General features: G+C 67.7%; 51 protein-coding genes, 2 tRNA genes and 4 pseudogenes. 20 read left to right on the top strand and 37 right to left on the bottom strand.

Annotated elements, in window-relative coordinates; all coding sequences use genetic code 11:
- The 6 genes from ABZS69_RS62535 to ABZS69_RS62510 form a co-directional block, all read right to left on the bottom strand.
- Positions 1–629, bottom strand: a 629-nt coding sequence (locus tag ABZS69_RS62535; RefSeq protein ID WP_355393106.1) for an HAD-IA family hydrolase, incomplete at its 3' end; no start/stop codon positions are given.
- A gap of 60 nt (positions 630–689) precedes the next feature.
- Complete coding sequence (locus tag ABZS69_RS62530; RefSeq protein ID WP_355393103.1) at positions 690–1,124, bottom strand: histidine phosphatase family protein; 435 nt, start codon at positions 1,122–1,124, stop codon at positions 690–692.
- Complete coding sequence (locus ABZS69_RS62525; protein WP_355393101.1) at positions 1,114–1,371, bottom strand: hypothetical protein; 258 nt, start codon at positions 1,369–1,371, stop codon at positions 1,114–1,116. The genes ABZS69_RS62530 and ABZS69_RS62525 overlap by 11 nt, the downstream gene beginning before the upstream one ends.
- Positions 1,340–2,227: a hypothetical protein gene (locus tag ABZS69_RS62520; protein WP_355393098.1), complete on the bottom strand. Its 888-nt coding sequence runs from the start codon at positions 2,225–2,227 to the stop codon at positions 1,340–1,342. The genes ABZS69_RS62525 and ABZS69_RS62520 overlap by 32 nt, the downstream gene beginning before the upstream one ends.
- 312 nt (positions 2,228–2,539) lie before the next feature.
- The gene (locus ABZS69_RS62515) at positions 2,540–3,130 is read right to left on the bottom strand and encodes a tannase/feruloyl esterase family alpha/beta hydrolase (RefSeq protein WP_355393095.1); all 591 of its coding nucleotides are present in this window, start codon (positions 3,128–3,130) and stop codon (positions 2,540–2,542) included.
- A 9-nt stretch (positions 3,131–3,139) separates the two neighbouring features.
- Complete coding sequence (locus ABZS69_RS62510; protein ID WP_355393115.1) at positions 3,140–4,231, bottom strand: integrase core domain-containing protein; 1,092 nt, start codon at positions 4,229–4,231, stop codon at positions 3,140–3,142.
- Positions 4,232–4,325: 94 nt separating this feature from the next.
- Here ABZS69_RS62510 and ABZS69_RS62505 point away from each other — a divergent pair, with 94 nt between their 5' ends.
- From ABZS69_RS62505 to ABZS69_RS62495, 3 genes and pseudogenes are all read left to right on the top strand, one after another.
- Positions 4,326–4,523, top strand: a complete 198-nt coding sequence (locus tag ABZS69_RS62505; protein ID WP_355393093.1) for a metalloregulator ArsR/SmtB family transcription factor — start codon at positions 4,326–4,328, stop codon at positions 4,521–4,523.
- A gap of 11 nt (positions 4,524–4,534) precedes the next feature.
- The gene (locus ABZS69_RS62500; protein WP_355393090.1) at positions 4,535–5,281 is read left to right on the top strand and encodes an aquaporin; all 747 of its coding nucleotides are present in this window, start codon (positions 4,535–4,537) and stop codon (positions 5,279–5,281) included.
- Positions 5,282–5,317: 36 nt separating this feature from the next.
- Positions 5,318–5,518 (top strand): annotated as a pseudogene (locus ABZS69_RS62495) (phosphotyrosine protein phosphatase); the annotation flags it as partial.
- Between the two features lie 178 nt (positions 5,519–5,696).
- Here the strand turns inward: ABZS69_RS62495 and ABZS69_RS62490 are convergent.
- From ABZS69_RS62490 to ABZS69_RS62480, 3 genes are read right to left on the bottom strand one after another with little or no spacing between them, the layout of a single operon-like run.
- A complete protein-coding gene (locus ABZS69_RS62490) occupies positions 5,697–6,746 on the bottom strand; it encodes a PLP-dependent aspartate aminotransferase family protein (protein ID WP_355393087.1) in 1,050 nt (349 codons plus the stop codon).
- 43 nt (positions 6,747–6,789) lie between these two features.
- Positions 6,790–7,962 (bottom strand): cysteine desulfurase family protein, encoded by a 1,173-nt coding sequence (locus ABZS69_RS62485; protein WP_355393085.1) that lies wholly within the window; start codon positions 7,960–7,962, stop codon positions 6,790–6,792.
- On the bottom strand, positions 7,959–8,636 hold the full coding sequence (locus tag ABZS69_RS62480) for a metalloregulator ArsR/SmtB family transcription factor (RefSeq protein WP_355393082.1): 678 nt from the start codon (positions 8,634–8,636) through the stop codon (positions 7,959–7,961). The genes ABZS69_RS62485 and ABZS69_RS62480 overlap by 4 nt, the downstream gene beginning before the upstream one ends.
- A gap of 97 nt (positions 8,637–8,733) precedes the next feature.
- Here ABZS69_RS62480 and ABZS69_RS62475 point away from each other — a divergent pair, with 97 nt between their 5' ends.
- Both ABZS69_RS62475 and ABZS69_RS62470 read left to right on the top strand, forming a co-directional pair.
- Positions 8,734–10,110, top strand: coding sequence for an MBL fold metallo-hydrolase (locus ABZS69_RS62475; protein WP_355393079.1), 1,377 nt, complete (start codon positions 8,734–8,736; stop codon positions 10,108–10,110).
- Positions 10,107–11,462, top strand: coding sequence for an MFS transporter (locus ABZS69_RS62470; protein ID WP_355393076.1), 1,356 nt, complete (start codon positions 10,107–10,109; stop codon positions 11,460–11,462). The genes ABZS69_RS62475 and ABZS69_RS62470 overlap by 4 nt, the downstream gene beginning before the upstream one ends.
- A 131-nt stretch (positions 11,463–11,593) precedes the next feature.
- On the opposite strand, the gene ABZS69_RS62465 is transcribed toward ABZS69_RS62470, so the two are convergent.
- The gene (locus ABZS69_RS62465; RefSeq protein WP_355393073.1) at positions 11,594–12,775 is read right to left on the bottom strand and encodes a cytochrome P450; all 1,182 of its coding nucleotides are present in this window, start codon (positions 12,773–12,775) and stop codon (positions 11,594–11,596) included.
- Positions 12,776–12,862: 87 nt separating this feature from the next.
- Here ABZS69_RS62465 and ABZS69_RS62460 point away from each other — a divergent pair, with 87 nt between their 5' ends.
- Entirely contained in the window at positions 12,863–13,474 is a 612-nt protein-coding gene (locus tag ABZS69_RS62460; protein WP_355393070.1) for a helix-turn-helix domain-containing protein, read from the top strand.
- Between the two features lie 301 nt (positions 13,475–13,775).
- On the opposite strand, the gene ABZS69_RS62455 is transcribed toward ABZS69_RS62460, so the two are convergent.
- Positions 13,776–14,459 (bottom strand): integrase core domain-containing protein, encoded by a 684-nt coding sequence (locus ABZS69_RS62455; protein WP_355393068.1) that lies wholly within the window; start codon positions 14,457–14,459, stop codon positions 13,776–13,778.
- Positions 14,460–14,897: 438 nt separating this feature from the next.
- Between ABZS69_RS62455 and ABZS69_RS62450 the strand changes: the two genes are divergently transcribed.
- Entirely contained in the window at positions 14,898–15,479 is a 582-nt protein-coding gene (locus tag ABZS69_RS62450) for a hypothetical protein (RefSeq protein ID WP_355393065.1), read from the top strand.
- Between the two features lie 35 nt (positions 15,480–15,514).
- Here the strand turns inward: ABZS69_RS62450 and ABZS69_RS62445 are convergent, their stop codons facing one another.
- The 7 genes from ABZS69_RS62445 to ABZS69_RS62415 all read right to left on the bottom strand — a co-directional run bounded on the left by ABZS69_RS62445 (position 15,515) and on the right by ABZS69_RS62415 (position 20,121).
- On the bottom strand, positions 15,515–16,063 hold the full coding sequence (locus ABZS69_RS62445; RefSeq protein ID WP_355393062.1) for a hypothetical protein: 549 nt from the start codon (positions 16,061–16,063) through the stop codon (positions 15,515–15,517).
- Positions 16,064–16,225: 162 nt separating this feature from the next.
- The gene (locus tag ABZS69_RS62440; protein WP_355393060.1) at positions 16,226–16,516 is read right to left on the bottom strand and encodes a hypothetical protein; all 291 of its coding nucleotides are present in this window, start codon (positions 16,514–16,516) and stop codon (positions 16,226–16,228) included.
- A gap of 90 nt (positions 16,517–16,606) precedes the next feature.
- Positions 16,607–17,155, bottom strand: a complete 549-nt coding sequence (locus ABZS69_RS62435) for a hypothetical protein (RefSeq protein ID WP_355393057.1) — start codon at positions 17,153–17,155, stop codon at positions 16,607–16,609.
- Positions 17,152–17,712 (bottom strand): MauE/DoxX family redox-associated membrane protein, encoded by a 561-nt coding sequence (locus tag ABZS69_RS62430; protein ID WP_355393054.1) that lies wholly within the window; start codon positions 17,710–17,712, stop codon positions 17,152–17,154. The genes ABZS69_RS62435 and ABZS69_RS62430 overlap by 4 nt, the downstream gene beginning before the upstream one ends.
- A 102-nt stretch (positions 17,713–17,814) precedes the next feature.
- Complete coding sequence (locus tag ABZS69_RS62425) at positions 17,815–19,605, bottom strand: SelB C-terminal domain-containing protein (protein ID WP_355393051.1); 1,791 nt, start codon at positions 19,603–19,605, stop codon at positions 17,815–17,817.
- The gene (locus tag ABZS69_RS62420) at positions 19,596–20,009 is read right to left on the bottom strand and encodes a rhodanese-like domain-containing protein (protein ID WP_355393048.1); all 414 of its coding nucleotides are present in this window, start codon (positions 20,007–20,009) and stop codon (positions 19,596–19,598) included. Before ABZS69_RS62420 ends, ABZS69_RS62425 begins: the two co-directional genes overlap by 10 nt.
- A gap of 17 nt (positions 20,010–20,026) precedes the next feature.
- Positions 20,027–20,121, bottom strand: a tRNA-Sec gene (locus ABZS69_RS62415).
- Between the two features lie 15 nt (positions 20,122–20,136).
- On the opposite strand from ABZS69_RS62415, the gene ABZS69_RS62410 reads away from it, so the two are divergent.
- Positions 20,137–20,496, top strand: coding sequence for an AIR synthase related protein (locus tag ABZS69_RS62410; RefSeq protein ID WP_355393045.1), 360 nt, complete (start codon positions 20,137–20,139; stop codon positions 20,494–20,496).
- A 106-nt stretch (positions 20,497–20,602) separates the two neighbouring features.
- On the opposite strand, the gene ABZS69_RS62405 is transcribed toward ABZS69_RS62410, so the two are convergent.
- On the bottom strand, positions 20,603–21,019 hold the full coding sequence (locus ABZS69_RS62405; RefSeq protein WP_355393112.1) for a hypothetical protein: 417 nt from the start codon (positions 21,017–21,019) through the stop codon (positions 20,603–20,605).
- Positions 20,934–21,641 carry a selenide, water dikinase SelD gene (gene selD / locus ABZS69_RS62400; protein WP_355393042.1) on the bottom strand — a complete coding sequence of 236 codons (708 nt, stop codon included), beginning with the start codon at positions 21,639–21,641 and terminating at the stop codon, positions 20,934–20,936. Before selD ends, ABZS69_RS62405 begins: the two co-directional genes overlap by 86 nt.
- Before the next feature lie 88 nt (positions 21,642–21,729).
- Between selD and ABZS69_RS62395 the strand changes: the two genes are divergently transcribed.
- Together ABZS69_RS62395 and ABZS69_RS62390 are read left to right on the top strand one after the other, a co-directional pair.
- Positions 21,730–21,823, top strand: a tRNA-Sec gene (locus tag ABZS69_RS62395).
- 28 nt (positions 21,824–21,851) lie between these two features.
- Complete coding sequence (locus ABZS69_RS62390; RefSeq protein WP_355393039.1) at positions 21,852–22,208, top strand: hypothetical protein; 357 nt, start codon at positions 21,852–21,854, stop codon at positions 22,206–22,208.
- A 234-nt stretch (positions 22,209–22,442) separates the two neighbouring features.
- Here the strand turns inward: ABZS69_RS62390 and ABZS69_RS62385 are convergent, their stop codons facing one another.
- From ABZS69_RS62385 to ABZS69_RS62375, 3 genes are all read right to left on the bottom strand, one after another.
- Entirely contained in the window at positions 22,443–22,829 is a 387-nt protein-coding gene (locus ABZS69_RS62385; protein ID WP_355393037.1) for an integrase core domain-containing protein, read from the bottom strand.
- Complete coding sequence (locus ABZS69_RS62380; RefSeq protein ID WP_355393034.1) at positions 22,826–23,143, bottom strand: hypothetical protein; 318 nt, start codon at positions 23,141–23,143, stop codon at positions 22,826–22,828. Before ABZS69_RS62380 ends, ABZS69_RS62385 begins: the two co-directional genes overlap by 4 nt.
- A gap of 77 nt (positions 23,144–23,220) precedes the next feature.
- Positions 23,221–23,496 (bottom strand): hypothetical protein, encoded by a 276-nt coding sequence (locus ABZS69_RS62375; RefSeq protein ID WP_355393031.1) that lies wholly within the window; start codon positions 23,494–23,496, stop codon positions 23,221–23,223.
- A gap of 121 nt (positions 23,497–23,617) precedes the next feature.
- Here ABZS69_RS62375 and ABZS69_RS62370 point away from each other — a divergent pair.
- A pseudogene (locus ABZS69_RS62370) lies at positions 23,618–23,954 on the top strand (ISKra4 family transposase); the annotation flags it as partial.
- A 13-nt stretch (positions 23,955–23,967) separates the two neighbouring features.
- Here ABZS69_RS62370 and ABZS69_RS62365 read toward each other — a convergent pair.
- The 4 genes from ABZS69_RS62365 to ABZS69_RS62350 are packed head-to-tail and all read right to left on the bottom strand — an operon-like array spanning position 23,968 to position 29,084.
- Complete coding sequence (locus tag ABZS69_RS62365; RefSeq protein WP_355393028.1) at positions 23,968–24,978, bottom strand: proline iminopeptidase-family hydrolase; 1,011 nt, start codon at positions 24,976–24,978, stop codon at positions 23,968–23,970.
- Positions 24,975–26,408 (bottom strand): amidase, encoded by a 1,434-nt coding sequence (locus tag ABZS69_RS62360; RefSeq protein ID WP_355393025.1) that lies wholly within the window; start codon positions 26,406–26,408, stop codon positions 24,975–24,977. The genes ABZS69_RS62365 and ABZS69_RS62360 overlap by 4 nt, the downstream gene beginning before the upstream one ends.
- A 16-nt stretch (positions 26,409–26,424) precedes the next feature.
- Positions 26,425–27,801 (bottom strand): DUF3089 domain-containing protein, encoded by a 1,377-nt coding sequence (locus ABZS69_RS62355; protein ID WP_355393022.1) that lies wholly within the window; start codon positions 27,799–27,801, stop codon positions 26,425–26,427.
- Entirely contained in the window at positions 27,798–29,084 is a 1,287-nt protein-coding gene (locus ABZS69_RS62350) for an MFS transporter (RefSeq protein ID WP_355393019.1), read from the bottom strand. The genes ABZS69_RS62355 and ABZS69_RS62350 overlap by 4 nt, the downstream gene beginning before the upstream one ends.
- A gap of 113 nt (positions 29,085–29,197) precedes the next feature.
- Here ABZS69_RS62350 and ABZS69_RS62345 point away from each other — a divergent pair, with 113 nt between their 5' ends.
- Positions 29,198–29,818, top strand: coding sequence for a TetR/AcrR family transcriptional regulator (locus ABZS69_RS62345; RefSeq protein WP_355393016.1), 621 nt, complete (start codon positions 29,198–29,200; stop codon positions 29,816–29,818).
- A gap of 738 nt (positions 29,819–30,556) precedes the next feature.
- On the opposite strand, the gene ABZS69_RS62340 is transcribed toward ABZS69_RS62345, so the two are convergent.
- Entirely contained in the window at positions 30,557–31,528 is a 972-nt protein-coding gene (locus ABZS69_RS62340; protein WP_355393013.1) for an integrase core domain-containing protein, read from the bottom strand.
- A 104-nt stretch (positions 31,529–31,632) separates the two neighbouring features.
- Here ABZS69_RS62340 and ABZS69_RS62335 point away from each other — a divergent pair, with 104 nt between their 5' ends.
- The 3 genes from ABZS69_RS62335 (at position 31,633) to ABZS69_RS62325 (ending at position 35,546) form a co-directional block, all read left to right on the top strand.
- Positions 31,633–31,995, top strand: coding sequence for a transposase family protein (locus ABZS69_RS62335; RefSeq protein WP_355393010.1), 363 nt, complete (start codon positions 31,633–31,635; stop codon positions 31,993–31,995).
- Between the two features lie 948 nt (positions 31,996–32,943).
- The gene (locus tag ABZS69_RS62330; RefSeq protein WP_355393007.1) at positions 32,944–34,356 is read left to right on the top strand and encodes a glutamate decarboxylase; all 1,413 of its coding nucleotides are present in this window, start codon (positions 32,944–32,946) and stop codon (positions 34,354–34,356) included.
- Positions 34,357–34,361: 5 nt separating this feature from the next.
- Entirely contained in the window at positions 34,362–35,546 is a 1,185-nt protein-coding gene (locus tag ABZS69_RS62325; RefSeq protein WP_355393004.1) for a cytochrome P450, read from the top strand.
- A gap of 268 nt (positions 35,547–35,814) precedes the next feature.
- Here the strand turns inward: ABZS69_RS62325 and ABZS69_RS62320 are convergent, their stop codons facing one another.
- Positions 35,815–36,006, bottom strand: a complete 192-nt coding sequence (locus tag ABZS69_RS62320; RefSeq protein WP_355393001.1) for a hypothetical protein — start codon at positions 36,004–36,006, stop codon at positions 35,815–35,817.
- A 195-nt stretch (positions 36,007–36,201) separates the two neighbouring features.
- Positions 36,202–36,537 carry a hypothetical protein gene (locus tag ABZS69_RS62315; protein WP_355392998.1) on the bottom strand — a complete coding sequence of 112 codons (336 nt, stop codon included), beginning with the start codon at positions 36,535–36,537 and terminating at the stop codon, positions 36,202–36,204.
- A 500-nt stretch (positions 36,538–37,037) separates the two neighbouring features.
- Here ABZS69_RS62315 and ABZS69_RS62310 point away from each other — a divergent pair, with 500 nt between their 5' ends.
- Positions 37,038–39,404, top strand: coding sequence for a carbohydrate-binding module family 20 domain-containing protein (locus ABZS69_RS62310; protein WP_355392995.1), 2,367 nt, complete (start codon positions 37,038–37,040; stop codon positions 39,402–39,404).
- Positions 39,405–39,788: 384 nt separating this feature from the next.
- Here ABZS69_RS62310 and ABZS69_RS62305 read toward each other — a convergent pair whose 3' ends face one another.
- Positions 39,789–40,985 carry an alpha/beta hydrolase gene (locus tag ABZS69_RS62305; RefSeq protein WP_355392992.1) on the bottom strand — a complete coding sequence of 399 codons (1,197 nt, stop codon included), beginning with the start codon at positions 40,983–40,985 and terminating at the stop codon, positions 39,789–39,791.
- A gap of 68 nt (positions 40,986–41,053) precedes the next feature.
- Between ABZS69_RS62305 and ABZS69_RS62300 the strand changes: the two genes are divergently transcribed.
- Positions 41,054–41,629, top strand: coding sequence for a TetR-like C-terminal domain-containing protein (locus tag ABZS69_RS62300; protein ID WP_355392989.1), 576 nt, complete (start codon positions 41,054–41,056; stop codon positions 41,627–41,629).
- 437 nt (positions 41,630–42,066) lie between these two features.
- Here ABZS69_RS62300 and ABZS69_RS62295 read toward each other — a convergent pair whose 3' ends face one another.
- Together ABZS69_RS62295 and ABZS69_RS62290 are read right to left on the bottom strand one after the other, a co-directional pair.
- Complete coding sequence (locus tag ABZS69_RS62295; protein WP_355392986.1) at positions 42,067–42,855, bottom strand: hypothetical protein; 789 nt, start codon at positions 42,853–42,855, stop codon at positions 42,067–42,069.
- Positions 42,852–43,328, bottom strand: a pseudogene (locus tag ABZS69_RS62290) (RNA polymerase sigma factor); the annotation flags it as partial. The gene ABZS69_RS62295 and the pseudogene ABZS69_RS62290, both read right to left, overlap by 4 nt.
- Positions 43,329–43,625: 297 nt before the next feature.
- Between ABZS69_RS62290 and ABZS69_RS62285 the strand changes: the two are divergent.
- Entirely contained in the window at positions 43,626–44,069 is a 444-nt protein-coding gene (locus ABZS69_RS62285) for a hypothetical protein (RefSeq protein WP_355392984.1), read from the top strand.
- Between the two features lie 462 nt (positions 44,070–44,531).
- Here ABZS69_RS62285 and ABZS69_RS62280 read toward each other — a convergent pair whose 3' ends face one another.
- The 3 genes and pseudogenes from ABZS69_RS62280 to ABZS69_RS62270 all read right to left on the bottom strand — a co-directional run bounded on the left by ABZS69_RS62280 (position 44,532) and on the right by ABZS69_RS62270 (position 48,313).
- Positions 44,532–45,098, bottom strand: a complete 567-nt coding sequence (locus tag ABZS69_RS62280) for a transglutaminase-like domain-containing protein (protein ID WP_355393109.1) — start codon at positions 45,096–45,098, stop codon at positions 44,532–44,534.
- Positions 45,084–46,278, bottom strand: a pseudogene (locus ABZS69_RS62275) (DUF3488 domain-containing protein); the annotation flags it as partial. The pseudogene ABZS69_RS62275 and the gene ABZS69_RS62280, both read right to left, overlap by 15 nt.
- 538 nt (positions 46,279–46,816) lie before the next feature.
- Positions 46,817–48,313 (bottom strand): pyridoxal-dependent decarboxylase, encoded by a 1,497-nt coding sequence (locus ABZS69_RS62270; RefSeq protein WP_355392981.1) that lies wholly within the window; start codon positions 48,311–48,313, stop codon positions 46,817–46,819.
- A 73-nt stretch (positions 48,314–48,386) separates the two neighbouring features.
- Here ABZS69_RS62270 and ABZS69_RS62265 point away from each other — a divergent pair, with 73 nt between their 5' ends.
- Both ABZS69_RS62265 and ABZS69_RS62260 read left to right on the top strand, forming a co-directional pair.
- The gene (locus ABZS69_RS62265) at positions 48,387–49,286 is read left to right on the top strand and encodes a LysR family transcriptional regulator (RefSeq protein WP_355392979.1); all 900 of its coding nucleotides are present in this window, start codon (positions 48,387–48,389) and stop codon (positions 49,284–49,286) included.
- 218 nt (positions 49,287–49,504) lie between these two features.
- Positions 49,505–49,789, top strand: coding sequence for a hypothetical protein (locus tag ABZS69_RS62260; RefSeq protein ID WP_355392976.1), 285 nt, complete (start codon positions 49,505–49,507; stop codon positions 49,787–49,789).
- Here ABZS69_RS62260 and ABZS69_RS62255 read toward each other — a convergent pair.
- Positions 49,786–49,996, bottom strand: a 211-nt coding sequence (locus ABZS69_RS62255) for a hypothetical protein (protein WP_355392973.1), incomplete at its 5' end; no start/stop codon positions are given. The genes ABZS69_RS62260 and ABZS69_RS62255 overlap by 4 nt on opposite strands.

Here is a 49,996-nt window from a genome sequence, read left to right as displayed (position 1 = left end):
AGGATGATGTCCTTCAATTCAGCCAGAGTTTGGATTCGATAGGCGGCTTGCGCGAAGTCATTTGATTTGGTGAAGTCGTTGTGAACAACAGCACAGTCAATACCGGCCGCCACGGCCGAGTTCAGCCCTCTGGATGAATCCTCAACGACCAGTGCCTCTTCTTTGGTGGCTCCGAAGCGTCTCAGGCCGATCAGGTACGGGTCCGGATGCGGCTTGTCAAGCTCGTAATCCTCGCGAACAACGACGAAATCCATAAATTGCTTGATCCGGCGCTTCTCGTGGATAAGTTCGAAATCCGCACGTTTGGCGGTTGTCACGATAGCCATCCGGACGTGCTTTGACAGCTCGGCCAGAGCTTCAACGACGCCTTCAATCTCGATGGATTCTGTCCTCAGATACTCTTGATAGTAATCATTACGGACCTGACGCTGCCTGCTGATGGTCTGTTCATCGATGCCGGCCGCCCTGGCTTGGGCCCAGGTTCCCAATCCCTGGCTCATCTCCCGAAGGTACTGGTCCTGGTCTAGGGTCAATCCGATGTCCGCGAGGGCGCGTTCCCCGGCTTTGTAGTACCAGAATTCGGTGTCCACCAGAACACCATCATGATCGAAGAGTATGTACTTTTTCACTGTCTCAATCCTTTCCGGCAGCTGTGGCGACCAGATGCGTCATCCCGAATCCCACTGTGATCACCCATAGGTGTACGGGCCACGAATATTCGCGTTGTCGATGATCACCTCCTCCAGACTGACTCCGCGGCAGATGTGCGCGAAGATGGCGGGACTCAGGCGCCACCCGATAGTGAGAATCGTGTGGTCCCCATGTTGTTCGGACTTCTCATCCAGGAACTCGCGAACTCTTCCCGCGAAGTCCCTGAAGGACTCGCCCTTCGGAAAAGGCTTGTCGCTGAAGGCGAGGTAGTCCCGCTTGCCCAGGCCGAATTTCATGCCGGTGTACTGTGGACCGTTGTCGATCTGACGAAGGCGTTCGTCTACGACGATGGGGATGGACGTATTGCCGAACAGGATCTCGCACGTTTCTTTCTGACGTCGCATCGAGGACGTATATGCCGCTGCGGAAGTCTGCGCCTGCCGATAATTCCATCCGTGCAGGTCAAGCCGCATGTGAGTACTCGTGGAGGATGCCACCGAGCCGGTCTCGTCGGCGTATGTTCAGGTCGATGATTTGCTCGGGATCCGTGATCGGATCGGGGACGGTGCGTAGCGGAGCCGCTTGGCCCAGGGCTTGGTGGGCTCGATGCTGGTTGTAGAACCGTTCGTACTCGCGAAGGGCGTGCCACAGGTGGCGTTCATTCCAGAGCAAGCAGCCGTCGAGGAGTTCACGGCGGCAGGACTGCACCCATCGCTCCATGATCGAGTTTCATCCGCGGCATCCGAATACCGGTGAGCACCGTCTGGACGTCGGCCTCGGCGAGAATCTCGTCCATGAGCGCCGGGAACTTCCCGTCCCGATCTCGGAGTAGAAAGCGCGCCCGGCAGCCCGCATCGTTCAGATCCATCACCAGGTTCTTCATCGCCTGGGTGACCCAGTTCGCGCTTGGGTGCGCGGTGGTGCCGAGCACCCGGATGCGCCTGGTGGAGTGCTCGATGACTGCCAGGATGTACTGGCGCTGCCCGTTGAAGGTGATGGTCTCGATGAAATCGCAGGCCAGCAGCGCGTCGGCTTGCGAGCGCAGGAAGTCGGCCCAGCTGGTGGACGCCCGCTCGGGCGCCGGATCAAGACCTTCCTGCTTGAGGATCTCCCAGACCGTGGACGGTGCGATCTCGATGCCGAGCGTGGTGAGCTCTCCGTGGACCCGCCGGTAGCCCCAGGTCGGGTTCTCCCGAACCAGGCGCAGGGCGAGAGTGCGGATGGAGCCGACCGTGGGTGGGCGCCCACGTCGCTTCGGCCGGCAGGTACGGGCATGACGACGTCTCATCAGATCGCGGTGCCAGCGCAGGACAGTGTCCGGCCGGACGAGAAGCCGCAGCCGGCGTAGGACCTCGCGGGGCAGCGAGGTCAGGAGCGCAGCGAGAAAGGCCCGGTCTTTGGGTGCGAATCTCACTCTGGTCTCAGTGCCGAGTTGGCGTTCAAGGACGGTGATCTGGTGGCGTAAGATAAGAATTTCACGTCCTTGTCCCGATCGCTCATAGACAGCAATCGCAGCGCGGCGAATGTGTTGGTGATGGTGAGGTGGGCCAGGCGGAGGAGCACGGCCGATCATCATACCGCACTCGGTTCCATCTTCTGGGTGGCCGGAGTTCGCGCCGCCACGCGAAGCCTTCGTAGGGCCGTGACCTGCGTGGATGAAATTTTCGGCAGGCGCAGGTCTGTGCCGCCTCTCACGCCCCATCGAATCGGATATCCGGGCATCCGACTCCACCACGCCGGAGCCCTGGTCCACCCGCCACGTGTGACTACGGACTGCGGAACCCGGGTTGATCCCGGGGCCGCCGGAGGTCGAGAGCTCCAGCGGCGGACCGAGTCGAACTTCAGTTGCAGCGTTCTGTGACCGAAGCCGCCGACGCTGCCTGTCGAGTCAGCGCCAAGAGGCGGATGTCACCGCGCGATAACTGTCTGGATCTGCCGGGTCTCCCGTTCCGCGGAATCTGGGAACAAGCGGGTAGGGATAGAGAGGAATCGCTTCGTCACTCGCAGTGGACGGAGCGGACCGCCTGGCGATGATCTTCGTCGGGGGCGTTCCGCGTTCGACCCAAGTTTCGAGTGCGGACAGGGCGTCGAATCTGTCGTAGCCGGCTCCGCCGGAGCAGTGCGCCATTCCCGGTACCTGGAACAGTCTCGCGAAGGCTTGGGTTGTGGCCAGGCCGCCGCTGGCCTTGATGAGCCGCTTGTAGTAGTCGACAGTGGCTGCCAGACTGATCCCTTCGTCAGCGGTGCCATGCGTTATCAGCAACTTGCCGCCGTGCTTCTCGAACTTGCCCAGGTCGGTCGTGGTGGCGTTGTAGACATTTGCCATCGCCTCCATGTCGGCGGGATCTTTGTCGAAGTCGAAGTTCTGGGCCGACTTGTTGTCGCCGTCGGACTGCCTGGAGTAGGCCATGTATCTCAGCCACTGGTCGGCGCCGTGTTCCACGAGTGGCGTGCCGGGCTGCGGGTGCCGATTATTCATCCGGCCAGGTCAGGCGGCATGCCGGTACTCCTTCAGCACACCACCAAGTCGATCATGTCGGCGAATGTCGAGCGGTGCGATTCCAGCGGGCCCAGTGTCGGGATCGGGAAGTGATCGAAGCGGAGCTGCCTGCCGAAGAGCGCGGTGCGGTCGGTGCTCGTTGTAGAAGGTCTCAAACTCACGAAGCGCGTGACGGAGGTGCTGCTGGTTCCAGATCAAGGTCCGGTCCAGCAGTTCGCGCCGGCAGGTCTGGATCCAGCGCTCCATGATGGAGTTCATCCGCGGTATCCGGACACCGCTTTTGACGATGCGTACACCGGCATCGGCCAATACGGCGTCGAAGGCCGCGGTGAATTTGGCGTCTCGGTCGCGGATGAGGAAGTCGGCCGTGATAGCCGCATCCTGCAGGTCCATGGCGAGGTTGCGGCCAAGTTGGGTGACCCACTGGCCGGTGGGGTGGGCGGTGACGCCGAGGACCTGGATACGGCGGGTGGCGTGCTCGATGACCGCCAGAGCGTACAGGCGAGCGCCGGTGAGGGTACGGACCTCGAAGAAGTCGCACGCCAGCAAGGCGCCTGCCTGGCTGCGCAGGAACGCGGCCCAGGTCGTGGCGGTCCGCTCGGGAGACGGGTCGACGCCATGCGCTTTGAGGATCTCCCACACTGTGGAAGCGGCGACCTTGATACCGAGCGCGGCCAGCTCACCGTGAATGCGCCGGTACCCCCATGAGACATTCTCCCGCGCCAGCCGCAACACCAGCAATTGTACGGACCGGACGGTACGCGGACGTCCACGCCCGCGAGGCGCGCCGGCCTCGGCGTGACGGCGCCGCAGTAGATCGCGGTGCCAGCGCAGGACGGTGTCCGGTCGGACCAGCAACACAAGGTGCCGGAGTCTATCCATCGGCAGGCGGTGAAGCAGCCCAGCGAGGAGGAACCGATCCGTCGGCGTGAATACAGGCCTGGCCACCTGGCGCTGCAGCACCATCAGCTGGTGCCGTAACACCAAGATTTCGATCTCCTTGTCGCGATTAGTCCTGGGTAGCAGCCCCAGGAACGAGAAGGTGGTCGTCATCGTCAGGTAGGCCAAGCGCAGTAACACGATCAACCAAGATGCCGTGCGGGCGCGCGACGGGAGCGCAAGAGAGCGCATTACCCCTATGGCCTGCACGGATGAATATTCGGCACCCGCAGGTGTGCGGTGTGAACTGACCGGCGCGTTCGCGGTGACCGCGCCGACGATCTCCCACCACCTCAAGGTGCTGCGCAAGGCTGGGCTCATCCACAGCGAACGGCGTGGCACCTGGGTCTACTACTGGATCGTGCCGGCCATGCTCAAGCGCCTGACCGGCGCACTCGCCCTGTCCGACGCGCTCGCCGCGGCCGCCCAGTGAATCCGGTACGGGTGAGTCTGCCGCGCCGGGCGCTGGCCGAGTTCGCCGGCACCGCCGCCCTGGTGGCCGAGGTGGTTGGCTCCGGCATCATGGCGTCCGAGCTGTCGCGCGATGTCGGCGTGCAACTGCTGGCCAACAGCCTGGCCACGGCCGCCAGCCTGGCCGTGCTCATTCTCGTCCTCGGCCCGGTCTCCGGTGCCCACTTCAACCCGATCGTGTCCGTGGCGGCCTGGCTGCTGACCCGCCGCGACGCCGACCCAGCCTTGCGCGGCAGGGACCTGGCCGCCTACCTGCCCGCGCAGGTCGCCGGCGCCGTCGCCGGGGCGGTGCTGGCGAACGCGATGTTCGCGCTGCCGGCCCTCCAGCTCTCGGCCCGCGCCCTGTCGGCTCCGCACCTGCTGCTGGGCGAGGTAGGGGCCACCGCCGGGCTGATCCTGCTGATCTTCGCCCTGGCCCGGCAAGGCCGCGCCGCGCTGGCCCCGGCCGCGGTCGGCACCTACATCGGCGCCGCCTACTGGTGGACGTCCTCCACCAGCTTCGCCAATCCCGCTGTCACCCTCGGCCGGGCCTTCACCGACACCTTCGCCGGGATCGCACCCGCCTCGGTGCCCGGCTTCGTCGCCGCCCAGCTGGCCGGAGCCGCGCTCGGCGGCCTGCTGCTGGTCGCGCTCTACCCGCGCGCCCCGCACGCGCTGCCCGACCTCGCCCCGGTCCCGGCCGCCGACCCCGCGCGGCAGGCCGCCGCCGAGCCTCGATAGGAGAACCCGGTGTCTCATCAGCCCGACCAGCACGAGATGGCACCGCAGGTGTTGTTCGTGTGCGTACACAACGCCGGCCGCTCCCAGATGGCCGCCGCCTTCCTCACCCACCTGGCCGACGACCGCGTGCGCGTACGCTCGGCCGGATCGGCACCCGCCGACCGGGTCAACCCAGCCGTCGTACAGGCCATGGCGGAAGTCGGCATCGACATTACCGGCGAAATCCCCAAGGTGCTCGCTGAGGATCTGGGAGATGACGAGAACGGTCAGGACGCGGCGCTGCGCCTGGTGGTCCGGGGTTGTCGCGGTGACGGGTGGGGTGTTGCTGGTCACTGGGCGGTTTCTTTTCGTCGAGGGCAGAGATCGGCCGGCGTGCCCGGCCGCCCGGGGCGACCGGGCCGGGATGGCGCAGGGGTCAGGAAACGTCCAGGGCCTGGGCGAGGTCGGCGATGAGGTCGTCGGCGTCCTCCAGGCCGACGGACAGGCGGATCATGCTGTCGGCGATGCCGCGCCGGGTGCGCTCGGCCGGGTCGAGGCCGTGGTGGGTGGTGGTGATCGGCTGGGTGATGAGGCTTTCGACGCCGCCGAGGCTGGGGGCGATGGCGAAGATGCGCAGCCGGTCCACGACGGCGGCGGTCTGTTCGGCGGGGGCGTCCAGGACGGCGCTGAGCATGCCGCCGTTGCCACGCATCTGCGCGTCGACGATCCTCTTGGCTTCGCCGGTGGCCAGGCCGGGGTAGTTGACGCGGCTGATGCGCGGGTGGGTGGCCAGGAAGGAGGCGACGGCGGTCGCGGTGGCGTTCTGGGCCCGTACGCGTACGGGCAGGGAGCGGATGGAGCGGGCCGAGTGGATGACCAGGTCCGCGCCGTGCTGGAGCGGGTTCTGGTTGACCGGGGTGGCGAAGGTGTTGTCGACGACCGTCAGCGCGCCGGCCGCGCGGGCCTGGGCGGAGAGGGTGGCGATGTCGAAGACGTCCAGGGTGGGGTTGGAGGGGGTCTCGAAGAACACGATGCGGGTGCGGTCGGTCAGCACCTCGCCCAGCCGGCTCGCTTCGTCGGCGCGCAGGAAGGTGGTGGTGATGCCGAGCTGTGGCAGGTTGGCGCCGAGGAGTTCGAAGGTGCCGCCGTAGACGTCGCCGAGGCACACGATGTGCTCGCCGGTGCGGGTGTGGGCCAGGAAGGTGGCGGCTTCGGCGGCCATGCCGGAGGAGAAGGCCAGCGCCTGCTGGCCGCACTCCAGGTCGGCGAGCTTGTCTTCGGTCGAGCGGATGGTGGGGTTGAGGCCGTAGCGGGTGTAGAGGTTGCCCGGTTTGCGGCCCTCGACGACGGCGAGGAGATCGGCGGTGGAGTCGAACGCGAATGTGGAGTGTGCGTACAGCGGGGTGTGGATGGCGCCCTGCGGGTCACGACGTTCTCCGGCGTGCACGCTGCGGGTGGACAGTCCCTGCGCGGTGGTGTCAGTCATGCCTCTCCTGCTCTTCGATTCGACGGTGGGCCGGTAGGCCCTGTCACCGCGCGGCAGCCGCCTTGATCAGGGCAGTTGCCGCTGTCTCGATGTCTGCGGGCGTGCTCCAGCGACCCAATGACAGCCGCAGCGCCCCCAGTGCGCGAGCGGCCTCCAGACCCATGGCGGTCAGGACCGGGGAGGGGGTGTGGGTGCCGCTGTGGCAGGCCGAGCCGGTCGAGGCTGCGATCTGAGGCGCCGCGGCGAGGAGTTCGTGCCCAAGGGCACTGTCGATACTGACGTTCAGGGTGTTCGGCAGCCGCCGCTTCTGTGGCCCGTTGAGATGGACGCGGCCCGGCAGCCCGGCAGCCAGCCTCTCGTGGAGGTCGTCGCGCAGCGCCGCGATCCGGGCGGCAGCGCCGTCGGCGAGTTCGTCCGCGGCGATCTGGGCGGCCGTGCCGAGGGCGACGGCCAGGGCGACATTTTCGGTGCCGGCCCGTAGCCCGCGCTCCTGGCCGCCGCCGTAGACGACCGGTTCCAGCTTTACGCCGTCGCGTACGTACAGGGCGGCGGCGCCCTTGGGGGCGTACATCTTGTGCCCGACCACGGTGAGCAGATCCACGCCCAGCGCCTGGACATCGACGGCGATCTTCCCGACGGCCTGAGCGGCGTCACAGTGGAACAGCGCCCCGTATCGGTGAGCGAGGTCGGCGAGGTCGGCGATCGGCTGCAGCGCTCCAGTCTCGTTGTTGGCGGCCATCACCGATACCAGCACCGTCTCCTCGGTGAGCGCGGCGCCCAGCGCGGCCGGGTCGACCAGCCCGTTGCCGTCGACCGGCAGCACCGTCACGCGCGCGCCGTGCAGGCGCTCCAGGGAGCGGCAGGTCTCCAGTACGGCAGGGTGCTCGGTGACCTGGGTGATCACGTGCGAGCGGGGGCGGCCGGAGGCGACGACGGCGCCGCGCACGGCGAGCAGGTCGGCCTCGGAGCCGGAGGCGGTGAACACGACCTCGTGGGGGCGGGCCCCGATCAGGGCGGCGACGTTACGCCGGGCTCTCTCCAAAGCCGCTCTCGGCTCGGCGCCGTAGGAGTGGCTGCTGGAGGGGTTGCCGAAGAAGTCTGTCAGGTACGGCAGCATCGCCTCGGCTACCCGTGGATCGACCGGGGTGGTGGCGTTGTAGTCCAGATAGACCGGTCCGCCGGCCAGTCCGGGGTGTGGCGCGAGACGGCCCTTCACGCGAGCTGTCCCGCTTCGACGGGCAGATCGGCCAACCGCCACTCCAGCATGCCGTCGCTCAGCCGGATCGCCCGTCTCCCGCGATCGGTCAGCAGCCGCACCGCGTCGTAGGCGAGCACGCAATATTCGCCGCGGCAGTACACGACGATCTCGGCGTGCTCGGGCAGCTCGCTGATCCGGTCGGCCAGTTCGGCGACGGGGATGGAGACGGCGCCGGGAATGTGACCAGCCAGATACTCCTCCACGGGCCGCACATCCAGCACCACCACGTCTCCGGCCGCTACCCGGGCGCGCAACTGCTCGCGAGTGACCTCCACCGCGCCGTCCTCACCGAGGTAGGTCACCCTCGCTGCGGGGACGGCCGCCTGGTGGTTCTCGGCGACCTTGCGCAGCAGCGCGAACAGCTGGGCAACGTCCTCACCGGCCAGCCTGTAGTGGATGCGCACGCCCTCACGGCGGGCGGCGACGAACCCGGCCTGCTTGAGCGTCTGCAGATGGGCCGAGGCCGTCGTCAGGTTCAGCCCTGCGGTTTTGGCCAGCGCCTCGACGGTTCGCTCCCCCTGGGCAAGCAGGTCGAGCAGTTCAAGGCGCTTTCCGCTGGACAGCGCCTTGCCGCTGGCCGCGAATGCCTCATACAGCTGAGCCTTGGCCTGTGCTGCGGTGGTCTCCGCCATGACATCCTCCAATATTTCATGGAATATTGTAGATGAAGGTGGAGGTAATGACACAAACAGTCACATCACCTCTCACGCTAGATTTTGGAGGACAGCCGTGGGATTCGCCGACGACCACCTGCTAGCGCTGGTCGACGAAGGGCTGGGCAACAGCGCCTACCTCGTCGACCTGGGCGACGGCCGCGCCCTGGCCGTGGACGCCGGTCGTGACCTGCGCGCCCTGCACGCCGCCGCACAGCGCCGCGGCCTGACCGTGGCGTACGTGGCGGACACGCACCTGCACGCCGACTTCCTGTCCGGCGCCGTGCAGCTCGGCCACGAGACCGGCGCCATCGTGCTGGCCTCCGCAGCCGGACAGCGGACCTTCCCGCATCGGGGCCTGGCCGACGGCGACGAGGTTGACCTGGGCGGGCTGAGGCTACGAGGGCTGGCCACCCCTGGCCACACGGACGAGCACCTGTCTTTCCTGCTGCTGGACGGCGGCCGGGAGCTGGGGGTGTTCACCGGCGGCTCACTGATCGTGAACTCCGCCGCCCGCACCGATCTGCTCGGCGCCGACCGTAGCCAGGAACTGGCCCGTGCCCAGTACCGTTCCCTCCGTCACCTGGCCACCTTGCCGGACGAGACCGCAGTGTGGCCCACGCACGGCGCGGGCTCGTTCTGCTCGGCCCCGCCCGGTGCCGAGCGCACCACCACCATCGGTGCCCAGAAGCAGACCAACCCGCTGCTGGCCGCGCCCGACGAGGACACCTTCGTCAAGCAGTTGCTGGCGAGCCTGGGTTCCTATCCCTCCTACTTCAGCCGCCTGACCGAGCGCAACCGGCGCGGCCCTGCGGTCCTGACCGCTGCGCCATCGCTGCCCGCGCTGGATGCCGGGCAGGTCAAGGCGCTGCTCGCCGACGGCGGCCACGTCGTCGACGTGCGGCCCGCGGCCGAGTTCGCTGCCGGCCACATCGCCGGCGCGATCTCCATCCCGCTGCGCGAGGCGTTCGCCACCTGGCTGGGCTGGCTGCTGCCCGACACCACACCCCTGGTCTTCGTCACCGGCGAAAGCCAGGATGTCGGCGAGATCGTCTGGCAGGCGTACAAGATCGGGTACGAGCGGCTGGCCGGACGCCTGGCGGGCGGCATGCGCGCCTGGCTGAAGGCCGGCAACCCCCAAGCCACCACCGCGTTCGTCACCGCCGGCCAGGCTCCAGCCGGCCCCTACCTGGATGTGCGCCAGCAGGCCGAGTACTGCGCCGGCCACGTTCCCGGCGCTGTCAACCTCGAGCTCGGCGACCTGGCTGATCGCGCCGCCGAGGCCCCGGCGGGCGCGCTCGTGGCCTGCGGGCACGGAGAGCGCGCCATGACCGCCGCCGGCATCCTGGAACGCGCCGGCCGCACCGACCTCACCGTCCTGAACGGCGGCCCCGCCGAGTATGCCACCGCCCACGGCAAGCGGCTCACCGGCTCGCAAGGCGATGCCCGGTGAGCACGGACACGGTCAAACCCGTGCAGCTCGGGCTGCGGGAAAACTGGCTGCAGTTCACCCTGCTGGTCATCGTCAACGTCTGCGTGGGCGCTCTTGTCGGCCTGGAGCGCACCACCATGCCGCTGATCGGCACCAACGTCTTCGGTCTGACCAGCGACCTGGCCGTCTTCTCCTTCATCATCGCCTTCGGCCTCACCAAGGCTTTGACCAACCTCGCCGCCGGCGCGCTGACAGCCCGCTTCACCCGCAAACAGCTCCTGCTCACCGGCTGGCTCATCGGTATCCCCGTCCCCTTCGCACTGGCCTGGGCACCCTCCTGGGGATGGATCGTCGCCGCGAACGTGCTGCTCGGCCTCAACCAGGGCCTTACCTGGTCGATGACGGTCAACATGAAGATCGACCTCGTCGGCCCGGCCCGCCGCGGTCTGGCGACCGGCCTGAACGAGGCCGCCGGATACGTCGCAGTCGGCGCCACCGCCCTGCTCACCGGCTACCTGGCCACCGTCTACGGGCTGCGCCCCATTCCCGAGCTCATCGGCGTCATCTTCGTCGCCGCCGGTCTGGCCCTGTCCCTGATCGTCCGGGACACCGCCGCCCACGTCGCCCTCGAACTCTCCCAGCACCCCAAGCCGCTCCTCGCCGGACACAGCGCCAGGCTCGCCGAGACCTTTGCCCGCACCTCCTGGCGCAACCGCTCGCTGCGCGGCGCCAGCCAAGCCGGGCTGGTCAACAACTTCAACGACGGCCTTGCCTGGGGTGTGTTCCCCTTGCTGTTCACCGACCACGGCCTGGGCCTGGCCGCCGTCGGCCTCATCAAGGGTCTCTACCCACTGCTGTGGGGCATCGGCCAGATTCCCGCCGGTCACCTCACCGACCGCATCGGCCGCAAACCCCTCATCGTCACCGGCATGCTCGTCCAGGCCGGCGGATTCGTCCTCGCTCTGACCCTGCTGGAGCGCCCCCTGCTGGCCGGCATCCTGTCGGCCGTCGCGCTCGGCTTCGGTACCGCCATGGTCTACCCCACCCTGATCGCCTCCGTCTCCGACCACTCCCACCCCGCCTGGAGAGCAAGCGCGCTCGGCACGTACCGCTTCTGGCGCGACATCGGCTACGCCGCCGGCGCCCTCATCGCAGGCATCCTCGCCGACGCCCTCGGCCTGAACGCCACCGTCACCGCCGCCGCCGTGCTCACCGCTGCCTCCGGCCTGCTCGCCGCCCGCTGGATCACTGAACACCCGGCACGCTGGCCCACGACGCACAGGGCAGGACCCGGAGGACGTGCCGCCACTGGCAACGCGAGCACGACCGCCCTGCTCGCCCGAGCCACCGGCATCACCGCTCCGGTCGACTGATCAGATCATGCTGTGGGCGTGGCGGCGCCGAGGACGTGGAAGGAGAACGGGGTACGCGCCTGCGGCGCGAGCCATCTTGGGATACACCCGGCCGAAGATCGGCCGGCGCACATTCGTCTTCGACATGGCGGTCACCAGGTGACGGGTAGCGCGGTCAGGCCTCCGGTCAGCACGTTGGGATTGAAGGTCAGCTCTTCCACCGAGCAGGCCAGCTTCAGCGTGGGAAAGCGCGCAGCGAGTTGAGCGAAGACCATCTGAAGCTCGATGCGGGCCAGTGGCGCGCCGATGCAGTAGCGCGCGCCGTGCCCGAAGGTCAGATGCGGCACGGTCGGTCGGTCGAGGTCGAACCGGTCCGGGTCGCCGAACACGGCCGCATCGTGGTTGGCCGCGCCTGTATCCAACAGCACCAGATCCCCCTCCCGCACCTGCGTACCGAAGATCTCCAGGTCGGTTCGCGCGTAGCGGGGGATGCCGCCGCCACCCAGGCCCGGCGCGCGCAGGACCTCCTCCACCACCGCGTCGATCCGGCCAGAGTCGTCCACCAGGGCCTGCCACTGGCCGGGGGTAGCCAGCACCCACAGCGCGCCCATGCCGATCATGGTCACGGTGGTTTCGTGTCCGGCGAACAGCAGGGACATGCCCATCGCGGCGGCCTCGTCATCGCTGACCCCTTCGGTGGCGGCCAGCCGGGAGATCACATCGGCGTCCGGGTCGCCCTCGGCTCGCTTGCGCGCCACCAACTGCTGCCCGTAGGTGAACAGCTCGGCCAGCCCTTGCTCGGAGCGGCCCCGGTCGGTGATGTCGGCGGCGGCCTGGGTCCAGGCGCGAAACTGCGTGCGGTCGTCGTAGGGGACGCCGAGCAGTTCGCAGATGACCGCGATGGGCAGCGGCAGGGCGAGCGCGGCGTGCAGGTCGGCAGGAGGCCCGGCAGAGGCGAGCTCGTCCAGCAGGGTCGTGGTGAGGGTTTCGACGCGACCGCGCAGGGCGCGCATGCGCTTGGGCGAGAAGTGCGGCTGCAGCAGTGTGCGCATCCGGCGGTGGTCGGCCTGCTCGGTGTCGAAGTCGCCCAGCGGGCCGCCGAACAGCGCCGACTCTCCGGTACGGGAGGCGCGCTCTGGCTCGCGGTGGGCACGGCCGAGCCGGTCGTCGTCCAGCAGTCGGCGCACCTGCTCGTACCCGGTCACCAGCCAGGCTGGGTCGCCGACCGCTGTGCGGATGGCGTGGATGGGTCCTCGGGCCTGCAGTCGGCGCAGCAGGAGCGCCGGCTGCATCGGGCCTGTTTGCTCGAACGGCAGCTGAACGGGCTCGGACACGACTCCTCCATAAGGTAGACGTAGGTTTGTATACTCTGACGTCTAAAACGCTACATGTATACTTCGAGTTCTACAAGCGGAGGTGGGATGACCAGCCCCGAAGTCGGTAGTGCCGACCAGAAGGCCGCCCTGGCCCAGCAGGCGCCGGTGCGGCGGTTGCGGCGCGCCGAGCGGCGCGAACAGATCCTGGACGCGGCCACCCGCGCCTTCGCCCGCGCCGGCTACACCGCCACCGGCCTGGACGATGTCGCCGCCGAAGCCGGTCTGACCCGGGCCATGCTGTATCGGCACTTCGAGTCCAAAGCCGACCTGTACCGGGCTGTGCTCGATCGTGCGTGCGTACGACTGGCCGAAGCCACCGGCACCGACGACTTCGACGAGAACGCCATCCCCGCCCTGCTCCGGGCAGCCGCGACCGACCCCGACGGCTTCCGTCTACTGTTCCGCTACGCCGCCCGCGAGCCCGACTTCCGCGACCTGATCGACACCATCACCACCACCTCCCGTGAGATCGCCCACCGCAACCTGGCCAGAAGGATCCCCGCAGGCCCCTGGCTGGACTGGGCCGCGGACCTCATTCCCACCCTGACCATCGAGGCCGTCATCGCCTGGCTGGACGCCGGCCGGCCCGACCCCGACCAGGCCGCCGACCGCATCACCAAGGCCGTCCACGGTGTCATGGCCGCCGCCCAACCCTGAGCGATCCGGCAGGAGAGCACGGGCGAGGCCGCTGCCGGCCTGGTCAATGGCCTGCTTGGTCCCGATCAGCTTGGGGACGACGGCAACCCCAGCGCAATCCGCGCACCAGTCACCATGATCCCCCAGGCGCGCACGCGCCTGGTCGGCCTGGAGGGGGCGACAGGAGCGTTCGGCGGCCAAGCGGTTCCGCAGCACCCACCTCACCAGTGCGATCGACACGACGCCCAGCAGCGGCCAGAGCCACTCCCCACACGTTCAACGCACCCGAGGCTGCGCCTGCCGAAAAGTCCATCCATGCAGTTCAAGCGGCATGTGAGTACTCGTGAAGGGCTCCGCCGAGCCGGTCTCGTCGGCGCACGGTCAAGCTCATGATTCGCTCTGGATCAGTGATCGGATCCGGGACGGGACGTAACGGGGCGGCCTGGGCCAGGGCTTGGTGGGCTCGGTGCCGGTTGTAGAACTGTTCGTACTCGCGCAGGGCGTGCTGCAGGTGGCGTTCGTTCCACAGCAGGCAGCGGTCGAGAAGCTCGTGGCGGCACGATTGCACCCACCACTCCATGATCGCGTTCACCCGCGGCATCCGGATGCCGGCGAGCACGGTCTGGATGCCGGCCTCGGCCAGGATCTCCTCCATGAGCGCCGGGAACTTCCCGTCCCGGTCACGGATCAGATAGCCGAGCCGGCAACCGGCGTCCTCCAGATCCATCACCAGGTTCTCAACGGCCTGGGCGACCCAGTTCACGGTCGGGTACGCGGTGGTGCCACGTACGCGGATGCGTCTGGTTGCGTGCTCGATGACGGCCAGGATGTACGGACGCCGCCCACCAAGGGTGACGGTCTCGATGAAGTCGCACGCCAGTAGAGCTTCGGCTTGGAAGCGCAGGAAACCGGCCCATGCGGTGGACGCCCGATCGGGTGCCGGATCAATGCCTTCCTGCTTGAGAATCTCCCAGACCGTGGACGGAGCGATCGTGATGCCGAGCATGGTGAGCTCTCCGTGGACCCGCCGGTAGCCCCAGGACGGGTTCTCCCGGACCAGGCGCAGGACGAGGGTGCGGATGGAACGGACGGTTGGCGGGCGCCCGCGCCGTTTCAGCGCGCAGGCACGAGCACGGCGCCGTTTCACGAGATCGCGGTGCCGGCGCACGACAGCATCGGGCCGGATGAGAAGCCGCAGGCGGCGCAGGACGTCGCGGGGCAGCGGTGCCAGGAGGGCGGCGAGGAAGGCCCGGTCCGCATGGCTTCCCTGCGGCGGCTGAAGATCACGGATGTTGTACAAAACACTACGACAGGGCCAAGACCTGGGCGGATGGAATTATCGGCAGGCGCACATCCGGGCCGGGATCTCGAACCAAGCCGTACGGCGACTGGTCGTCGGCCAGGGACCCTAGGCAGTCCTTGATCGCCCATGTACAACTGAATCATGATCCTCAAAGCGACGGTACGCGCCCTGCTCGCGATCGTGGCGACGCTCCCGCTGGGCGCGTGCGGGGCCTCCCCGGCGCAGATGGGAGACGAAGCGGCGACGCGCGAACAGAAAGGCCAAGGTAGCCTGGCCGACCCCCGGGTGCTCACCTGCGCCAACCGCAACGGCTTCGTCGAGGACGAGAGCACCCTGCTCGCCTCGATCGGCCCCCACGACCTCGTGGAGGGGCCGCTGGTCATCCCCGGCCTGCTCGCCTGGGGGGCGGCCAAACCGGAGGAGTACGGCACCGGAAACCGCTTCAAGGTCGGCGCCGTGGTACGCCAGGGCGGCAGGGTCACCCTGTCGATTCCCGAGGAGTTCCACGAGAGCGCCGGCCTGCTCTACGCCGAGGCGGCCAGAACGGCGGCGAACCCGGCGGGCGCGGACCACTCGGTGACGTTCGTGGCCTGCGACGATCACGACACACTGTTCGTGGGCGGGTTCCACGTGCTGGCGCCCAGGTGCGTGCCGTTCGACATCGCGGTTCCCGGCCGGCCCGTGGTCCGCAAGGAGATCTCCTTCTTCGACGGTAAGTGCTGAGCCGCGGTGGGCGGGCCCGGGTCCGCCCACCGCGCTCAACCGAGGAACACCGTCGCCAGCACGCCGACGAAGGTGAGGGACAGCAGGAAGAACGCGTAGGTCCGGACCGCCTTCTCCCTGTCCATGAGCCATTCCATCAGCCACATCGGCTCGGCCTTCGTGTCTTGGTCCTTCGACCCCGGCACGATGGCCACCATCACCATCGACGGAAGCGTGAAGCCGAGCGCGTAACACAGGCCGGCCCACCAAGGCACCAGCCCGAAGAGCGTTACGCCGAGTGCCGCCCACGTCAGCGACGTGACGCGGAAGGTGGTGAGGACGAGCCCGGTGTCGAGTCCCCAGAGGAACGCGCCTTTGGCGGGGCCGAACCGGGTGAAGTGATCGCGAGGGGTCTGCCGCCGCAACATGGGCGTGCGGAGGCCGAATCTACCGGAATCGATGGCCATGCAGGCGAGCAGCACGACACAGGCGGCGATCCTGGAGCCTGTTCCGCGCAGTCCACTGCCGATGAGATGGACCAGCCCATACGTGAGGACGGCGGAGATCGTGAAGCCGATCGCCAGATTGAGGATGGGCCGATACATGGCCTTCTCCCCAAGGGCTCTCCCCTGAACCAGGGGGCGGAGATATCCGACGAAAGAAAGGCCTCAAAAACTGAACAGCTGCGCGAAGCCCGCACTCATGATGAGCAGGAGCAGCGCGATTGTCACCCACGTGTCAAGGGGCAAGGGATCTCCTGAGAACGACTAGCAGCTGTTGGCTCTGACCGTCCAGCCAGCCGAACAGATGAACGGCCCGGTGTTACAGTTCGAGCCCTTGGTGCACTCCCCGCAGGCGTACAGGCGCGAGCCGGTGCAGCAGTTCCACACCTTCATGCTGTAACCCGACGGGCATATGTACTGCCCCTGGCTGTTCGTGCTGCAGAAGTTGTTCGGAAGAGCGAGGTTGCAGCATCTCCAGTTGGCCGCCGCGGCGGGCTGGGACATCGCGGCGATGCCGGCGACGGCGCCGACGGCCGTGACGCCGACCTTACTCATCCAGCCGATGAAGCCACGGCGGCTGGACCTCATGTCTGAGGCCTTCTCCATGTGGTGCCTTTCTTGTGGTTGCGTGGGGCGGGATCGGTGCTAGACGGACGGCTTGCGGGCCAGGGAGTACTTGTAGGAGACGGGAGTGGCCGCGTACATCTGCCTGACCGACGGCACCGTGTGGGCCCGTGTCAGCTTTCCCTCGGCGATGTGAAGGGCGACGGGTGTCAGATCCAGCCCGAGGCTGCCGACGATGCGCTCCTCGTCGTCGAGGATGACGCGCTCGCCGTGCAGTCCGAACTCGTTGATGAACTCGTTGCCGTCCCCTCTCACCGGGACGACCACGACCCACATCGAAAGGGGCACCGCGCCACCGCGCAGCGCCGCGACCAGGTTGCGGCAGGTCTCGCACTTGTCGGAGACGAACAGCACCATGGCCTGTTCAGCGTGATCGAGGACGGGGGGCAGGCCGAACCGGCTGGGGCTGGCCCCTTGCAGCGTGCCCAGTTCCACCGTGGTGGGCTTGTCCTCAATATCGAGATAGCCGCGGATCTGCCTGACCTGTTCGAAGAGCTCGACCTGGGCGCCGATCTGGATGAACACCACCACGGCCAGCAGGCAGACCACCACAAGCAGCACCGTCGTCATGCGGCGGGCACCTCCGCATCCTCGTGTCGTATCGGGTTCGGAGTGACCATGCGGTCGCCCCGCAGTACTCGCAAGAGCCTGATCTCGGCGAGTAGTTTCCACGCGACGAGCGCCAGCAGGAGGGCGGCCAGCCCGGCCAGCCCCTCGTCGGCACTCCACGACGGCGGCGCGAACTCGGCCACCGCCGCCAGGCCCAGCCAGAGCGGCAGGTAGAGCACCTGCCGCCAGCCCAGTGCGGCTCCGCCGCCGCCGAAGCAGCCGCACTTGATCTTCTCTTCCAGCCCCAGCGCGCGGATTCCGGCACCGGCGAACGACAGGGCCAGAAGCGCGATCAGCCCCCTCGGCCAGGTCGCCGACGGCATGATCGTCATCGCGGTGACGGCCAGGAGTTCCGCGCCGATCACGAACAGGGCCGCCGGTCGGGCGATGGCGCTGAAGCCCAGCTTGGAGATGGTCTGCGTGAGGGCACGGTGAGTAAGGATCTTCGACAGGGCCGCGACCAGGAAGATGGCGATGAGCGCACCTTGCCCGACGACGCCTGCGACGCTACTCGTCATGATCGAAAAAATACTTAAGTGTCCGAAACTCGGCAATGGGCACGGGACTTTTTTTCTTTCCAGACGTCCTGACATTATTTTGTCAGGTGTTCTTTGATCCCGTCAGTTGACAGCTGCGCAGGTTCGTGATCCGTTTTCGCGCCGTGTGGTGCGGCCCAGGCCGTCGAGCATCTCCAGCAACGGCACCGCCACCCGGCGCGTGGTCTGCAACGCGACCCGCGCCTGACTCACCGTGAACGGCGCGGGCAGCAAGCGCAGCCGCTCCACCGCCCGGTCGGGGGCGTCGGACAGCAACACCACGCCGGCGGTGACGACCAGCACGGCGCCGGCGCGCTCGGCCGCGACCAGGTTCCTGCCGGCAAGCCCGAGCTCGGTCAGCCGCCGCGCGCTCGGCGCCTGGAACGGCCGGTCGGCCAGCTCGGCGCGGAGCCGGTCGATCGCCTGCCGCAGGCGCGCGGGCAGCGGCGAAGGCGCCAGGTCCTGCCTGCCGATGACGCCCGCCTCCAGCGTGAGCGGCGGCGCGATCAGCGCCCTCGTCAGCCGCCGGTCCGGCAAGCCGAGCAGGTGCGTGGCCGCCTCGACGGTCAGCCGCCCGTCCCCGGCCCCGGTCACCACCTCGGCGAGCGCCTTCCGGAGTCCCGCCCAGTGCTCCGGGTCGGCGTGCCAGCCTCCCGGCAAGGGAGAGGGCGGCGCGGTGACGCCCATCGTCGCGAGGTCGGCGCCGCTGAGCAGCCCGTGCCAGCGCAGCAGATCGGCCGCCCCCGGTAACCCGCATCCCGGTACGGCGTCTCGCGTACCCGGTGCGTCCTTCCCGGCTCCCCGGGAGGCCCCGGCCGCGGCGAGTGCCGCGCCGCGGGCTGCCGCCGCCCCCCTACGGGTCAGTGTGGGAGGCCGTACGTCCAGGACGACCACCCCAGTCGTCACGGCCGAGCGGCTGGGATTGCGCAACAGAGCCCGGTCGCCCACTCGCAGCGGCAACGGCCTGGCGAACGACAGTCTCGCGGCGCCCTCGCCGAGCGGTCTGATCCTGGTGGGCACGGCGGCCGAACCGATGTGGAGGAGCAGGTCGCCCTTCGGCGGTTCACCCGGCGACAGCCGTACGTCGGCCGAGGTCGTGAGGTGCCACGCGCCGGGGGTCAGCAGTGCGTCCCCGCGTGAAGGGGAGACGGGCCCGCGCAGGTTGACCGCCACGCGGGCGGTGGCGGTGACCACGTCGGCCGGGGTGTTGAGCGTCTGCAGACCGCGCACCCGCACCGGTTCGTCGCCAAGGTGCAGCGTCTGGCCCGCGCGCAGGGTGCCCGCCGTCAGGGTGCCGGTGACCACGACCCCCGCGCCCGTGACGGTGAACACGCGGTCGGCCCACAGCCGTACCGGGCCGTCGGTGTCGGTCGGCGGCAGTCCATCCGCGAGCCGGTCGAGCGCGGTGACCAGCTTGGGCAGGCCCTGCCCGGTGACCCCGCTGACGGCCAGCGCAGGTATCGTCTCCAGGCACGTGCCGCGTAGCCGGGAACGGGCCTCGGCGAGCGCCGGAGCCGGGTCGGCCAGATCGGCACGGGTGATCACCAGCAGGCCGTGGCGTACGCCGAGCAGGTCGAGGGCGGCCAGGTGTTCACCCGACTGGACACACCAGCCCTCGTCGGCCGCGACGACGATCATGGCGGCCGGGCACGGCCCCACCCCGGCCAACATGGTGGTGACGAACCGCTCATGGCCGGGCACGTCGACGAACGCCACCGTCCGTCCGGACGGCAGCGCCGTCCAGGCGAAGCCGAGGTCGATGGTCATGCCCCTGCGGCGCTCCTCGGCCCAGCGGTCAGGTTCCATCCCGGTCAGCGCCCGGACCAGCGTCGACTTGCCGTGGTCGACGTGGCCCGCGGTGGCGATCACGAACATGGCGCCAGGCGGGGACCCGTGGGGTGTTCGGGCGTGACGACCGGCAGGCCGGCCGCGAGCCAGGACTGGAAGCCGCCGACCACGTCGGTGGCGCGGGTCAGGCCGAGCTGCCGCAGCGACCAGGCGGCCAGGCTGGAGGAGTAGCCCTCGTCGCACAGCACGATCCACCGGATGCCCGGAGCCGCCTCGGGGATGCGTGCGGAGGAGCACGGGTCGAGCCGCCGCTCCAGGTGGTTGCGCTCGATCACGATGGCGCCGGGCACCTCCCCGTCGTGGCGGCGCTGGAACTCCGGGCGGGTGTCGACGATGAAGGTGTCCGGCGCGCGGGCGGCCTCCTGGGCCTGCGCCGGGTCGAGCCGGCACATCGTCCTACGGGCCTGTTCCAGCAGTTCGTCGACGCTCATCACACTCCACAGGAGGTTGGCGGAGACGGGCGGGAATCGAACCCGCCGCGCCGAGATGCTCGGCGCCACCAGTTTTGAAGACCGGAAGGCCTCCAGGCTCCTGGACGCCTCCGGAACGATCTTATAGGTGAAGACCGTTCAGGAGAAAGAACTGAGGGTTGTCTTTCTCCGGTGGCACGACTGCGGTGCTCGGCCCGGCGAAACTATGCTCGCCTGGGTCGGCCACACCTCGAAGGACCCGCTCGGCGAGCTCGTCGTCGGCACGGACGCCGGCGACGACGCGGCCGTCGTCAGGATCCAGGGTGATGTCGCCGTCGTCAGCACGGCCGACTACTTCATACCCATGGTCGACAACCCGTACGACTGGGGGCGGATCGCGGCCGCCAACGCTGTCGGACGTCTATACGATGGCGGCCGGTCGCTCGTCGGGCTCAACCTGCTGGTGTGCCGCTCGAATATTGAGATACGTGGCCTGAGCTGCGGCTAAGCGGCGTGGTGGTATTCGTTGATCGTGCCGGTGACGACGGGTCTTCGGCGAAACCGTGTTTTCGAGCGGGACACCAACACCGAAGCGAGGAGCTGGGACCTCCTCTTCAAGATTGTCGAAGAGGAGGTCGGCATCTCGATCGTTTCATGATGTCCTCCCGCCCGGCACCGGACACCGCGACGTGTATCACTGTAAGGTCCTCCGTCCGGTGCCGGGACGAAAGACGGTCGCCCCGATATTTCGCGATCAACAGGCGTTCGCCACGAGGGACGAGTTCGCCTATCACCGGAAAACCTGAGAGCTCGCCCGCGACGAGCAGGCCGCCTGAGGTCTGCGCGTCGGCGAGGAGAAGCCGCTCGTTCTCCGGTAGGTCGCCGAAGTCCCAGTGGGGGGCGATCCAGTCGAGGTTTCGGCGAGATCCGCCGCTGATGTACCCGTCACGGATGGCCTCTCGCGCTCCGTCCAGGTAAGGCACGGCGGCCACGCCGCTCGCCCTGGCCAACTTGTAGAGATGGCCGAGCAGGCCGAAACCTGTGACGTCGGTGGCGCACAGAACCCCCCGCGGCCAGCGCCCGCCGGGACGCGTCCCGGTTGAGCGTCGTCATCGCGGCGACCGCCTCAGGGAAGACCTCCCCGGTTGCCTTGTGCCGTGTGTTGAGCACTCCAATGCCGAGAGGTTTGGCCAGAGTGAGGGGGATGCCGGGTTCGCCCGCGTCCACGCGCAGCAGACGGCGGGGGTCGGCAAGGCCGGTGACGGCCGGCCCGTACTTGGGATGGGGGTCGTCGATGCTGTGGCCCCCGGCGAGATGGCAGCCCGCTGCCTGGACCATCGCGGATCCACCGCGCAGGACCTCGCGAGCGAGTTCTAGGGGCAACACGTCGCGGGGCCAGCCGAGCAGATGCAAGGCTATGACGGGCTCCCCGCCGACGGCGTAGATGTCGGAGAGCGCGTTGGTGGCCGCGATGCTGCCGAAGTCATACGGATCGTCAACGACAGGGGTGAAGAAGTCCGTCGTCGTGACGATGGCCGAGGTCGCGTCCTCCACCTGGAGCACCGCGGCGTCGTCCCCCTGATCGATTCCCAGCAGTAACCGGCCTGCCGACGGAGAAGCGGTCGGCGAGAGTCCAGCGACCAGATCCTCCAAGCTCGCCCGGAGGGGTCTTGCAGCTGCAGCCGCCTCCGTTGCCGTTTTGCGTGAGCCTGATGTTGTTCATGGGTCTATGATCCACTCTGGAGGCGTTTAGGAGTCTGGTGACCCTCCTGGTCTTCAAAACCAGTGGCGCCGAGCATCTCGGCGCGGCGGGTTCGATTCCCGTCCGCCTCCGCTGGTCGATGAATCCTGGGATGGTCGCGAGTGGATCGACGCAGTTTGGTGCCGCGGACCGATGCCATGCTGAACAACCCCCGGTTGGCCGCCGCGCAGGAGACGCTCGGCCGTAGCCTCGTCAAGGCCGCGGTGGCGAACGCCCAGCAACAGGTCCGCGAAGGCTTCGCCGACCCCGACAGCGCTGCGGACGTCACGCTCGCCCTCTTGTCGGCGACCGCGGGCGGCCTCAAGAGCGTCGTCAACGCCACCGGTGTTCTCCTGCACACCAATCTGGGCCGGGCTCCGCTCTCACCCGCCGCCGTCGCGGCGGTCACCGCAGCCGCCGGCTACACCGACGTCCAGTTCGACCTCGCCGGCGGACAGCGCGCCTGCGCCTGCCGATAATGGCATCCGTGCAGTTCAAGCGGCATGTGAATATTCGTGGAGGACGCCGCCGAGCCGGTTGTGGCGGCGTACGTTCAGGTTGACGATGGTGCCTGGATCGGTGATCGGATCTGGCACGGAACGTAACGGAGCCGCCTGAGCTAAAGCTTGATGGGCTCTGCGCCTGCCGAAAATTCCATCCATGCAGGTCAAGCAAACATGTGAGTACTTGTGAAGGACACCGCCAAGCCGGTTTCATCGGCGTATGTTCAGGTCGGTGATTCGCTCTGGATTCGTGATCGGGGCCGGGACGGTACGCAGCGGGGCAGCTTGGGCGAGGGCTTGATGGGCTCGGTGCCGGTTGTAGAACACTTCGTACTCACGTAAAGCGTGCCGCACGTGGCGTTCGTTCCAAAGCAGGCAACGGTCCAGGAGTTCGTAGCGGCAGGACTGTACCCATCGCTCCATGATGGAATTCATTCGGGGCATCCGGATACCGGTGAGTACGGTCTGGATGCCTGCGTCGGCGAGGATTTCGTCCATGAGGGCGGGGAACTTCCCATCCCGGTCTCGGATCAGAAAGCGTGCCCGGCAGTTCGCTTCCTCCAGGTCCATCACGAGATTCCTGATCGCCTGGATCACCCAGCCAGCGGTCGGGTGAGGGTGGTGCCCAACACGCGAATGTGCCTGCCAGCGTGCTCGATGACGGCCAGGATGTACTGGCGCTGTCCGTTTAAGGTGACGGTTTCGATGAAATCGCAAGCCAGCAGGGCGTCGGCTTGCGAGCGCAGGAAGTCGGCCCATGTGGTGGATGCCCGCTGGGGTGCTGGATCAAGGCCTTCTTGCTCAAGGATCTCCCAGACCGTGGACAGCGCGGCCTTGATGCCGAGCGTGGCGAGCTCACCATGCACCCGCCTGTATCCCCAACCAGGGTTCTCCCGAACCAGACGCAGCACGAGAGCGCGGATGAAGCGGACAGTGCGCGGGCGCCCAGGCCGCTTCGGCCGGCAGGTACGAGCGTGACGCCGTTTCATCAGTCGCGGTGCCAGCGCAGGACGGTGTCCGGGCGGATGAGGAGTTGCAGTCGGCGCAGGATCTCGCGGGGCAGCGAGGTCAGGAGCGCGGCGAGAAAGGCCCGGTCCTCGGGTGCGAATCTCACTCTGGTGTCGGCGCCGAGTTGGCGCTCAAGGACGGCGATCTGGTGGCGCAGGACGAGTATCTCCATGTCCTTATCCCGATCGCCCATGGGCAGCAACCGCAGCGCGGCGAACGTGTTCGTGATGGTGAGGTAGGCAAGGCGAAGGAGCACGGCTGATCATCATGCCGCACGCGTTTCCGTCTTCTGGGTGGCCGGAGCTCGCGCCGCCACGCGAAGTCCTCGCATGGTCCTGACCTGGGCGGATGTAATTTCCGGCAGGCGCAGTGCTCCCGGCCTGCCGAACGTCTATCCCGCGGACATGGCGTTGTCGCTGCCCGCGGGTCGGCACAGCCACGGACTGGCCCGCCTGGCGGTGGCCGAAGCGGTCTGCGGTTCGTTCGATGCCGCTCACGCCGCGATCACCGCTCGGTGCGGGAACGTGCTCGGCAAACGGCAGCTGCAACGCCTGGTCCAGGCCGCCGCCGTCGTTGATATCGATGCCTTCTATCAGCAGCGCACCCCCGGGCCGCGGACCCGTGATGAGCTGCTGGTGTTCAGCTGTGATGCCAAAGGGCGTGGTGATGCGAACCGAGGCGCTTCACCCGGCCACCGCGAAAGCGGCTGCCCGAGCCACCCGTGACCTCAAAGCAGAAGTTGCCCATTGCGTTGGGGGTGTGAGTGCAGACCCTCGAGGAACCCTCCGACCACTTCCAAGAAGCGGGTCGGTTCCTCGAGATGGGGCATGTGGCTCGACTCCTCGAACCTCACCCAACGTGCTCCGCGGATCTGCTCCACGAACGGTCGAACGGTCTCGTCGGTCGCCTCGTCGTACCTGCCGTTGATCACGAGCGTCGGGGTGTCGATGGCGGAGAGGCGATCGTCGATGCTCCAGTTGCGCAGTGAACCGCTCACGTGGAACTCGGACGGTCCGTTCATCGTGTGGTAGACCGTGGGGTCGGCGTCGATCGCCGCGAGCGTCGCTTCGAGCTCGTCCGGCCACGGGTCGAGCCGGCACACGTGGCGCCGGTAGTACACCCGCATCGCCTCGCCGTATTCGTCGCTGTCAGTCGTGCCGTCCGCTTCATGCCTGAGCAGGGCCCCCTGTACTGAGGCCGGGAGCTCTGCTCGAAGTTCGTCCGCCGCGGCCGACCAGAGACGCATCGACGCGGGAGAGTTTGCGATGATCAGACCTCTGAGCCCCGACGGTCGGCGTACGGCATGCTCCGCGGCGAGCATCCCGCCCCAGGACTGGCCGAGCAGTACGTAGTTCCGGACAATCCCGAGTCCGGTCAGGAGCGCGTCGAGCTCGTCGAGGAACCGCTGCACCGCCCAGGAGGCCGGGGCGGCATCCGGCAGGTGCGTCGAGCGCCCGTTGCCCAACTGGTCGTAGTGGACTACGGCTCTGCCGGGTGCTGCGAGTCCGGTCAGTGGCAGTAGGTAGTCGTGCGTCGCCCCCGGGCCGCCGTGGAGCGCGATCAGTGTCGGTCGGTCGCCGATCGCACCGGTGATGCGGTACCAGGTTCGATCGTCGCCGCTCTCGATGAAGCCCTCTCTGCTCGGTCCTGCGTCGGCCATACCGGGATCCTCCTCTGCCACGCCCGCAACGTCTGCGGACATCATCGTGTTTCGTCGCTCGGTCGGTGAGCCGGTCATTCCAACCATTGGGGCGGGTGCCGGTTCGCCCAGCCGATCGATTCCTCCAGTTGGGCGGCCAGGCCGAGCAGGATCGGGTCGTCACCGACCCTGGCGCCCGTGAGCTGCACGCCGAGCGGAAGACCATGGGGCGTGACGTGGCTCGGGATCGAGATTGCCGGCAGCCCGCTCGTGTTCTGCAACGGGGTGTAGGCCGACCACCGGAGCATGCGCAGCATGGCGGCCTCTGTCCCGCCGTCGTGGAAGTACCCGAGGGGCACAGCCGGCCCGCTCGAAACGGGTGTGAGGGCGAGATCGAATGGCGCCAAGCCGGCGATGAAGCGGTTCGAGAGCGCCGCCAGGGCGGTGGCCGACCGCACGAAGTCAGCGGCCGACAGACGGTCGCCTCGTTCCCGCATCCAGCGGGTGTCCTCCTGGAGCGACGGTACGGCCGCAGGTGGTAGCCCGGCGAGCATGCCGGATACCACGCCGGCGATGTAGTCGAAGAACGCGTCGATGCCCGTCGAGTCCCAAGGGGCGGGGTTCGAGACTTCGACGAGTTCGTGGCCGAGCTCCTCCAGCAGTTTGGCCACCCGGTCGATCGCCAGCGCATTCTCGGGCTCGGGCCCGTCGAAGCCGCTATCGGTCCAGACTGCGATCCGAAGCGTCCGACCGGGCTTCTGAGTGGTTGCCGCGAGGAACGAGGACCCGCCGCGTGGTGGGAGCTCGTAAAGGCCGCCCACCTGCTCGACCACCATGGCATCCAGCAAGAGGGCCGCGTCGGCCACGTTCCGCGCGAGGGGACCGTCGGTACTGAACGCGAAGAACGAGTCGACGGGCGCCGCGCTGACCACACCCCGGCTCGGCTTGATGCCGACGAGACCGCAGACGGCAGCCGGCGTCCGGATCGAGCCCGCCCCGTCGCTGCCGTGGCCGACCGAGATGAGCCCCGCGGCGACCGCGCCGGCCGCCCCGCCGCTCGAGCCGCTCGCCGAACGGCTTAGATCGTACGGAGTCACGGCGGCGCGACCGACGACTGCCGAGTCCGTGTAGCAGGGGATGCCGAACTCCGGTGCATGAGTCGTTCCGAGGGTCACCGTGCCCGCCGAACGGATCCGGCCGACGGCCGCGGCGTTGACGGCCGCGGTCTGCGCGGGGATCGCCGTGCTGCCGTTGGTCACGGGCACGCCCGCGATCGCTTGCAGGTCCTTGAAGGCGACGGGTAGTCCGAGGAGCGGTCGATCCGGGCGAGGACCATGAGCGAGCTGCCGGTCTGCGGCTTCGGCTTCCTGGAGGGCGAGCTCCGGTGTCGTGAGGGCGAAGGCGCCCAGCGGGCCGGCCAGGCGGTCGATGCGGTCAATGTAGTGCTCGGCGAGTTCGACTGCGCCGACCGCACGGTCGGACAAGGCTTGGCGCTGCTCGACCGCGGTCAGCTCGTGGAGCGAGGTCATCGGGGAACTCCGTTCGTCATCGGGTGGCCTTCCATCGAAGGGACTGGAGGGCTGCGAGCTGCACGAGATCGCCGAGTGCGACGTTGTAGTCGACCACGTGGAGGCCGAGCCCCGACGTACTGCTGCTCGAGGGGAAGACGGATCCGCCACCGCTGACCTGTAGCCAACTCGCGGTGCCGGCTTCGTCGGCCTGGACACGGCACTGCCCGGTCAAAGTGTCCGCGAGTCGAACGAAGCCGGTCGGCGCGTTCTGGAGTGTGAAACCGGACAGGACGACTGAGAGGTGGCCGTTCGGCAGGACGATCGTGCCTTCGAGGAGCTTGTTCGTCGGCATATAGGCGTCGAGCGGAAGCGTTGCGTCCGCGGCCGAGCCGGCGAGCAGTGCGCTCGGATTGACGCAGAGAATCCGATGCCCTGGTGCGGTGTTCCGGCTGAAGACCGCATCGGGGGCCGGCGCCTGGCCGTCAGGGCTCGCGAAGCCGGAGTACGCGACGATGCAGCCGATGGGCATCGGCGTGCTCGCCGCAGGCCGTTCGCAGGGTGCGAGGTCCTGGAAGGTCGAGGCGGGATCGGGAGTGGGGGCGGGCGCCGATCCGTCGACGATCTGCACGTTACCGCCGAGCAGGTAGGCCGCGATGAGCTGGTCGCGCTCCGCGGTGTCATCGTCGAACCGTTGCTGCAGCAGGGTGACGAGGTTGGCCGTGCCCTGCGAATGTCCGAGCAGGAGCACCCCGCGCCGTTCGTGGGTGATGGGGTCGGTATTGAAGTGTTCCCAGTAGTCGGTCCAGGCATCCTCGACGTCCATCGCTCCGATCGTGTAATCGACGGAGCTGCCCGTCAGCACGCCACCGGCGACGCTCAGCAGCGGCGCCTGACGATATACCGGTATGAACATGCGGCACATGCCGGAGAACCGTGCCGCTTGCGTGAGCGCGACCGCGAGGTGCGTATCGCTCGGCACAGGTGGGATCGAGCCGATCTGCAACAGCGGATTCGGTGTCAGGTCGACCGTCGGGTAGACGAAGAAACAGTCCGCCGCGGGCGCGGCGGGCGCGGGGAACGACTCGACGGAGGTGGCTCCGGTGGCGCTCGTCCTCGTCGCGTCGAGCGTGACGTCCTCGCCGCTGCCGAGGTAGCGGGCGGTGAACGGCGCTCCGGCCGCGCCGCGCTGCGGGCTGCCGGCGATGTCCTGGTTGCACGGGTTCGCGATCGCACCGGGGCGGCACAGCCACACCGTGCTCGCGAGCGGCATCGCTGTGGAACTCGACGCGGAAGGACTCGCCGATGCCGTCTGGGTCGAGGCGAGAGCGATGCCGACGAGGGCGAGGGCGACCGAGGCCGCGATGACCCGTGTCCGGTTCGTTGGCCGGGTCGCCCGTTCCGGCGCGTTCATCGGACGCCCTTGATCGGTTGAATCGCGAGTGCTCCGAGCGCGCTGAAGGCGGCGGCGCCGATGAACAGCGCCGTGTAGTTGCCGCCGCCTGTGCCGATCGCGAGGAAGATCGGCGCGATCGCCGGGGCGACCATCTGTGGAACCGCGTTCGCGATATTGAAGACACCGAGGTCCTTGGCCGCGGTGGCCCCGTCGTTCGGCAGGACCTGGGCCACGAGCGCGAGATCGACCGCCAGGTAGGTGCCGAGGGCGAGCCCCCCGACCACGATGCCGATGAGGAAGGACTCCCAGCCGCCCGCTGTCGCGACCACGATCATCGCCACGCCGTATACAGCGGCCGAGCCGAGCACGAAGACCTTGCGGCGACGGAGCCGGTCGGAGAGCCAGCCGCACGTGATGGAGCTGACGACGACCGTCACGGTGAGGACGAGCGTCGACTGGAGTACCAGGGCGGGTATCTGCTCGGCCGCGAAGCCGAGCTGATCGGAGAGGTAGTACACCTGATAGGTCTGCAGGATCGCGAAGCCGGTCATCATGAGAAAGCGCCCGAGCCAGGCCCAGCCGAACGCTGGGTGACGGATCGGGTTCACCCAGAAGCTGCGGGCAAAAGCGCGCACGTCGTATCGGCTGCGGTCGGCAGGGTCGAGGCGACGATCGCGGAGCACGAGGGACAGGACGATCACGGTGGCAGCGGCGAGGGCGCCAGGCGCGAGGAACATCAGCGCGACCGAGGTGCCGACGAACTGCACGAGGAAGACGCCGGTGACGACCCCGACCGCCTGGCACATGCCGACGAGACCGGAGACCTTGCCTCGCTGCAGTTCGGGGACATGGTCGATGAGGAGTGCCGCGAGTGCCGCGTTGAGGGCGCTGAAGCCGAGCTGGGTGATGCACCAGCCGACGAGCATCGCGAGGATCGAGTCGGCGGCGGCGAGCACACCCAGTCCGCCGAGCCCGACGACGAGGCCGCCGAGCAGCCAGGGCCGCCGCATGCCCCAACGCCCAGTGGTGCGGTCGCTGAGCTGACCGAAGAACGGTCCGGACAGCAGGGCGACGACTGCCGCGACTCCGAGGACGAGGGAGAGGCCGGCGGGCGCGTTGTCCGGGTCGATCTGCTGGATGCGGAGCGCCAGGGTCACGGAGAGTGGTGCGAGGGTGGCGACGGCGACGCCGAGTACGGCGGCGACGAAGGCGGTGATGAAGCCGGCTCTCGCGGCTGGAGGACTTGCGGGCGGTGCGGGATCCTGTGCCGCCGTGATCAGGCCGTCGGCGTTCGTTGCCATTTCTGGACCTCCTCCTGCGGGGTGTCCGAATTTGGACGAACCTTACTAACAGCTCAGTAAGTTTCGCTAGCCTCAAACTGATAGCCCAGTCAGAACCGGCATACAATCGCAGCGTGAGCCAGCACACCGAACGTCGCGTCGCGCCGTCGCCGCGGGGCCTCCGTCGCCGTGAGCAGATCGTGGGCGCTGCGCTCGAACTGTTCGCGAGCGGGGGGTATCGCGGTACCGGGATAACCGAAGTGGCCGAGCAGGTGGGGATCACCGAGCCGGCGGTTCTCTACCACTTCGGCACGAAGGTGGGGCTCCTGCGAGCCGTGGTCGAGCAGCACGCCGACCTCAGCCGGTCTTTCGCGCGGGACGCCGCCGAGGTGGGCGGTCTCGCGGGTATCCGGCAGATCCCGGCCTTCGCGCGCCGCAGTACAGGCGAACCCGCGCTCATCAAGCTCTTCTCGGTGCTCCTCGCCGAGAACTTCGAGGTCGATGGCCCAGCCCACGACTTCTTCGTGGAGCACTACCGTGCGCTCCGGGCGAGCGTCGTGGAGCTCATCGAAGCCGGCCAGCGCCGGGGTGAATTCCGTGCCGACGCGGATCCGAGACTGAAGGCGATCGAAATCCTCGGTGCCTTGGACGGCATGGCCAGCCAGTGGCTGCTCGATCCGGAGGGGGTCGACTTCGTGGCCGCCGTCGAGTCGTACATCGTGGCGCTCGAACGGGATCTGGCCTCCACCCGCTAACTCCGGTCCGTTCCGCACTGCGCCTGCCGAAAATCACGTCCATACACGTCAAGCAGACCATGCATCGCGTCCGAGGGCTGCTGCGAGCCATCCTGCCTGTGGACGCAAATGACCAGGCGATGGCTGCTCGGTGGTTGCTCGCGCACGTTCAATCGGCCGTGAAATTCGAGCTCACCACGCAAGCCCGGCCCCAGACAGCCGCGCCGAGAAGGGGAACAAATGGCACATAGTACCGATGGTCAAGAACGCATGGTTGCTCGGTGGTTGCTCGCGTGTACGCGATACAGCACGGCACGCGTCGGCACAGACCGACACTACGACGGGGATAATCCCAGCCACCACAATACAAAACAGCACTCCGTGACACTGAGCAACATCAACCGAGGATTCTCATAATCCGTGGGTCGTGGGTTCAAGTCCCACCCGCCCTACTTCTCCAGAACAGCCGAAACCCCCGCCTGACCTGCGCTTCCGCGCGGGGACGGGGGTTTCGCATGTCCGGCTGTCTACAGCTCTCGCCGATCGTTTGCGGGTGGCTCTCCCCAATGCGTCCCCACGATCATGGGTCGCGGTGGTCGTCCCTCAGCGCCTGGTCGATGCGCTGCCTCGCGATCTCGTCTTGGCCGACGATGCACTTGGCGTAGATCCTGAGAAGGACTTCCACGCTGTGGCCAGCCCATTCGGCTTGTGCGGTGCCAAAACCCGCGTCACATCGCCTGACCTGCGGATTCACGTCGGCTATGCGACTCGGCGGTACTCGCTGATCAGACGGCTGACGGCCGGTCGTCGCTGTATTCGAGCCGTGAGATCGGCCTCCTCAGCTGAAGCGGGCATGGGTGGCCGTAGCGACAGGGCCTGATGCGGCCGATGCTGGTTGTAGTGGCGCTCGTACTCGGCCAGGACCTGTCGCAAGTGCCGCTCACCGTGGACCAGAAGGTGATCGAGGCATTCGCGCCGGAGCGTCCCGACGAACCGCTCGGCGAACGCATTCGCCTGCGGCAAGCGCGACGGTGTCTTGGCGATCCGGACACCTGCACCCGCGAACGCCAAGTCAAAGCCCGCGGTGAACTTGCCCTCCCGGTCACGGATCAGAAACCGAAATCGGTCGGCCCGTTCGCCCAATTCCATCATTAGATTGCGCGCCTGCTGCGCCGTCCAGACACCAGTCGGATGAGCCGTGACACCGAGAATGTGGACGCGCCGCGTTTCGACCTCCATGACGAACAACACGTACAGGCGTTTGAGGAACGGGGTATCGACGTGGAGAAAGTCGCACGCCAGGATGACGGAGGCTTGAGAGACGAGGAACTGACGCCACGTCGGTGAAGCCCGGCGCGGCGCGGGCCCGAGCCCCGCCCCCGCCAACACCCGGCGGATCGTCCCCTCCCCCACACGGTACCCAAGACCGAGCAACTCGCCCCGGACGCGCCGATGCCCCCATCGCGGGTTCTCCCGCGCCAACCGGACGATCAGCTCCCGGATCTCCTCAGAGATTGGAGGCCGGCCATGCTTGGCGGGGTAGGTCCATTTCTTCTTGACCAGCCTGCGGTGCCAGGCCAGTAGCGTTCCAGGCGTCACGATGCGGTGCAGCCGATCCGGCCGGGGCTGGGCGACCTGGCGACGCAGCACCGCGATCTCATGCCACAACACCAAGATCTCCACCTCTTTGGAGGCACTGCCCCGAGCGAGCAGCACCAGCCAGCCGAACATGCGACCCACCAGCAGATATAGAAGGCGAAGTAGCACAAGAGCCGAGCCTAGAAGACCATGTCAGACTCCCTGCGTCAGTTCTGGCACCGGACAGGATCGCCGAGGTGGAGCCGGGCTCGGTGCACGATCTGACCGCCGCCCGCATGCACGTGCTGGGCGCGTTGTACGCCGCAGCCACAGCCGGCCTGCCCACCCTCGCCGACAGCGGCTACGACGGCGCCGGGATCGGCATTCACACGCCCATCAAACAGCCCGAGGGAAACCAGATCCTCAGCCCGGACAACCGCACCTACAACCGGCTCCTGCGCGCCCTGCGATGCCTCGGCGAACGCGGGTTCGCCCTGCTCAAAGGCCGCTGGCGGATCCTCCAGCACATCACCGCCAGCCCCAGCGCAATCGGCGACATCGCCCGCGCCGCCCTCGCCCTCACCCATTTCGAGCACAACTACCTACCGACAATTCGCTGAGATCACGTCATTGGCCCGCGGAGCGCGAGGCGGACACTTGAGAATGCGAATGCCTGCGGCCGTGAAGACTTCGTCGAACATCGCGGTGAATCCCGATCGCGAATGAGGAACCTGACCCCCTCCCGCCCTGTCCCCCAGCTCGATCATCAGGTTCCTGGTCTGCTGTGCAACCCACGGCCCGGTCGGATGCCCGGTGACGCCGAGGACGTGCACCCGGCAGGTGCTGATCTCCATGACGACCAGGCAATACAGGCGTCTGAACAGCAAGGTGTCGTAGTGAAAGAAGTCGCACGCCAAGATCCCCTCAGCTTGAGCACGCAGGAACTCACCCCAGGTTGGTCCCGCGCGTCGCGGCGCTGGGTCAACGCCGGCCTTCCTCAAGATCAGCCACACAGTGGAAGCCCCCACCCAGTAGCCCAGAGCGGCGAGTGCCCCGGCGATCCGCCGCTAACCCCACAGCGGATTCTCCCCGAGCCAGACGAAATACCAAGGTCCAGATGGTGGCGCGGAGGCGTGCCGGCGCAACAGCATGCCCGGCGTCACGAACGACCGCCGACGACCCGCTGGAGACAGTAGACGCGCCAGCGCGCTGATCACCGCCCGATCCGCCCACGGCGGCCGAGGCCTTGCCACGTGCCGACGCAACACCGCGAGCTGGTGACGCAAGACAAGGATCTCCACGTCCTTCGACCTCTGCGAGCGACCCGGCAACACCACCCAACCCACGAGCCGGACGAAGATCAAATAAAGCAACCGCAGCGCCATGAATAGCGATCATGCCCGCCAGAACGGAACACCAACCCCCAGGTCAGCCCCAACGGCCGAGTTTCGGGCACCCAAACGCTCACCCACGTGGACGTCAGCGCGGCCACAATATTGACTCATAGTAAACAATTGCCTACCGTGAGTGTTTGACGTGGCGTAAAGCTCTTTCGAGGGGTGAAGCTCATGCTCAGACGAGTCGAATCCGACCGGTGGCAAGAATCACTCGATGTCAATCCCCTTTACAACGGGCTGGTGCCGGAAGGCGGCGTGCCCCGGTTCAAGATGCCGGCCAGCCCGATGAATCCCACAGCGGCCCAGGCGCTCATCCGCGACGAACTCCTGCTCGACGGCAACGCCCGGCTCAACCTGGCCACCTTCTGCACGACCTGGATGGAACCCCAGGCCCGCGAACTCATCGCCGAAACCCTCGACCGCAACCTCGTCGACCACGACCAGTACCCGCAGACGGCCGACATCGAGGCGCGCTGCGTCAACATGCTCGATCACCTGTGGGGCGACCCGAACGGTTCCAGCGTCGGCTGCTCCACGGGCGGCTCCAGCGAGGCGGCCATGCTCGGCGCGCTGGCGATGAAGTTCCAATGGCGCGAGCGGCGCCGGACGGCCGGGCTGCCCACCGCCAACCCCAACCTCGTGATGGGCACTGCCGTCCACACCTGCTGGCCGAAGTTCTGCCAGTACTGGGACGTCGAGCCGCGCTGGATACCGATCGAGGAGCCGGCTTTCACCTTGAACCCGGCCCGGCTCGGCGAATTCTGTGACGACAACACCATCGGCGTCATCGGCGTGCTCGGCTCCACGCAATGCGGCAAGTACGACCCGATCGAGCAGATGTCGGCCGAGCTGGACCGGCTGGAGGCGGAGCGCGGGCTGAGAATACCGCTGCACGTGGACGCGGCTGTGGGCGGCTTCATCACCCCGTTCCTGGAACCCGACAGGGTGTGGGATTTCCGGCTTCCCCGGGTGCAGTCGATCAACACCTCGGGGCACAAGTTCGGCCTGGTGTACCCCGGCGTCGGCTGGATCATCTGGCAGGAGCCGGACGCCCTGCCGCAGGACCTGGTGCTCTCCTGCGACCTGCTCGGCGGCAACATGGACACCTTCACGCTCAACTTCTCCCGCTCCGGCGCCCCGGTCGTCGCGCAGTACTACAACTTCCTGCGGCTCGGCTTCGAGGGCTACCAGGCCGTCCAGCAGACCTGCCGGGACGTGGCGACCTACCTCGGTGAGGAGATCGCGAAACTCCCCGAGCTCTCGCTCATCGCCGACGGCTCGGAACTGCCGGTGCTCGCCGTGCGGACCGCCCCCGGCTACGACGGTTTCACCGTCTTCGACCTGGCCGCCCGGCTGAAGATGCACGGCTGGCAGGCCCCGACGTACTACCTGCCGCCCGACCTGGAGCACATAGCCGTCATCCGCTTCGTCATCCGCAACGGCTTCAGCCAGGACACTGCCGCCAAACTGCTGGCGAACGTGCGCACCGAGGTGGAGTACCTGCGCGACAATCCGGTTCCGCGCCCTCGCCTCGGCGGCGACGAGGCGGCCGCCGAGCAGCCCGGTGTGCCGACGGGAGGGTGACGTCGATGAACGACTTCGCCGCGTCCATCACCTTCGACCAGCTCGGCAGTGACCCCTATCCGATCTTCGCCAAGCTCCGCCGCGAAGCGCCGGTCGTCCTGCTGCCGAAGCTCGACCTGTGGATGGTCACCCGCTGGGATGACGTGCGCCAGGTCCTCAGTGCCTACGAGTCGTACACCAGCGCCTTCCCCTCGCTGGCCACGCAGATATTCGGGGAACGGTCCGTACTCAAGGTTGAGGGCGACGCCCACGCCGATCTGCGAGCCGCCGTTGACACGCGATTCGCCCACGAACGCATCGAACGGGCCACCACACTCACCCGCGAGGCCGCACGGCCGTACGCCAGCGAGCTCAGTAGCCGGGACGAGCTGATGTCCAGCTACTTCGAACCCGCCGCGAGCACCGCCCTCGCCCATTTCATCGGCCTGCCGGACGTGGACACCGACGCGCTCATGCGCTGGGCCCGCAACCTCAGCGCCGGGATGAGCAACTTCACGGCGGACCCGGCCGTACAGGAACAGGCGATGGCCGCCGCCACCGAGATCCGCCAGACGATCGAGCCCTTCGCCCGGCAGTCCACAGACCGGCCCGACGGCTCAGTCCTGTCACAGCTGCTCCACAGCGGCTGCCCGGCCGATACCGTCCGATCCGCCGAGAACATCATGCCCACCTTCATCGAGATCCTCTCGGCGTTCCTGGAACCGGCGGCCGGCGCCGGGCTCACGCTGCTCGCGCTGCTCCAGCACCCTACGCAAATGCAGGCCATCCGCGATGACCCGCGCCTGATCCGCAAGGCCGTCAACGAAACGCTGCGCTGGCTATCACCAAACGGCGCGCTCAGCCGCCGCGCGACCAAAGACGTGCTCCTCGCCGGACAGATCATCCCCGCCAGAGCGACCGTCATGGCGTCCATCGCCTCGGCAGGCCGGGATGAGAGCATCTTCACCGACCCAGACACCTTCGACATCAACCGGGACCCCTTCCCCAACCTGGGCCTCGGATACTCCCGCCACGCATGCCTCGCCGCCCCAGTCGTCGGTGCCATCATCGCGGCCCTGCTGGACGTGCTACTCGAGCAACACCCACGGCTCTCCCTGGACCCCGAACAGCCGCACAACCTGCACGGCTGGAAATTCCGCGTGCTGACGAACCTGCATGTCCGCATCGGCGATCCGGCCCGTGGAAGCTGAGTGCAGAAATTGGCGGTAGCGACCTGCGACTTCTTCGCTTGTTAGCGTGTCCGGTGCCAAAACTCGCTCGTAGCGCGTCCTTCGCACATCCGGTCTACTGGTCGCCTTACAAGCTCAGCGGCATGCAAGGGCAGCAAGGCTGGGATCGGCGCGTCATAATCCGTGGGTCGTGGGTTCAAGTCTCACCCGCCTACCACGCCGACCTGCGGCTTTACCCGGGTCTGTAGTCGCGTCATCTGATCGTGAGTCACGATGAGCCACATGTGAGTCACGCCCCTGCCCGGGCCTTGCCGACCTTCCGGGAGATCACCCGCACCGCCTTCAGCACCAGCCGCACGGTCATCCGGGCACTGTCGTGATACAGGTGCGGCAGCACCGAGACGTAGGTGTCGGCCGTCAGCACGATGCCGGCATGCCTCAGCGTGCGCTGCACCACCGTGAGTTCGGTACGCGACGCCAACGCTTTCGTGACTGCTCCCTGGCATAGGGCCTGTCGCCGGATCGCCGGCACGTCCGCCGCATCAGGTCTCACACCCTGCAGGTCCAGCGCCCCGCCACGACCTCCGAAGCGGGGATACACCCGTCCGCGCGAAGCAGCATGCCATCGCGGCGACCAGGAACCGACCGTGCCGTGCCACACCACGTCGCACCCGGCTCAGGAGAAGGAATTATGCCGCGTCTCTGCGCAAAAGCGCTGATCAGGCACGCACAACAACGCCAAAAAGGCTTCACCTGCGCGACAGATCCAGCATCCTGGGCATGACCAGAAACTGCCCCGAGCAGAGCTCTCCTTCTCTGGTCCTCCGACGCCTTCGCCCGCGATCCAGAACTCCTGTACCTCGTGGGTGATGATCAGCGGTGCGTTGATCTTGACGAAGAACGCCTTGATGGCCTCGACACCGTGGATGTGCGCGGCGCCGAAGAACATGTCGGCGTCCTCGGTCAACGGCGCGAAGCCCTCACCGAACTCCAGGGTGTCGATGGCGTCCATGAACTTCGGACCAGTCGGGCACGGCCATCGATTGTACGGTGTCTGCCATGGTGGTGGTCTCCTGATCAGGTGGCAACGGGCAGGGCGACAAGGAAAGCGTCGATCTCGGCGTTGACGCCATCGGGTTTCTCGCGGGCGGCGAGGTCGGCGGTGTGCAGAACACACGGAAGGTGCCGCCCTGGATGGCGTCGGCCATTTCCGCACCCCGTGCACAGGGAAGTGGCTGTCCTCCTCACAGGCGATGCTGAGGACGGGCGTCGACGCGCCCGCCAACGGCGTCACTCCGCCACGGCCCACCTCGGCGAGGACATTGTTAAGAGCAAGTTTCAGAAATTTGCTGCAAGATATTGCGATCTTTACGGACATCGTGATGATGTTCAGCTATGCGGACGGCCGTCCCAGCCCAAAGCTCGCCTTCGCCTTCGGAAGTAGGTCCACCCCCCATGGATCGAGCCAGGTCACGCCCGCGCAGCAGGATCCGTCATGCCCTTCTCGCTTCTGTGGTCGCCACATTAGGCATCACACCAGTGGCCCTCGCCGTCACCGCGCCTGCGTCGAACGCCGCCGTCACACTGAACGACAGCGAGGTGACGGCCAACCTGTGGGAATGGAACTGGAGGTCCGTCTCGGCCGCCTGTACGAACCACCTCGGCCCGGCAGGTTTCGGCGCGGTCCAGGTCGCACCGCCTCAGGAATCGGTCAGCCTCCCCAACAGCAGTGACGGGGTGCATCCGTGGTACGAGGTGTACCAGCCGGTCTCCTATGCGCTCGACTCCCGGTTCGGTAACCGGGCCCAGTTCGCCTCGATGGTGACGACGTGCCACAACGCGGGCGTACGCGTCTACGTGGACGCGGTCGTCAACCACATGGCAGGAACGAACAACGCCCCCGGCACGACCGGCTATGCCGGGACGTCCTTCACCGGCTACGGCTACCCGGCCGTCCCCTACGGGTACGGCGACTTCCACCATCCCGGGGACAACTGCCCGACCGGCGGCGCGATCAGCGACTGGAACAACGAGTCCCAGGTGACCAGCTGCGAACTGCTGTCACTGTCGGATCTGTACACCGAGAAGGAGGATGTCCGCAACAAGATCGCGAACTACTTGAACGACCTCATCGGGCTCGGCGTCGACGGGTTCCGCGTCGACGCCGTCAAGCACATCAAGAAGAGCGACTTCTCCGCCATCCTCGGCAAGCTGAACAACACCACCGCCGAGGGCAAGCGTCCCTACATCGCGCAGGAGATCTTCGACGGCGCCGGCAACGACGCACTGAAGGCCCGGGCATTCATCGGCAACGGCGACGTCCTGGACTTCGCCTACGCCAAGGGCATCAAGGCCCAGTTCCAGGGGACGATCTCCAACCTGGCCGGCATCCCAAGCTGGAACCTCGACGCCCCCAGCGCCAACGTCTTCGCCATGGTCACCAACCACGACCTCGAGCGCGACGGCGCCACCCTGTCCTGGCGTGAAGGCACCGACTACACCCTCGCCAACTACTTCGTGCTGGCCTACCCGCACGGCAAGCCGTCGGTCTACGACAGCTTCACCTACAGCAACCGCAACCAGTCCCCACCCTCCGACGGCAACGGATTCGTCACCGACACCTCCTGCGGCAGCGGCTGGAACTGCCTCACCCAGTCCACCAGCATCAAGGGCATGGTCGGCTGGGCCAACGCCGCCAAGAACGTCAAGTCCGTCTCGGACTTCACGACCGTCGGCAGCAACGTCATCGGCTTCCACCGCGGCGACCGCGCCTGGATCGGCATCAACGACTCCGACAGCGCCACCACCGCGCAGTTCACCACCGGTCTCGCCGACGGCGAATACTGCGACGTCATCTCCGGCACCGCCACCACCACCGGCTGCACCGGCACGAAGATCACGGTCTCCGGCGGCCGGGCCGCCGCGACCATCCCCGCCCGCAACGCGGTCGCGATCCACGTCAACGCCAAGGCGAACATCGCCAAGATCGCGACAACCTTCCACGTCACCGCCGACCTCGCCGCCGGCCAGACCCTGCACATCGTCGGGAACGTCCCGGCGCTGGGCAGCGGCAGCACCGCGAACTCGGTCCCGCTCAGCGCCGGCGGCGACGGCACCTACACGACCACGGCAGAACTGCCCGCCTCCACCACCATCTCGTATAAATACCTGATCAAGGAAGGCTCGACGGTCGCCCAGGCGGAAGCAGCCGACCGATCCTTCACCACCCCGGCAAGCGGCAGCGCCACCCGCACCGACACCTACATCCCGCCCCCGGTCAGCGACAAGATCGCCACCACGTTCACTGTCACCGCCACCGCGGCCGCCGACCAGAGCCTTTACGCCGTCGGCAGCATCGCGGCCCTCGGTTCGTGGACCCCAGCGAGCGCGATCAAGCTGACCGCGCAGGGCAACAACCTGTACTCCGCGGTCATCGACCTGCCCAGGTCTGCCACAGTGGAGTACAAGTACATCAAGAAGACCACCGCCGGCGTCGTGACCTGGGAATCCGGCTCCAACCGGACGCTCACCACCCCCGCCAGCGGAACCTACGCCGTCAGCGAGACCTTCCGCGGCGACACCACCTCGCAGATCATCACCTACTTCAACGCCAACGTCACCACGTGGTACGGCCAGAACGTCTTCGTCGTCGGTAACACCCCCGCCCTCGGCGGCTGGGATCCCGGCCAGGCGATCGCCCTGTCCTCGGCCGACTACCCGATCTGGCGGGCAACGGTCAACCTGCCGCCGAACACCACCGTCGAGTACAAGTACATCAAGAAGGATCCCGGCGGCACCGTGACCTGGGAGTCCGGCTCCAACCGGACGGTCACCACTCCCGCGACCGGAACCCATACCAGCAACGACACCTGGAAGTAGCCGCCCTCAGCCGGACGGGCGGCCGAACCCTTGACGGTCCGGCCGCCGGATGGACGGGACCTCACCCGGCCGACTGCGTCCAACAGCTGCGAGCGTGCCGGCCCTCGGGTGTGCCGGGAGACCTCACACCACAGAAGTTCGGGCGACGCTCGCGGCACTCCTAAGATGATGCATGGCGTACGACCGCCAGGGATGCCACGCCTGGGCGTCGGCCTGCGTGACGCCCACCTTGATCATCGCCTGCTGCAGCGCAACATCCCCGGTCGGGAACACGTCCGGGGCGCTTGCCGCTCGGCAGCGCTGCGAAGGCTCCGCAGCCGGGCAATCCGGCGTATCTTCACGATCGGTGGCGGCCCTGAGGTCCAGGTCGGCCCGCTGCGGACCTCACCTGTGGTCGCGGAGGAAGGCGGAGATGTCGGCGCGGGTCGGGTAGTTCCGCAGGGGCGACGGCTCGCCCTGGAGGAACGCCGTGATAACGGCGGCGGCGCGCTCGTTGTTGTCGTCGAGGCCGTTCCACATGTGGTGTCCGACACCGGGCATGTATTGGGTTCGCTCGATGGCGGGGTCGGCGGCCAGGATGGCGGTCTCCCATTGGCGTACCTGTGATGAGCATTCGGCGATCATCAGCATCGCCGGGGTGCGGGAGCGTTTCAGCTCGGAGGCGATGGAGGGTGAGTCCTTGATCGTCTGCATGATGCGGAGGCTCGCGGCGACGCTGAAGGAGAAGTTCTCCGCGGTGTCCTCGGCAGGGATGCGGCCGGCGTCCTGCGCGCAGTAAGCGGATGCGGTGTCGCTGCCGAGATCGGCGGCCTTGAAGGCGTTGACGCCTTCGGCCTGCGTGATCAGGCCGGTGTCGGGCGGGAGGAGCCCGAGTTGGATGAGGCCGAGCGCGACGGCGTACCGGGGGACGCGCGTCGCCCGTGGTCCGGTCGGGGCCGGTGCGAGGCCGCGCGCGGACGGTCGTCCCTGTTGCCCGCTGATCAGCGCGGTGGGGCCGTCCATGGGGCCGGGCTCGGCGATGATCGCCCGGTGCACATGGACGGCGACGTCCGCGGTGGCCAGGGCCCGGGTGAGCACGACCGCGCCTGCGGAGAATCCGAGGACGTCGACCGGGCCCTTGTCCAGGCGATCGATGAAGGCGGCGAGGTCACGTACGGACCTGGAGATCGTGTACTGCTCCATGGGCAGCAGGTCGCTCCGTCCGCCGCCGGGCTGCTCATAGGCGTACACGTCGTAGCCCTGTCCGGCCAGGACCCGAAGGAATCGGTGGTCGAGCACGGAGGTGGAGCGTACGGGCCCTCCGTGGAGGTACAGGAGCGGCGTGGGGTGCCGGGAGGCGCCGGCGGCGGGGGGATAGTGGTAGACGGCGAAGGGCCACAGCCGACCCGGCCAGGCACGGCCGCGGCCTCGCCACAGTGCGGCGGTGACTCCGGCTCCGAAGGCGGTCAGCCAGGCGGCGAGCCCCCCGCGCGCGCCGTCAGTCAGAACGATGAGGGCGAGGAACAACCCGGCCAGCCCCACGACGGCGAGCACGGCGAGGATCAGGCGGCCGATGAGGCGGAGGGGAACAGTGAGAGGCATCGACAGTTTCCAAACGTTGTTTCAAAACGCCGTTTGGAAACGCTAGCACCTCGGCTAGGCTGGTCGTCGTGGGAAGGCCCAGAACGAACGACGACACAGCGAAGGACCGCCTCATCGAGTCCGCGACCGAGATGTTCGCGACCCGTCCACGGGAGTCGATCACCATCCGCGCCCTGGCCGCTGCCGCCGGAACCGCGACCGCCGCCGTCTACTCGCTGTTCGACGGCAAGGACGGGCTGATCGCCGCAGTGCGCGACAGAGCGGTCTCTGGGCTGTCCCAGGAACTGTCGGCGGTGGCGGCCTCTGATGACCCCCTCGCCGACCTCTACGCGCTCGCGGTCGCGTACCGGCGGTGGGGACGCGAGCACCGCCACCTCTACACAGTGTTGTTCGGCGGCGTGCAGAGCTTCGACCCGTCCGGTGACGTGGGGGTCGGCGATCCCGTCAGGCCGCTCATCGAGGCGATAGACCGCGCTCTGTCGGCCTCCGCGCTCTCGGGCGACGCGACCTCCATCGCGCTCTCACTCTGGGTGACCCTGCACGGGCTGGTGACTCTCGAATTGGCCGGAGCCCTCGACACTGCCACGGCCGAGACCACGTTCCGCTCGACGATCCCCGCCGCGCTGCGTGGCTGGGCGGCTTGACTTCGCAGCGTCAGCCTACGCAGCGCTCTCAGACCGTCCCTCGCCTGACGGACCTACGCGGACGTCGCCCGGGGCGGGGACGGTTCGACGGCCAAGACCCGAGATAGTGAAACGTAGTTTCCGGACGCGGGTTATGAGACGTGATCACAAACTGAACATCGAGAACGCGACTGCGATTGCAGGGCGTCTCAGAAATGTTCGATTCCGTACAAGATCACGACGGTCGTGAGCCCGCTCGGGGCGTCGGTAAGAATCGCGCCATACGGCCCAAGCCTGCGCCGTGAGGCGCCGTGATTCGAGCGGAGGTAAATGACCTGCCGCCTTCCTGTCATAGCAGGAGGTGGAGCTGTGGCGGCTTGATCCGGATGGTGCCGGTTCCACCCCGGAAAGCGGCTGGTCGGGGTACGGCGGCCCCGCGTACCCCGACCAGCTTATGATCAGTTTCCGGCCATCTCCTTCACCATTGCCTCATCGGATTCCGCGTCCACGAGGGTGCAAGGTGCAACCGGGCTGCCGGCCTTGGCCAGATAGGTGCCGAGCTGCCGGTCCATTCCCGAGTAGTTGCCCGGCCGGAACTCCAGCACCAGCGTCTCCCCCGGCCGGATGTAACTCGGGGAGATGACGAAGGTGTCTCGCTTGATCGGCCTGGCGGCGTCCCGGGAGCGCCAGTTCTCCGGCTTGTCGAACTCCTTGCGTTCTTGTTCGGTCATGTTCTTGGTGCTCGGCGGGTCGTAGGCCAGATCCGCGCCGGCGAAGCGGCCACGGGCGCACTGCTTGTCCGCTTCGGTGAATGTCACGTCGGCCCTGATTCCCTCAGCCTCGAGCTTGGCCTCCAACCCGTCAGGATCCCGGAACTCTTTGACCGTCACCTGAACGGTGCCATCGGACTTCTTCACCACGGCGTAGGCCGCGTTCCGCGATCCGGAGACCAGCGGCGCCGCAACCACCGCGGCCGCGGCGATGCCCGCGACCGCCGCCCCCGCCAACAGGCGTCGGCGCAGCAGCGGGGAAGGGCCGTGCCGCGGCGCCGCCGCCGTGATCGCCGGGGACGGGTGGGCGCGCTCCGGCTCGGCGGCACGCCTGCCGGGCAGCCAGGATGCGCGGCGGCGCGCGGGCGGCGCCGCGACGATCTCCTCCAGAAGTTCGTCCACGCCCTGGCTCAGGACGAGCTCGTCGTAATCGGCGGCAGGGTCGATGGCGGCCAGTATGCGGTCGATCTTGTTCATCGGGTTTCTCCTCTAAGCGGGGTCATCACAGGGGTCTCATCCGTCGTACCGAGTAACTGGGCCAGTCGTTTACGCGCCTTGTGCAGCCGGAGCCGGGCGGCAGTGCTGCTACAGCCCAGTACCGTGGCGATTTGGGGACCGGTCAGCCCTTCCCAGGAGGCCAAGGCGATCACCTCCCGGTCGGCCGGCTTCAGGGCAGCGAAAGCGGCGCGAATGGCCTCAGCCCGCGGATCGGTGGCTGCGGACTCGTGGCGGACGGCCAGTTCACCACGGAGCCGCGCGGCCAGCGCGCTGCGGCGCGACTCCCCGCGCCGGTGATTGGCCAGCACGCGACGAGCCGTGCCGTACAGCCACAGCAGGGCGGCATCCCCGTCCGGGACGTCATCCAGCCGCCGCCACGCGGCGAGAAAGGTCTCCGCGATCACATCAGCGACGTCGTCGACCGAATCGGTACGGCGGAGCGCAAACCGATGTACTGCTGGATATCAGGCGCGGTAGAGCGCCTCGAAACGATCTCGCGTGTCGGGGGGCACGCGTGGATCTCGCACAGGCGTCTCCTTGCTGAAGAGTGGCGGAACACCTCACTAGATGTCCGGCATCTCCGTCAGCGTTTCCTGCCCTGCTCACGCGCCCAGAAGAGGGCGTTGACCACCGACCATGATCCCGTTGCGCCCTCGCCATGGCCAGGGGCCGAATCCAAACCGGCAATGCCCTGCTGGCGTTCGACGTCACCTGCCGCAGCCTCTCGGAGGCCCAATCAAGTCGGCCAGGTGCAGATAAGCACTATCCACCGCTCTGCAGCGGCTCCACCGAATGAGGCCCTGGTCGGCCGGCAGCACACCGGAGACGAGAACGGCAGCACCCGCTACGCCACCGCCTCCCTGAGCGCATGGGGGCGGACCGTCGAACTGACCTCCTACCGCTGGACCCCCGGACAGAGGGAAAGCAGCAGCTACTCCAAGGCGGGCGACTACGAGGTCATGGGCGGCCGCCAGCACAGCGGAGACGAGAACGGCCAGACCCGCCACCAATACGCCAGGATCGTCGACCAGACCTCAGCGACCGTCGGGGCCGCCTCGATCGCCCTGGCGGGCCCGGCAGGTCCACCATCACCATCTCCAGCACGGGAGGCGGCGAGACAGCACGTCGTCCCGAAAACAGGGCCAGGGAACCGGTCGGCCTGGATGACGGCCAGCTCAGCGGCGCCGTGGTGACCGGACTGAGGGCCGAAGCGGGAGCCTTCCCGGCCGGATACCCCAAGTTGGCGTCGAGGGCGAGGGCGGCGAAGGTTCTGCTTCTGCCCGTACTCCTGTGTGCGGTTGTGTTCGTGTGGCGATCAAGCAGGTGGCTTCCGTCGGGGTGTTCGCGCTGGGGTCGTCGCTCGTGTTGCGTTTCCAAGTAGGTATGTGACGCAGGTCACTGGCTTGGATGCTCGTAGAGCAGATTGTCGGTGGTTGTAGGTGCCGAAAACCCCATCCATGGGCTGTGACCTGCCGGTTCTCGACACAGCTGAAGACCACAAGGCGGGGTACGCCAGGATGATGCATCGTGCTGCTGCGACTGCCCTACCTGGCGCTCACGAGCCTGTTCGCCGTCGTACGGCTGCTGCCGATGAGCGACACCAACAAGGACATCGAAATCTTGGCGCTGCGCCACCAACTCGTCGTCCTGCAACGTCAGATTGACAAACCCCGCCTCACCCGATCCGACCGGGCGTTCCTCGCCGCTCTGCTCCACCAACTCCCCCGGCTCAGGCTGCGACAGCCCACACCCTCGAAGTACAGCTCCGGCCAGGAGTGGGAGTCGCCGGTGCCCACCTGCCACCGGTCGCCGACCTTCCTGTCGCCCGTGTAGCCGATCGCCACCCGCGACGGGATGCCCACCAGCCGAGCCAGCACCGCCATCGACGCGGCGAACTGCTCGCAGTAGCCCATCCGGTCACGCATCAGGAAGTCCCGCAGCGCCGAGTTGCTCTGCCCCCGCGTGCGCAGGTTGTAGGTGAAGCCGCCGTCCTTGGTGAAGAACTGCTGCAGCTTCACCGCCGCCTGGTAGTCCGTGGCGGTGCCCGCGGTGACCTTGAAGGCGAGATCCCTGATGTCGGGGGGCAGGTTGTCCGGCAGGGCGAGGAAGCGCTCGTCGGTATCCGGCCGCGCGCTGTCGAGCAGCTCGGCGGTCGGCGCCGGCTCGCTGGTGGCCACCTGGTACTCAAGGCCGGCGGCCTCCTCACGGGTGGAGAAGACCATCAACGTGTCCGCGTCGGCCTGCCAGTCGCCGTCCACCTGGATCTCCCGAGGCGGGTACGGCAGCGGCAGGAACCGCAGCTGCGCGATCTCGTCGCTGATCTGGATGTTGGTGACCACGTTGTTGATCTTCGAGCCGACGCCAAGGCCGGGCGGCTTCGGCAGGGGGCCGTTCTCCGTCCTGTTCTGCGGCGCCCGCTTCAGCGGCGTCATGCCGAACTGCTGCCCGTCGAACGTGTCCAGCGCGTAGATCCGCAGATAACGCGCCTTGTCGTCGGAGTTGGTGTAGGTCAGGACGACCCGTGGCTCCGGCAGTTCGAGCTGGCCCTTCCGGCCGGCGATCGGGTTCGGGATACTGATCGAGTTGCCCCGGCCCGGGGCCCCGGCCGCCCACGTCGAAGGTGGAGAACGGCACCGGCTCCATCTCCGGCAGCAGGGCCGGCAGCAGCACGGCCAGCGCGATCGCGGCGAACCCGATGCGCTTGCCCGACAGCCGCAGCCCGTTGGTGTCCGCCGAGGCGGCGGGAGCGTTCCGCTGCTGCCCGGGAGCCCTGCCCGGGACCGGATCAGAGGTCGGGATGGAGGCCGCCCGGGTGCGGCGGACCGGGATCACCCTGCTCCAGTAGCTCACCCGCTCGCGCCCGTCGGCGCTCAGCAGGCCGATGAACCCGAGCGCGGCCAGGATGAACGCCGGCCAGCTGATCGGGTCGGGCAGGATCGTCGCCGGCACGGTGGCCAGCGCCAGCAGCGGCAGCCCGGCCAGCGCCGCTTTACGCAGCCGCGCGGCCAGCAGGTCCACGCAGATTGCGATAAGCGCCACGCCGCCGGCGATCAGCAGCTTGATGCCCTCCGTCTCCGGCACCGGCGCCGCGAAGCGCTGGATGGCGGCCCAGCCGACACCCAGCAGCCTGGACAGCTCCAGAACCGACGCCTTGGTGGGCACCAGCAGCGCCCATGCCTTGTCGGAGGCGAAGGCCGCGGTCAGGAAGACCCAGGTCGCGGCCACACCCAGCAGCGGTGCCGCCCACGCGGGCAGCACCAGGCGCTTGCTCAGCAGGCCTGCGGCGATGACGGCCAGCACGGCGCCGAGCGACGTCCAGAACCAGGCCGCGGTCTGGAAGAGCGGATAGAGCAGCAGGGCCGTGGAGAACGCGGCCACGCCCGAGGCGATCGTCAGTCTCATGAGGTGACCTCTAAGTACATATGCGCGGCACCGGCGCCGGCAGTCGATCCGGTCTGCCATGGAAGCGGACGTCTGTCGGTGGTGATGGCCGTGTTCCTCGTCATGAGGGCGGCCCCTTGTGTGTCACAGGCGACCGCGAGGTTGCTCATGCTCGGGCCAGGGGGCGCCGGCCTGTCGCGGTTGCCTGCGGCTGGTGTGTTCCGATCCGCCGGATGCCCGGCGCGGGATGCCGTCAGCCGCTGCCGCGCCCCAGCGGCCCGAACGCGACGTTCTTCTCCTGCCGCAGCACCTTCCCGTCGGTCCCGTAGGCCGTCACCGTGACGGGCGGCGAGTCCAGGATCGTGGCTTCCTCATTGAAGAACCCGTTGGTGATCTGCGCCCGGCGAGACGATCACGTACGCGGCGTGGTGGGCTCGGATGCTGATGAGCTCGTGGGTATGAACGTAGTGGAGGCCGGGACCCCGCCCGCGACGACCTCCCCCGGCCAACGCCGGGCCATCGGTCACCAAGACGGCGCGGCCCGCTCGGCCTCGGTGAATCAGGGCGCGTCCCATGACGCTCGAGAGGCGCGCAGTTCGGCGACGACTGTCCGGCCCTCGTGGCGGAGCAGGGTTATCAGCTCGTCGATGTGCTCTCGCTGAGTGAGGACGCTGTTGACGTTGATGCGCAGTGCTCGCCGCCCATGCAGGACAGTCGTCGACAGCCAGGCCTGCCCGCCGCGCTCGATACGCTGTTGCAGGGCGTCTTGCAGATCGTCGTCATGGACACCGGTCACGCCGCCGGGCATGAAGCGTACGCAGCAGACCGCTGTCTGCACGTCGCCCACCACCTCGAAGTCGTCGAGCCCGGCCAGCACGGAGGAGAGATAGCGGGTGAGCGACAGCTGCCTTTCGATGATCTCCCGATATCCGTTGCGGCCCAGGCGGCGCAGCGCAGCCCAGAGCTTGAGCGCGTTCGCGCGTCGGGTGCCGAGCTGGCCGTAGCGGAAGAAGTCGAGCGCGCTGTCATCGCCCAGGTACTCGGGGGTGGTGTCGAAGGCGTCCCGCAGGACCCGCACACCGTCTCTGGCCAGCATCGCCCCGCAGGAGAACGGCACGAACATCCACTTGTGCGGGTCGAGGGTCACCGAGTCGGCCCGCTCGATGCCCCGCAGCGCGCCGCGATGCGCGGGCGAGAACATCATCGCGCCACCGTAGGCCGCGTCCACGTGGTACCACAATCCATAGTCCTCGGCCGTCCGGGCGAGCTCGTCGAGCGGGTCGATGGCGCCGGTCGAGGTGGCGCCGGCCACGCCCACGAGGCAGCAGGGCTGGTACCCGGCGGTCAGGTCCTCCTCGATGGCCTCGCGCAATGCGTCGACCCGGATGCGGAACCGGTCGTCGGTGTCGATCTTCCTGAGGTTGATTCGGCCGATCCCGAGGATGTCGACGGCCTTGACCAGCGAAAAATGGCACTGCTCCGAGGCGTACACGCGCAACGACCCGCTCTCCCCGCTGAGTCCGTGTGCCGACGCGCGGGCCGCGGCAGCGTCGCGGGCGCACTTCAGCGCGATCAGATTGGCCTCCGACCCGCCACTGGTCAGCGTGCCGAAGCCGCCCTCGCGATGGCCGATGAGGCCGCACAGCCACCGGATCACGCAGGCTTCCAACGCGCTCGCCGAGGGCGACTGCCGCCAGGCGGCGCTGTTCTGGTTGATGGCGGAGCACAGCGCGTCAACCCAGACTGCGATCGGCAGGGGCGCCGGGTTGAACAGGCCGAAGTACCGCGGGCTGGAGATGTTCATTGTGTGCGGGATCACGTCGCCGGCAATAGCCTGCAGCAGCTGCTCCACGTCCGCCCCCTCCTCGGGCAGCGGACCGTCGAACAGCGCCAGCAACTCGGCCGGACTCGCGCCGGAGCATACCGGGGCGGCGTCGAGCGAGCGCATGTAACCGGCGACCAGTTCCGTCACCATCGCGCCGATCCGCTCGTGCTCGGCCGCGAAGGTTTCGGTGGTGAATTCGGTCATGCTGCTGCTCCCCAGGCTGTCGGTCATGGGATCCAGCCTCACAAACAGCGGACCCACAGGGAAGGGGTGTACTTCTGATGGAGAGCTATAACCTTTTCCTGTGGCTCTGTCGTTGGAGGATCTGCGGGTGTTCCTGTCCGTCGCGGCTGCGGGGAGTTTCGGACGCGGCGCGGCTCGGCTGCACCTGAGTCAGCCGGCCGTCAGCGAACGCATGGCCCGGCTCGAACGCGACCTGGGCCGGCGGCTGTTCCTGCGCACCGGGCGCGGCGTACGGCTAACACCCGCCGGCGAACGCCTGCTGCCTTACGCCGAACGGTGCCTGGCCCTCGCGGACGAGGCTGTGATCGCGGTCCGCGGCGAGCACAACCGGCCGCGCCTGCGCGTGGCCACACACGCCACCTTCGCGCCGAGTCTCATGCCGCACGTGCTCGACGCCCTCGCCTCCCAGGACATCGAGGTCGGCTCCACCGACGCGCACAGCGACGACGTGGTACGGCTCCTGCACGACGGCATCGCCGATATCGGCTTCGTGATCCCGTGCCCGTATCCGTCCACACTCACGGTCGAGCCATTCCTCACCGATCCGATGATCTGCGTGGTCCATCCCACGCACGAGTTGGCCGACCGTTCCCCGGTGCACGTGGCCGATCTGGCGGTTTGCACCGTCGCCTACACCATGTGGGGCGACGGCACGGAGCCGTTCCTGCGGGCGCTACGGGCCGCGCCGATCCCCTCCTCGCGGCTGCACCTGGTCTCTCCTGCCGAGACCGTCGCGAGCCTCGCTCGCCGGGGCAGCCACGTCGGCGTGCTGAGCCGGTCGACGGCGATGTCCGATCTCGGCGCTGGCATCCTGGTCGAACTGCCCATCGCCGACCTGCCGCGCTGGGAGATCACCCTCGCCCTCGCCTATCGCACCGCGGATGCCGGCACCGAGCCCATTCAGGTCCTGCGTGCGGCGTTCCTCGGACATAGTGCCGCGGGTGTCGGCCTTCCCACGTAAGAAATAAGCTTTGGTTCCCGGGATTTCCAGGTAGTGGTGCTCTGGCAGGTCACCTTGCCCGCGCGCAGGATCCGCGACAGATGCTGGTGGATGATCGAGGTGACCACGTCCTGGTCGATGAGGCCCCGCTCCATTGGGTCCAGCGCGTCGAACCCCGCTCGTTGAAGGCATGGATGACATCGCGTACGTAGTCCTCGCCGACCTGTATCCACGAGGTGATGCTCGGCACGCTGTGGCCTTGGCCGGACATCATCACCACGATTGCCCGCCGCAGCCTGATCAGGGCCTTGGCAGTCCGGGTAGCGCTGAAGCTTGCGGCCCTTTTCCATCGGGACAAGGGCCGGACGGACACCTTCGGTGGCGAGCCACGACCACCTCTTGAAACAAGAGAAAGCAGCCAGCCTGATGGTTCACCGTCCGAGATCAATTACCGGGTCAACATGGTCGCGTCCTCGGAGCGGTGTAAAAGGCTCGACGAGGTAGGTGCCGTGGGTGGATCTTAGGCGGCCTCGGTAGCCGGTGCCAAGGCCGGGTCGTCGGTTGGGCGGAACTGCGCGGGCGGGTGGAGCAGGGCTCGGCGGAGGTCCTGCAGGACGCGCAGGCCCTTGCTGGTGTTGGTGAAGCCGCGCCAACCGCGGGCAGCACGGTCCAGGACGGCCCACACCAAGCTGACGCAGGAGGTCTCGCCGGGGAAGCGGCCGATGACCTTG

Source organism: Nonomuraea sp. NPDC005650 (genome assembly GCF_040605375.1).
Classification (GTDB): Bacteria; Actinomycetota; Actinomycetes; order Streptosporangiales; family Streptosporangiaceae; genus Nonomuraea.
The sequence above is the reverse complement of the archived record's forward strand: the minus strand, read 5'-3'. Positions and strand labels throughout refer to the sequence as shown.

Coding starts and splice junctions, on each gene's coding strand:
- ABZS69_RS62340 (WP_355393013.1), bottom strand. CDS start 31,528: ATGTTCGGCTGGCTGGTGCTGCTCGCTCGGGGCAGTGCCTCCAAAGAG.
- ABZS69_RS62430 (WP_355393054.1), bottom strand. CDS start 17,712: ATGACGAGTAGCGTCGCAGGCGTCGTCGGGCAAGGTGCGCTCATCGCC.
- ABZS69_RS62420 (WP_355393048.1), bottom strand. CDS start 20,009: ATGAGCGTCGACGAACTGCTGGAACAGGCCCGTAGGACGATGTGCCGG.
- ABZS69_RS62295 (WP_355392986.1), bottom strand. CDS start 42,855: ATGAACAAGATCGACCGCATACTGGCCGCCATCGACCCTGCCGCCGAT.
- ABZS69_RS62445 (WP_355393062.1), bottom strand. CDS start 16,063: ATGTATCGGCCCATCCTCAATCTGGCGATCGGCTTCACGATCTCCGCC.
- ABZS69_RS62315 (WP_355392998.1), bottom strand. CDS start 36,537: ATGGACGCCATCGACACCCTGGAGTTCGGTGAGGGCTTCGCGCCGTTG.
- ABZS69_RS62365 (WP_355393028.1), bottom strand. CDS start 24,978: ATGACCGGCTCACCGACCGAGCGACGAAACACGATGATGTCCGCAGAC.
- ABZS69_RS62455 (WP_355393068.1), bottom strand. CDS start 14,459: ATGCTCGGCATCACGATCGCTCCGTCCACGGTCTGGGAGATTCTCAAG.
- ABZS69_RS62270 (WP_355392981.1), bottom strand. CDS start 48,313: ATGACCGACAGCCTGGGGAGCAGCAGCATGACCGAATTCACCACCGAA.
- ABZS69_RS62525 (WP_355393101.1), bottom strand. CDS start 1,371: ATGGAGCGATGGGTGCAGTCCTGCCGCCGTGAACTCCTCGACGGCTGC.
- ABZS69_RS62260 (WP_355392976.1), top strand. CDS start 49,505: ATGCTCGGCACGCTGTGGCCTTGGCCGGACATCATCACCACGATTGCC.
- ABZS69_RS62330 (WP_355393007.1), top strand. CDS start 32,944: ATGCTCAGACGAGTCGAATCCGACCGGTGGCAAGAATCACTCGATGTC.
- ABZS69_RS62530 (WP_355393103.1), bottom strand. CDS start 1,124: ATGCGGCTTGACCTGCACGGATGGAATTATCGGCAGGCGCAGACTTCC.
- ABZS69_RS62435 (WP_355393057.1), bottom strand. CDS start 17,155: ATGACGACGGTGCTGCTTGTGGTGGTCTGCCTGCTGGCCGTGGTGGTG.
- ABZS69_RS62520 (WP_355393098.1), bottom strand. CDS start 2,227: ATGATGATCGGCCGTGCTCCTCCGCCTGGCCCACCTCACCATCACCAA.
- ABZS69_RS62460 (WP_355393070.1), top strand. CDS start 12,863: ATGACCAGCCCCGAAGTCGGTAGTGCCGACCAGAAGGCCGCCCTGGCC.
- ABZS69_RS62360 (WP_355393025.1), bottom strand. CDS start 26,408: ATGACCTCGCTCCACGAGCTGACCGCGGTCGAGCAGCGCCAAGCCTTG.
- ABZS69_RS62440 (WP_355393060.1), bottom strand. CDS start 16,516: ATGAGTAAGGTCGGCGTCACGGCCGTCGGCGCCGTCGCCGGCATCGCC.
- ABZS69_RS62325 (WP_355393004.1), top strand. CDS start 34,362: ATGAACGACTTCGCCGCGTCCATCACCTTCGACCAGCTCGGCAGTGAC.
- ABZS69_RS62425 (WP_355393051.1), bottom strand. CDS start 19,605: ATGTTCGTGATCGCCACCGCGGGCCACGTCGACCACGGCAAGTCGACG.
- ABZS69_RS62355 (WP_355393022.1), bottom strand. CDS start 27,801: ATGAACGCGCCGGAACGGGCGACCCGGCCAACGAACCGGACACGGGTC.
- ABZS69_RS62305 (WP_355392992.1), bottom strand. CDS start 40,985: ATGCCTCTCACTGTTCCCCTCCGCCTCATCGGCCGCCTGATCCTCGCC.
- ABZS69_RS62480 (WP_355393082.1), bottom strand. CDS start 8,636: ATGGCGGAGACCACCGCAGCACAGGCCAAGGCTCAGCTGTATGAGGCA.
- ABZS69_RS62280 (WP_355393109.1), bottom strand. CDS start 45,098: ATGGTCTTCTCCACCCGTGAGGAGGCCGCCGGCCTTGAGTACCAGGTG.
- ABZS69_RS62490 (WP_355393087.1), bottom strand. CDS start 6,746: ATGACTGACACCACCGCGCAGGGACTGTCCACCCGCAGCGTGCACGCC.
- ABZS69_RS62515 (WP_355393095.1), bottom strand. CDS start 3,130: ATGAATAATCGGCACCCGCAGCCCGGCACGCCACTCGTGGAACACGGC.
- ABZS69_RS62450 (WP_355393065.1), top strand. CDS start 14,898: ATGATCCTCAAAGCGACGGTACGCGCCCTGCTCGCGATCGTGGCGACG.
- ABZS69_RS62350 (WP_355393019.1), bottom strand. CDS start 29,084: ATGGCAACGAACGCCGACGGCCTGATCACGGCGGCACAGGATCCCGCA.